A 55338-nucleotide genomic window follows, 5' to 3' on the forward strand; every position below is an offset into this window, starting at 1 on the left:
CCTTCGGCATCATCACGCTCCTGCGCGAGCACGGCGTGGAGATCAACGGCGCGGAGGTCGTGGTCGTCGGCCGCGGCGTCACCATCGGCCGCCCGATGCCGCTGCTGCTCACCCGCAAGTCCGAGAACGCGACGGTCACCCAGTGCCACACCGGCACCCGTGACCTGGCCGCCCACCTCAAGCGCGCCGACATCGTCGTGGCCGCCGCGGGCGTCCCGCACCTGATCAAGCCCGAGGACATCAAGCCGGGCGCCGCCGTGCTCGACGTCGGTGTCTCGCGCGACGAGAACGGCAAGATCGTCGGCGATGTGCACCCGGGCGTCACCGAGGTCGCCGGGTGGATCTCCCCGAACCCGGGTGGCGTCGGGCCCATGACCCGTGCCCAGCTCCTCGTGAACGTCGTCGAGGCCGCCGAACGGAACGCGAACGGTGTCGGCTGACGCCGGCACCGGCACCCCGGAAGGCGCCGAGGGTGCGGTGACGGCTCCGGGCGCCGAAGGGGAGCCGCGGCGCGCCTCGCGCCGGTTCCCGCTCTTCACCAGGGACACCGCGCGCCCCGAGGGCGGCGGCCGCGCGGCGCCGGGTGACGCCCCGGCCCCGGCGCGCCAGTGGCCGATCCTCGCGGTGATCTCGCTGGTGGGCGTCGGACTGCTGCTCACCGCGTTCGACGCGTTCCGCGTCGGGACGCTGCTCATCGGCGTCGCCCTGATCGGCGGTGCGGTGCTGCGCTGGACGCTCCCGTCCGTGGGCATGCTCGCGGTGCGCTCCCGGTTCACCGACATGGTGACGTACGGGTTCCTGGGTGTCGTCATCGTGCTGCTCGCGCTGATGGTGCAGCCGAACCCCTGGCTGGTCATCCCGTTCCTGAACGACACGCTGCACTTCACGATCAGCTGACGCCCGCAGCGTGCGCGCAAAGGCGGCGCCCGTCCTCTCCCCCGAGGGAGGACGGGCGCCGCCGTTCTTCGGGGCCGGGGTCCTTCCGAGGAGATCTCCCTGCCGTGGTCATCAGGGTCATGGACGCGTCAGGTGGGCTTCAAGGCCGAGCGGGCCGCTGTGGCACGGAAGTGACCATTCCGCCACGGTGTGCGAGGACGGCAACGATCGGTCTGCCGGGCGCTTCCCGTAATGCGTCATTCCTCCTGTGCCGAAGTGTGTTGATGTGTCGACAAGTTCGCGGATGTACCGTCAGCTGCCTCAACAGCGGGGCTAACGTGGGCAATCGGGACGGTCCGGGGCGACCCAGGCGCTGAGCTGGGGCGTTCGGGTTCCGCGAGGGGGTGGGGAAGCCCGGTGGGACACTGGACCGTGGGCCTCCGGTCGTGCAACGGTGCGCGCCGGTGGGCCGAACGCCGTCGAACGCCCCCGTGCGCCCCCACCTTCGGAACTGACATCCTGGCTTCGCGCATCCCACTGGGTAGCCAGAGTGGGCCGGTGAAGCCAAGGCCGGCCGAGGGCGGCGCGAGGGGTGCGGTGCGGCGCGGGGGATCAGGGCACGTACGGGGGGAATAGGGGGGAAGCAATGCCTCGTTGGAGGGCGCTACCGGATGAACTCGACCCGCAGGTCAGGGAGTTCGCAAGCCAGCTCCGCAGGCTCGTCGACCGCAGCGGTCTGAGCATCGCCGCGGTCGCGGACCGCACCGGGTACAGCAAGACGTCCTGGGAGCGGTATCTGAACGGCCGGCTGCTCGCGCCGAAGCGCGCGATCGTGACCCTGGCCGAGGTGACGGGCACCAATCCGGTCCATCTGACCACCATGTGGGAGCTCGCGGAGCGCGCCTGGAGCCGCTCCGAGATGCGTCACGACATGACGATGGAGGCGATACGGATCTCCCAGGCGCGCGCGGCGCTCGGGGAGTTCGGGCCGACGGCCACGAAGAACGGCAGCGGGGGCGCGGGCGGCGGCAGCAGGACGGCGGCCAGGCCGTCCGGCGGCGGCGCGACCGGCGTCGCGGGGCCCGCGGGCGTCGCGCCGACCGTGCCGCCACAGGGGCAGGCTCCCCTGGCGGACTCGGTGCCGTACGGGAGTGAGAGGGGCCAGGGATTCCGTCCGGGGGAGCGCGCCGGGGACAGCGGTCCGTACGCGAGCGGGGCGGGGGCCTACGCGGGCGGGGGTGGCGGACCGGCCGGGCAGCCGGGGACGGGCGGCGGTTCGCCGGACCGGCAGCGGCGCAAGCGCCGGCTGACGATGTTCCTCGCGGGCCTCGTGGGCGTGCTCGTCGTCATCGCCGCGGCCGTGTACCTCACGGACGCGGGCAAGGGCGGCAAGGACGACGACGCGAAGCCGGAGGCCACGCCGACCAGCAGCGCCCCCGAACTGCCCGCGGGAGTTCAGTGCAGCGGCAAGGACTGCACCGGCAAGGACCCCGAGGCGATGGGCTGCGGCGGCGAGTTCGCGCGGACCACGGACTCGGTGCTCGTCGGCCAGGCCAGGATCGAGGTCCGCTACAGCAAGACGTGCGGGGCCGCGTGGGCGCGCATCACGCAGGCGGCGCCGGGTGACGAGGTCCGGATCCAGCAGGCCGGCACCACCGGTGTGCAGAAGGGCACGGTCGACGCGGACTTCGACGCGTACACCCCGATGGTGGCCGTCACGAAGGCGAGCGAGGCGAAGGCCTGCGCGACGCTGAAGGCGGGCCGGCAGGGCTGCACCCAGTAGGGACGGGCGCAGCGCAGGACCGTGGGCGGAGGTGCCGCGGAATTCATTGCGCGACGGGGGCATGCCTGCCCCGGACCGGGGCAGGCGGAGCAGTACCCCCACGGGAGCAGTCACCAAGTGGCGCCCCCCACAGGCGGCCGTCTGCCCACCTCTCCCGAGCAGGCGGCCGCCTGCCGTTGCGTCACCTCTCGCTCCGCGTCACCTGTTCCGGTCGAGGGGAGCGAGTGTTCTGTGGGGCGGGCCACATGCACCCGGAGGTGCGGGGGGTCCCGGGCGCGATAGCCTGACGGGCGGATCTCTTGATGCCGAGAGATCGATCAAAAAAAGCCCTGCTGTCATACGGAGAACGCCATGACCCGCACTCCCGTGAACGTCACCGTCACCGGCGCAGCCGGCCAGATCGGCTACGCACTGCTCTTCCGCATCGCCTCCGGCCAGCTGCTCGGCGCGGACGTGCCGGTCAACCTGCGCCTCCTGGAGATCACCCCGGCGCTCAAGGCCGCCGAGGGCACCGCCATGGAGCTCGACGACTGCGCCTTCCCGCTGCTGCAGAACATCGAGATCTCGGACGACCCGAACGTCGCGTTCGACGGCGCCAACGTCGCCCTCCTCGTCGGCGCCCGCCCTCGCACCAAGGGCATGGAGCGCGGCGACCTGCTCTCCGCCAACGGCGGCATCTTCAAGCCGCAGGGCAAGGCGATCAACGACAACGCCGCGGACGACATCAAGGTCCTCGTCGTCGGCAACCCGGCCAACACGAACGCGCTCATCGCGCAGGCCGCCGCCCCGGACGTACCGGCCGACCGCTTCACGGCCATGACGCGTCTGGACCACAACCGCGCGCTCACGCAGCTCGCGAAGAAGACCGGCACGACGGTCGCGGACATCAAGCGCCTCACCATCTGGGGCAACCACTCCGCCACCCAGTACCCGGACATCTTCCAGGCGTCCGTCGCGGGCAAGCCGGCCATCGAGGCCATCGGCGGCGACGAGCAGTGGCTGGCCGACAGCTTCATCCCGACCGTCGCCAAGCGCGGCGCCGCGATCATCGAGGCCCGTGGCGCGTCCTCGGCCGCCTCGGCCGCGAACGCCGCGATCGACCACGTTCACACGTGGGTCAACGGCACCGCCGAGGGCGACTGGACCTCCATGGGTATCCCGTCGGACGGCTCCTACGGCGTCCCGGAGGGCCTGATCTCCTCCTTCCCCGTCACCACCAAGGACGGCAAGTACGAGATCGTCCAGGGTCTGGACATCAACGAGTTCTCCCGCGCCCGCATCGACGCGTCGGTGAAGGAGCTCGAGGAGGAGCGCGCCGCGGTCCGCGAGCTCGGCCTCATCTGATCCACGCGTCCCGCAGGCGCCCGTAGTCACCTGCCACGCGGCTTCACCCGCGCCCCCGTCCGTCCGGTCGATCCGGACAGGCGGGGGCGCGGTGTTTGTGCGGGGCTTGTCTGTACAGAGCATGTTTGCATGGGGCATGTACCCCGAGTAGCGAGGCCGGTGGTGATATTTCGGGCTTACTCACCCTGTATGCCGTGACGCGGACCACTTTCGGCCACGGGTTGTGCATGCTTTCCGATCCCAGGGGCAGGGGGTTCCGACGTCGCAGGCTCTCCGTGAAAAGGGAGTTCCGCGATGTTCAGGGGGACTGTTCGGGAACGGAAGGCAAAACGGGACGTGTCTGAAAACCAGAGCATTTTTGTGGACGGAGAGTGGCGCAGTGCCGCTTCCGGGGCCACGCGCGAGATTCTCGACCCGGCGGATGCCCAGCCGTTCGCACTGATCGCCGAGGGTGGCACGCAGGACGCGGACGCCGCGGTGGCCGCCGCGCGCCGCGCCTTCGACGAGGGACCCTGGCCGGCGACGCCCGTCGCCGAGCGCGCCGCGCTGCTGCGCCGCGTCGCCGATCTTCTCGTACGCGACCGGGAGAAGATCGGTCTGCTCGAGAGCCGCGACGCGGGCAAGACCGTCGAGGAGGGGCGCGTCGACGTCGACTGTGTCGCCGACGCCTTCCGGTACTTCGCCGATCTGGTCGTCTCAGAGGGCGGCGGACGCGTCGTCGACGCCGGGTCCGACGAGATCCACAGCGTCGTCGTGCACGAGCCCGTCGGCGTCTGCTCCCTGATCACCCCGTGGAACTACCCGCTTCTCCAGGCCAGTTGGAAGGTCGCCCCGGCCCTCGCCGCCGGAAACACCTTCGTCATCAAGCCCAGTGAGATCACGCCTCTGACGACCGTGGTCCTCATCGAGCTCCTGGCGGAGGCCGGCCTTCCCGCGGGCGTCGCGAACATCGTGACCGGGCCGGGCCACACCGTGGGCGCCCGGCTCGCCGAGCACCCGGACGTCGACCTCGTCTCCTTCACCGGCGGCCTGATCAGCGGTACGAAGGTCGCGCAGGCCGCGGCCGCCGACGTGAAGAAGATCGCCCTCGAACTGGGCGGCAAGAACCCGAACGTCGTCTTCGCCGACTCCTGCGAGACCGAGGAAGGCTTCGACACCGCCGTCGACCAGGCGCTGAACGCCGCGTTCATCCACAGCGGACAGGTCTGCTCCGCCGGTGCCCGGCTCATCGTCGAGGAGTCGGTGCGCGAGCGCTTCGTCGCCGAACTCGCCCGCCGCGCCGAGAGGATCAGGCTCGGCCGCGGCACCGAGGACGGCGTCGAGTGCGGCCCCCTCGTCTCCGCGCAGCAGCGCGACAAGACCGAGTCGTACGTGGCGTCGGCCCTCGCCGAGGGCGCAGTCCTGCGCAGCGGCGGCAAGCGGCCCGAGCCCAGCGACGTACGGCCCGCCGACGGGTACTTCTACGAGCCCACCGTCCTCGACCAGTGCCACCGCGAGATGCGCGTCGTCCGCGAGGAGGTCTTCGGACCTGTCCTGACGGTCGAGACGTTCCGCACCGAGGACGAGGCCGTCGCGCTCGCCAACGACACCGAGTACGGGCTCGCGGGCGCCGTCTGGACCGCCGACGCGGGCCGCGCGCGGCGCGTCGCGGGACGCCTTCGCCACGGCACGATCTGGATCAACGACTTCCACCCCTACCTCCCGCAGGCGGAGTGGGGCGGCTTCGGCAAGAGCGGGATCGGCCGCGAGCTGGGCCCCGCGGGGCTCGCCGAGTACCGCGAGACCAAGCACGTCTACCAGAACCTGGCGCCGAAGCCCGTGCGCTGGTTCGCGGGCTGACCACCCGCCCCTCGCACCGGGCTGACCACCCGTTTCTTCCGCGCTGGGCCGGCCGACCGCACTTCGCACTGCCCATTACGCGCAGAACCTTGGAGTTGACGTATGCCTGAGAAGTCCGTGAACACGTACGACTACGTCGTCGTCGGCGGCGGCACCGCCGGGTCCGTCATAGCGTCCCGGCTGACCCAGAACCTCGACGTCACCGTCGCCGTCATCGAGGGCGGCCCGAGCGACATCGACCGCGACGACGTCCTGACCCTGCGCCGCTGGCTCGGCCTCCTCGGCGGCGACCTCGACTACGGCTACACCACCACCGAGCAGCCGCGCGGCAACTCGCACATCCTGCACAGCCGCGCCAAGGTGCTCGGCGGCTGCTCGTCGCACAACACGCTCATCTCGTTCAAGCCGCTGCCCGGCGACTGGGACGAGTGGGCGGCGGCGGGCGCCGAGGGCTGGGACCACAAGGCGATGGACCCGTACTTCGGCAAGCTGCGCAACAACATCGTGGCGGTCGACGAGAAGGACCGGAACGCGATCGCCCGCGACTTCGTCGACGCCGCGCAGGCCGCCACGGGCGTGCCGCGCGTGGACGGCTTCAACAAGGCGCCGTTCAAGGACGGCGTCGGCTTCTTCGACCTCGCGTACCACCCGGAGAACAACAAGCGCTCCAGCGCCTCCGTCGCCTATCTGCACCCGCACATGGAGGCCGGTGACCGGCCCAACCTGACGCTCCTCCTGGAGACCTGGGCGTACCGGCTGGAGATGGACGGCACGCGGGCGCGCGGTGTCCACGTACGGACGAAGGACGGCGAGGAGCTGCTCGTCGAGGCGCGGCACGAGGTCGTCGTGTGCGCCGGCGCGGTCGACACGCCCCGGCTGCTCATGCACTCCGGCATCGGGCCGAAGGCCGACCTGGAGAAGCTCGGGATTCCGGTCCTGCACGACCTGCCGGGCGTCGGCGAGAACCTGCTCGACCACCCCGAGTCCGTGATCGTGTGGGAGACGGACGGGCCGATCCCCGACAACTCCGCGATGGACAGCGACGCGGGCCTCTTCGTGCAGCGTGATCCGGAGGCGAGCGGGCCGGACCTGATGTTCCACTTCTACCAGATCCCGTTCACCGACAACCCGGAGCGCCTCGGCTACGTCAGGCCGGAGCACGGGGTGTCGATGACGCCGAACATCCCCAAGCCGCGCAGCCGCGGGCGCCTCTACCTGACCAGCGCGGACCCGGCTGAGAAGCCCGCCCTCGACTTCCGCTACTTCACGGACGAGGACGACTACGACGGCCGCACGCTGGTCGACGGAATCAGGATCGCGCGGGAGATCGCGAAGACCGAGCCGCTCGCCGGCTGGCTCAAGCGCGAGGTGTGCCCGGGGCCTGACGTCGTGGGCGACGAGGAGCTCGGCGAGTACGCGCGCAAGGTCGCGCACACCGTCTACCACCCCGCGGGGACCTGTCGCATGGGTGCGAAGAATGATGAACTCGCCGTGGTGGACCCGGAGTTGAGGATTCGGGGCCTGGAAGCGATCCGCATTGCCGATGCGTCCGTCTTCCCGACGATGCCGGCGGTGAACCCGATGATCGGGGTGCTCATGGTCGGGGAGAAGTGTGCCGAGCTGCTGGGTGGTGATGCGTGATGAGTACGAACACGATGTCGAACGCTGAGGTGGCGGACGCGCAGGCGGGATCGCCGGTGTTCTCCGTGAACAACCTGTGGAAGGTCTTCGGGCCGAAGGCCGACCGGGTGCCGGGCGACGCGGAGCTGGCCGGCCTGAGCGCCGCCGAGCTGCGCGCCCGCACCGGGTGCACCGCCGCCGTGCGCGACGTCAGCTTCGATGTGCGCAAGGGCGAGGTCTTCGTCGTCATGGGCCTCTCCGGCTCCGGCAAGTCCACCCTCGTACGCTGCCTGACCCGGCTCATCGAGCCGACCTCCGGCGGCATATCCATCGACGGCGAGGACGTCCTCGGCATGGACAAGGGGCGCCTGCGCGAACTGCGCCGGCACCGCGCCGCCATGGTCTTCCAGCACTTCGGGCTCCTTCCGCACCGCACCGTGCTCGACAACGTCGCGTACGGCCTGGAGATCCAGGGCGTGGGCCGCGCCGAGCGGCGCGCCAGGGCGGCGGAGGTCGTCGCGAAGGTCGGCCTCGACGGCCTTGAGCAGCGGCGGCCCGGGCAGCTGTCCGGCGGTCAGCAGCAGCGTGTCGGGCTCGCGCGCGCCCTCGCGGCCGATCCCGAAGTGCTGCTGTTCGACGAGCCGTTCAGCGCCCTCGACCCGCTGATCCGCCGCGACATGCAGGAGGAGGTCATCCGGCTCCACCGCGAGGAGGGCCGGACCATGGTCTTCATCACGCACGACCTCAACGAGGCGCTGCGGCTCGGCGACCGGATCGCGCTGATGCGCGACGGCCGGATCGTGCAGCTGGGCACGCCCGAGGAGATCGTGGGTTCGCCCGCCGACGACTACGTACGCGAGTTCGTGCGGGACGTGCCGCGCGAGCAGGTCATGACCGTGCGCCGCGCGATGCGGCCCGCCGACGCCGACGAGCAGGATCGCGGCCCCGCCATCGCGCCCGGCGCGACCGTGTCGGAGGCGATCGAGGCGGTCGCCAGGACCGGTTTCGCGGTGCGGGTCATGGACGAGGGGCGGTGCCTGGGGGTCGTGGACCATGCGCGGCTGCTGGGTGTGGTGGCGGGGACGGAGACGGGGGGCCGCGAAGACGAAGGGGTGGCCGGGGCTGACTCGGGCGGCGCCTCCGGTGCCGGTTCCGATGCGGCCGTGGCCGACGCGCCCGCGCCCGTCACGCCGCCGGGCGAGGGGGTCGCCTGATGGCTGCAGCCAGTACCACCACCGCCCCCACGGCGGACACCCCGCGCTTCGGCGCGCTGGTGCGCAACCGTGCCCTCGGCAAGCTCCTCCTGCTCGCCGTCGTCGCGGCCGTCCTCGTACCGATCGTGAACGCCAGGTGGGCGAGCGGCAGTTGGCCGCACGCGCTCACCGTCGACCTGACCGGACCACTGGGCAGGACCAGTGACTGGATCATCGACAACCGGGACAGCCACCCGCTGTTCCTTTACTTCTTCGGCCACATCAGCAACGCCGTCGTCCTGAGCGTGCGCGGCGCGTACCTGGTGCTCCTCGCGGCCGGCTGGGCCGGCGTCACCGCCGCGGCCGGGCTCATCGCCTGGCGCGTCGCGGGCCTGAAGCTCGCGGTGGCCGCCGTCGCAGCCCTCCTCGTGTGCGGCGCGTTCGGCATGTGGGTGCCGACCATGCAGACCCTCGCGCTGATGATCGTTGCGGTTCTCGCCTCGGTAGCGCTCGGCATGGTCCTCGGACTCGCGGCCGGACTCTCCGACCGCACGTACCGTGCGCTGCGGCCCGTCCTCGACACGATGCAGGTCTTTCCCGCGTACGCGTATCTGCTGCCGGTCGTTCTCGTGTTCGGCATCGGTGTGCCCGCGGCCGTCCTCGCGACCGTCGTCTACGCCGCCCCGCCGATGGCCCGTCTGACGGCGCTCGGCCTGCGCGGCGCCGACAGCGGCGTGATGGAGGCCGTCGCCTCGCTCGGCGCGACCGCGCGGCAGCGGCTCCTGACGGCCCGGATCCCGCTCGCCCGCAAGCAACTCCTCCTCGGGCTCAACCAGACGATCATGATGGCGCTCTCGATGGCCGTCATCGCGTCGGTGATCGGCGCGGGAGGCCTCGGCGACCGCGTGTACCAGGCACTGGCCTCCGTGGACGTCGGCGCGGCCCTCGCGGCCGGCATCCCGATCGTGCTGCTCGCCGTGATCCTGGACCGTACGACGGCCGCGGCGGGAGCGCGCCTCGGCGCCGCCGAACCCGACGGCCGCCGCCTGCACGGCCTGTACGGCTGGGTCGTCGCCGCCGTTCTCACGGTGGCCGTCGCCCTCGTGGCCCGCCTCGCGGACCGGATCGACTGGCCCGACACCTGGACCGTGAACATCGCGGACCCGGTCAACAACGTCGTCGACTGGATGACCGACCACCTCTACTCCGGTGTCCCCTACATCGGCGGAACCGCCGACTGGGCCGGGCACTTCACCACCTGGGTCCTCGACCCGGTCCGCGACGGGCTGCAGTGGCTGCCCTGGTGGTCCGTGCTCCTCATCGTCGCCGCGCTGGCCTGGCTGATCGGCACCTGGCGCACCGCCGTGACGGCCGTGCTCGCCATGGCCGCCATCGGCGTCCTCGGTGTGTGGAAGCCCTCCCTCGACACGCTGTCGCAGGTGCTCGCGGCCGTCGCCGTGACGCTCGTCGTCGGCTTCGCGGTCGGGATCGCGGCCGCACGCAGCGAGCGGCTCGAACGCGTGCTCAGGCCCGTGCTCGACGTCTTCCAGACGATGCCGCAGTTCGTGTATCTGATCCCGGTGGTCGCGCTGTTCGGCGTCGGCCGCGCCCCCGCGGTCGCCGCCGCCGTCGTCTACGCGCTGCCGGCCGTCGTCCGCATCACCACGCAGGGACTGCGCCAGGTCGACGGAGCCGCCATGGAGTCGGCCCGGTCGATGGGCGCGACGAGCGGGCAGCAACTGCGCCAGGTCCAGCTGCCGCTGGCCCGGCCCGCGCTGCTCCTGGCCGTGAACCAGGGTGTCGTCCTCGTCCTCGCCGTCGTGATCATCGGCGGTCTGGTGGGTGGTGGCGCGCTCGGCTACGAGGTCGTGTTCGGTCTCGCCCAGGGCGACCTGGCGACCGGGCTCGTCGCGGGCGCGGCGATCGTGTGTCTCGGCCTCATGCTCGACCGGGTCACCCAGCCGACCGAACGCCGCGCGAAGAAGGGAGCGTGACCGCGATGCGAACACTTCGATCTTTCCGCCCGGTGCGGGCACGCAGGACGACCACGTTGCGCCCCGTGCGGGCACGCAGGACGACCGTGGGGCTCGCGGCCGCGGGCACCCTCCTGGTGGCGACCGGTTGCGGCGCCGCCGACATGACCAAGCAGTCCTCCCCGTACGCCAACGCCCAGGGCGCGAAGACGGTGACCCTGTCGGTCCAGTCCTGGGTCGGCGCGCAGGCCAACATCGCGGTGGCCCAGTACCTGCTCGAGCACGAGCTCGGCTACCGCGTCGACACCGTCCAGGTCGACGAGGTCCCCGCGTGGGACGCGCTCAGCCAGGGCCGCGTCGACGCGATCATGGAGGACTGGGGCCACCCCGACCAGGAGCAGCGGTACGTCAAGGACAAGAAGACGATCGTGAACGGCGGCGACCTCGGCGTCACCGGACACATCGGCTGGTTCGTCCCCACGTACTTCGCCAAGCAGCACCCGGACGTCACCGACTGGAAGAACCTCAACAAGTACGCGTCCCAGCTGCGCACCGCCGAGAGCGGCGGCAAGGGCCAGCTCCTCGACGGCTCTCCGTCGTACGTCACCAACGACAAGGCGCTGGTCAACAACCTGAAGCTGAAGTACCAGGTCGTGTTCTCCGGTTCCGAGGCGGCTCAGATCACCCAGATCAAGCAGTTCGCCAAGGCCAAGAAGCCGTTCCTGACGTACTGGTACCAGCCGCAGTGGCTGTTCAAGAAGGTGCCGATGACGGAGGTGAAGCTGCCCGCGTACAAGGAGGGCTGCGACGCCGACCCGAAGAAGGTGGCCTGCGCCTATCCGAAGACGCCGCTGCAGAAGTACCTCAACGCGGACTTCTCGAAGAGCGGCGGCAAGGCGGCGGCCTTCCTGAAGAACTTCAAGTGGACGACCGAGGACCAGAACGAGGTCTCTCTGCTCATCGCCGATCAGAAGCTGTCGCCGGACGAGGCGGCGAAGAAGTGGATCGACGAGCACGAGTCGACTTGGCGGTCCTGGCTCCCGAAGTAGCCGTCGGGCCCCTACCCCGCGCGCGTGCCGGGTGCCTCTCCTGACGGGGGCACCCGGCACGTCTGTGCGCGGCCTGCCACGGACGGGGGCGTGGGAGTGGGCGGGGGCGGCACGTCACCACTGCGGTCCGCCGGGCGCGATCCGGCGGCTCACCATGAGCCGGTTCCGGCTGATGATGCCGGTGATCACGCCGAGAAGACGGGCGAGCCCGGCTTCACCGAGCCCCTTCTTCGCGGCGGCGCCGAGCGCGATCACCGCGTCGCGCACACCCGTGTCCGAGTGGGTCGTACGGACTGTTACTTGAAGTCGCCCGCGGTGTAGTGCCCCGGCGCCATCCGCGTCGACACACCGAACCGGTTCCACGCGTTGATCACCGTGATCGCGGCGATCAGCTGCGTCAGCTCCTTCTCGTCGTACAGCTTCGCCGCCTTCTCGTACGTCTCGTCCGGCACGAACCCGTCGGTGAGCACGGTGATCGCCTCGGTCAGCTCGATCGCCGCGATCTCCCTGGGCGTGTAGAAGTGCTGCGACTCCTCCCACGCGGCCAGCTGGATGATCCGCTCGACGCTCTCGCCCGCGGCGAGCGCGTCCTTGGAGTGCATGTCGAGGCAGAACGCGCAGTGGTTGAGCTGCGAAGCACGGATCTTGACCAGCTCCAGCGTCACCGGGTCGACGCCCTTACGGGCCTCCGCGTCGAGCCGGATCATGGCCTTGTAGACCTCCGGTGCGTGCTTGGCCCAGGCCAGCCGGGGCGCGTGCTCGTGGACGTACTCCTTGGTGGTCCGGCCGGCGTCGGCGTCCGGGCCGGTGCTGTCGGTGGTGTTCTCGTTCGTCGTCATGACATTGACCCTACGAGCGGAGTAGCCCACGGGTATGGTCCATTTCCATGGTGGAATCCTGGGCCACTTCGCCCTCCGGTCAAGCGCTCGGTATCGATCTGCACGTCGAGCCGACCGGCTCCGGCCTGCGCAAAGGCCTGACCGACGCACTCCGTGACGCCGTACGCGGCGGACGCCTCGCCCCAGGTGTCCGCCTCCCTTCGTCCCGCACCCTCGCCGCCGATCTGGGCATCGCCCGCAACACGGTCGCCGACGCCTATGCCGACCTCGTCGCCGAGGGCTGGCTCACCGCGCGCCAGGGTTCGGGGACGCGCGTCGCCGAGCGGCCGGTCGAGGCGCCCCGGCCGGCCTCGCCCCGGGGCCGACGCGCTCCTGCCGGACTCCGCCACGACCTGCACCCCGGCACCCCCGACCTCTCCTCGTTCCCGCGCGCCGAATGGCTCAAGGCCTCGCGTCGCGCCCTCAACGCCGCCCCGAACGAAGCCCTCGGCTACGGCGATGCCCGCGGCCGCATCGAACTGCGCACCGCCCTTGCCGGCTACCTCGCCCGCGCCCGCGGCGTCCACGCCGACCCGGACCGCATCGTGATCTGCTCCGGCTTCATCCACGGCCTGATGCTGCTCGGCGAGGTGCTGCGCAACAGGGGTGTACGCGATGTGGCCGTGGAGACATACGGGCTCGACATCCACTGGGACGTCCTGGCGCGGTCAGGCCTGCGCACCCACCCCCTCACCCTAGATCAACTCGGCACCTGCACAGACGAGTTGGCGACCGGCGAACCGGACGTGGGTGCCGCCCTCCTGACCCCCGCCCATCAGTTCCCGGTGGGCGGGGCCCTGCACCCCGACCGCCGGACCGCCGTCGTCGACTGGGCCCGCCGCACCGGCGGACTGATCCTGGAGGACGACTACGACGGCGAGTTCCGCTACGACCGCCAGCCCGTCGGCGCCCTCCAGGGGCTCGACCCCGACCGCGTCGTCTACTTCGGCACGGCCAGCAAATCCCTCGCACCGGGCCTGCGCCTCGGCTGGCTGGTGCTGCCGCCCTCCGTCATGGGGGAGGTGATCGAGGCGAAGGGCGTCGCCGACTGGTCATGCGGTGTCCTCGACCAGCTGACCCTCGCGGAGTTCATCGACTCGGGCGCTTACGACCGCCATGTCCGCGGCGCCCGCCTGCGCTACCGCCGCCGCCGCGATCAACTCGTCGCCGCCCTCGCCGAGCGCGCCCCCGACGTCCGCGCCACCGGAATCGCCGCCGGACTGCACGCGGTCCTCCAACTCCCGCCCGGCACCGAACAGTCCGTGGTCCGCGCGGCCGCCTGGCAGCGCCTCGGAGTGGCCGGCCTCTCCAGCTTCCGCCACGAAGCGGCCCCCGCCGAACCACCCCTGGACGCCCTGGTGGTCGGCTACGGAACCCCACCGGACCACGCCTGGACCAGCGCGCTCGAGGCGTTGTGCCGGGTGCTGCCTTAGGGGCGACATCGGGCGGTGGGCTTCCCGGGGCGCGCGGCCCGGGTTCGGGTCGGGTGGCCTGGGTTCGGGGCGGGCGGCCTTGGGGGGGCAGGGCGGTGTCAGCGCAGGTCGGTTCGGGTCGGGTGGCCTGGTGGGTGGGGCTGGGGCGGCTCGGGATCGGGTCGGGTGGCCTCGGGGGTGGGGCTGGGTCGGCTCGGGTTCGGGTCGGGTGGTCTGGGGGGCGGGGCGAGGGCGGTTCGGGATCGGTTCGGGTCGGGGCAGAACGAACCGGTTCGCGTCGGGCGGCCAGGGGGGGCGGGGTCAGCGCAGGTCGGGTCGGGTGGGGTTCAGGTCAGACCGGGCCGGTGCGGACGCGTCCGCCACCGGCGCCTCCCCGAAGCGCGCCAGCGCCAAAGCCCCGGTCACGGCCACCACGAACCCGAGAGCCGCCAGCCAGGCCAGCCCCTCGCGCGTGCGATCCCCGAGCCAGATCACCCCGACGAGCGCCGGCCCCACCGTCTCGCCCACGACCATCCCCGCAGTGGCCGTGGTCACCGACCCTTTCTGCAACGCCGAGGTCAGCAACAGAAACGCCGCACCACCACCGAGCAGCAGCGCATACGTCGCCGGATTGCTCAGCAACGCGCCGGGCGACACGTCGTCGATGAGCCGCACCGACACCTCCACCACCCCGAACCCGAAGCCCGAACCGAGCCCCAGTGCGAGCGCCCGCCCTCTCCCCGGAAGCCGCCCCGCCACCGCCCCGATCAACAACACGCCCAGCGCTGTCCCCAGCATCGCGTACCGCAACGCGTCCGAACCGGCCTTGTCGCCCTCCGTCCCCGACGCCAGCCCCAACATGGCAAGCCCCGCCACCACGACTCCGACGGCGCCCCACTCGACACCACTCAACCGCACATCCAGCAGCCGAGAGGCAACCACTGCCGTCACCGCCAGACTCGCGGCGAGCGCCGCGCCGACGGCATAGATCGGAATGGACCGCAGCGCCACGACCTGCAACACGAACCCGAGAAGGTCGAGTCCCAACCCGGCGACATAACGCCACTGCCGCAGCGCCCGCAGCAACAATGCGGCGTCGACGCCTGACCCCGATCCCGGCTCCGCGGCCCGCGCGGCCATCGCCTGGAACACGGAAGCCGTACCGAAACAGACTGCAGCCCCGAGCGCGCAAACCATTCCAAGAAGCACAAAGCGACTGTAGAGGGTGCCCTACGCCAGTCGGCCCGCGGGCGGCCCACCCTCCCGGGGCGCCGCCGTGAACGGCCGGACCGAGAGCCGGCAGCCCTTGCCGGAGGCGCGCCACCGTCAGACCGCCAGGACCGCCCGAAGCTGGTCGAGCCCCCAGTCCAGGTCCTCCTTGCTGATCACCAGAGGGGGAGCGATCCGGATCGTGCTCCCATGGGTGTCCTTGACCAGGACGCCCTTGTCCATCAACTTCTCCGAGATCTCCCTCCCCGTCCCGTACGACGGATCGATGTCGACTCCCGCCCACAGCCCGCGTCCCCGCACCTGCGTCGCCTTGCCCGTGCCCACCAGCAGCCCGAGCTCCGCGTGCAGATGGCCGCCCAGCTCCGCCGCCCGCTGCTGCAACTCCCCGGTGCGCAACATCGCGATGACCTCGAGCGCCACCGCACAGGCCAGCGGATTCCCGCCGAACGTCGACCCGTGCTCACCCGGCTTGAACACCCCCAGCACCTCGCTGCTGGACACCACCGCCGACACCGGCACGACCCCACCGCCGAGCGCCTTGCCCAGTACGTACATGTCGGGCACTACGCCTTCGTGCTCACAGGCGAACGTCCGCCCGGTCCGCCCGAGCCCCGACTGGATCTCGTCGGCGATGAACAGCACGTTCCGCTCGCGGGTCAACTCCCTTACCGCAGGGAGGTATCCGGCCGGCGGTACGAGGACGCCGGCCTCGCCCTGGATCGGTTCGAGCAGCACCGCGACGGTGTTCTCGGTGACAGCGCCGCGCAGTGCCGTCAGATCGCCGTACGGCACGATCTCGAAGCCCGGCGTATAGGGACCGAAGTCCGCGCGCGCCTCCTGGTCCGTGGAGAAGCTGACGATGGTCGTGGTGCGCCCGTGGAAGTTGTTGCCCGCCACGACGATCTTCGCTCTGCCGTCGAGCACCCCCTTGACCTGGTACCCCCACTTTCTCGCCGTCTTCACGGCGGTCTCTACTGCCTCCGCCCCTGTGTTCATCGGCAGCACCATGTCCATGCCGCACAGCTCCGCGAGCCGCGTGCAGAACTCGGCGAACCGGTCGTGGTGGAAGGCGCGGGACGTCAGCGTCACCCGCTCCATCTGCGCCTTGGCGGCCTCGATGAGCCGCCGGTTCCCATGACCGAAGTTGAGAGCCGAGTAGCCGGCGAGCATGTCGAGGTACCGGCGCCCCTCGACATCCGTCATCCACGCCCCCTCCGCCGTGGCGACCACCACGGGCAGCGGATGGTAGTTGTGCGCACTGTGCGCTTCGGACGCGGTGATGAAGGTTTCCGTTACGGCATTCGGAGGAGTCACAGCAGTCACGGGATCTCCGTTCTTACGGCTCTTATGACGCGAAGACATGGGCTTGTGGCCCCTTCCTATCGTCGCTCGCACCGTGGACCGGGAAGCCTCGCCTCCCAGCGCGCCCGGTAGGGTGGCCCGCAGGGCCGTGACTGGCGCGCTGGGATGGGACCGACCATCGGGGAGCGGCCTGTGAACTGTGTGCCGTGCGCCTGGGCCGACCCGTGAACCTTCCGCTCTCGACTTCGCTCGGGCAGTGGGGGTCCCATCCGTCCGGAGGTCCGTCATGTCAGAGCCCACCCTCTCCACCGAATCCGTAGCGTTCCGCAGCGCCCTCGACGTGATCCGCGCGGTCGAGCCCCGCGTGGCCGACGCCATCGGCCAGGAAATCGCCGACCAGCGCGAGATGCTCAAGCTGATCGCCAGCGAGAACTACGCCTCCCCGGCCACGCTCCTCGCGATGGGCAACTGGTTCAGCGACAAGTACGCCGAGGGCACTGTCGGCCGCCGCTTCTACGCCGGCTGCCGCAACGTCGACACCGTCGAGGCCCTCGCCGCCGAACACGCCCGCGAGCTCTTCGGCGCCCGCCATGCCTATGTCCAGCCGCACTCCGGTATCGACGCCAACCTCGTCGCCTTCTGGGCCGTCCTCGCCCAGCGCGTCGAGGCCCCCGCCCTGGAGCTGGCCGGCGTCCGCAACGTGAACGACCTCTCCGACGCCGACTGGGCCGAGCTCCGTCAGGCCTTCGGCAACCAGCGCATGCTCGGCATGTCCCTGGACGCCGGCGGTCACCTCACCCACGGCTTCCGCCCCAACATCTCCGGCAAGATGTTCGACCAGCGCAGCTATGGCACCGATCCCCGGACCGGCCTCGTCGACTACGAAGCCCTGCGTGCCACCGCCCGCGACTTCAAGCCGCTGATCATCGTCGCCGGCTACTCCGCGTACCCCCGCCTCGTGAACTTCCGCATCATGCGCGAGATCGCCGACGAGGTCGGGGCGACCCTCATGGTCGACATGGCGCACTTCGCGGGCCTCGTCGCCGGCAAGGTCCTGACCGGCGACTTCGATCCGGTGCCGCACGCCCAGATCGTCACCACCACGACGCACAAGTCGCTGCGCGGCCCGCGCGGCGGCATGGTGCTCTGTGACGACTCGCTCACCGACCAGGTCGACCGAGGCTGCCCGATGGTCCTCGGAGGTCCGCTGCCGCACGTCATGGCCGCCAAGGCCGTGGCCCTGGCCGAGGCCCGCCGCCCCGAGTTCCGCGACTACGCCCAGTCTGTCGTCGACAATGCCCGCGCCCTCGCAGAGGGACTGACCCGCCGCGGTGCCACCCTCGTCACGGGCGGCACGGACAACCACCTCAACCTGATCGATGTCGCCACCTCCTACGGGGTCACCGGCCGCCAGGCCGAGAACGCACTCCTCGACTCCGGCATCGTCACCAACCGCAACTCCATCCCCTCTGACCCCAACGGGGCCTGGTACACGTCCGGCATCCGCATCGGCACCCCCGCTCTGACCACCCGGGGCCTGGGCACCGCGGAGATGGACGAGGTCGCCGGCCTCATCGACCGCGTGCTCACCGCCGCCGAGCCGGGTACCACCAGCAAGGGCGCGCCTTCCAAGGCCCAGCACATCCTGGACGAGAAGGTCTCCGACGAGGTCTCCACGCGAGCGTCCGACCTGCTCAGCGGCTTCCCGCTCTACCCGGAAGTCGACCTCACCTGATCGCTTGACCCCCTGGCTCTGTGATCCACTGACCGGCCCGTCACCAGACGCACCGACGGGCCGGTCAGTGCGTACTCGAAGCCATGAGAGCTGAGGGGCGGCTCTCAGGAGTCGATCAGCTGCTGCCGTGGTCCGGTGTCCTGTGGGGGCTCGCCCGTCTTGCGACGACGCGGCAGCCTGCCGGCCAGCGGCCGCAGCACCAGAGCCAGCGCGGCACCCGCCGCCAGCCCCGGTATCGCCCACCACCAGTCCGGCCCCTCGCCCGCCCGGGCCGCTGAGGCCCGCGCCCCTGCGGACTGCCCGGCATCGCGACTGTCGGCTGCCGGAGCCGGAGCTCCACCGAGTGCTTCCTTGGACCGGTCGGGCGACTGCCAGGGTGCCGGGAAGATCGGACTCCCGCCCTTTCGGGACCGCTCGCCCATGACTCCGAGGTCCTTCAGCAGCGCGCGCAGCTGTGCAGGCTTCTGCGCCTTGTGCCAGTACCCGTTGTAGGAGTCCGGCACGTGCGTCGCTGTGTGTATCCAGACGTCCTTCGTGCCCGGCGAGTCCGGATAGACCCGGTCGACCCGCCACGGCAGCACGTCGTGCACCAGCCAGGTGACATTGAGCTGACGTCCCGCGCCTATGCCCAAGCCGGGCGGCTCCTCCCGTCGGCCCTGGTCCGGCTCGCCCAGGAGGCTTTCCAACGGCCCGTACTTCTTGTCACTGAAGTAGAGCGACGCGCTCTGGCCGCTCTCGGGCGACACCACCAGAACGCTTGTCGGTCCGCCGGCCGATGCTCCTGACGCGCTCAGCAGCATCGCGGCGAGTGCCGCCGTCAGTGCCACCGCCAGCGCGGCCGGCCTTCGTACTGTTCGCATCCGTTCCCCCCAGCTGGTCCCGGCACGGCCCGCCCGTGCCGATTCACTTCTGGTACACCGCCCGACCCGACCGGGTTCCCAACTTCGGCGCGTGAGTTCTCGGGTGTGCGGGAGCCGCCGGCTCCGCCCGCGGACATCAGCGGACGGCGTCCGGCTTCCGTACCGACCGTGCGATCTCCATCGCCCGCTGCTGGGAGTCGATCCCCTCCAGGCGGAGTGTCACCTGCTGCCGACGGGTCCACAGGAGCGTCGGACCCGCGGTGCGTTCCGAGCGGGTCCACCGGTCGCCGTTGCCGTCGAGCATCCAGAAACTGAGCAGATGGGGCTGGGCGAACCACAGCCCCGTATCCGGGCCGAGGTCGACCCAGCGCGGCTGCATACGCACCGATTTCGTATACCCGATGTCGAGCTGGGCCGGGTACTCGTCGAGTCGGATCGTGCGCCCGTCCTCGCGCCAGCACAGCGTGATCAAGAAACGCGATTTCGGTTCACGCGTCACCGCGACGGCGTCCGGCATCCCCAGCTCGTCCGGCACCAGGGGGTCGAATCCGGCTTCTCGTCGGGCCTCACCCAGCGAGAGCGACGTACCGCACCCCGGGACATGGGCACCGGACGATGGCAGGGCAGAGGGGTCGTACCGGACCTCCACCCCGCCGAAGCCGAACCAGTCGGCGACCGTGGCCCGCACGGGAGGCGTGAGCACGAGCACGGTCAGCACTCCGCACATCCCCGCTGTGAGCATCCGCCACCGCTTCCGTATCCAGCGGCGCGCCAGTCGCACCCGGGCAGGGGCCGCCCCCGGCTCGGCCACCGGCGCCGGAACCGACTCGGCGAGTATCTGCGCCAGCACCCGCTCTGCCATCGACTCGCCGCCGGGGCCCAGACCGTCCAGGGACCTGCCCAGCGCCCGCAACTCCTCCGGCAGCCCACGACCCGCGCGGGGCCCGTGCTCCTTGCCGGGGCCGTGGCTCCCGTCGTCCTCGTGGCGCGGCTCACTCATGCTTGTCACCTCCCTCCCGCGGGTCCAGCTCGGCCGGAAGAATCCTCTTCAGCTTCCGTAGCGCGCGATTGAGCCTCGACTTCACGGTGCCGCGCGGCCAGCCGAGCGCCTCGGCCGTCTCCGCCTCGTCCATCTCCAGCAGATACCGATATGTGACGACCAGCCGATGCTCCTCGCTCAGCTCCTCGAGCGCGGCGAGCAATGCCGTCCGCCGCTCGTCGTGGACGGCCGCGACCGCCGGATCCGTGGTCTCGGGTATCAGCGGCTCGGCCTCTGTCAACGTCGCTTCCCGCCCCACGACCGAACGCTGTCGCACCGCCGAGCGCACTGTGTTCCTCGTCTCATTGGCGACGATCGCGAGCAGCCACGGCTTGAACGACGAGTCGTCCCGAAACTGCCCCAGGGCGCAGTAGGCCTTGAAAAAGGCCTGCTGCACCACATCCTCCGCGTCCGCGCCAGCCCCGAGGGCTCGGGCCGCCCGCAGCGCCAACCCGGTGAAGGCGCGCACCAACACCGCGTACGCCTCCACATCTCCTGCGCGCACGCGAGCGATCACCGCACGCTCGTCGTCGACGACGCGGCCCCCCTCCAGGACCTCCCCCTGTGTCCTCACATCGTTGATACACCGCACCCCGCGCATCGGTTCCCACCCGCCGTACAGGTTTTTTTCCGAACTCGCTCCGCGGGCAGATCCGAAGGGAGATCTCGGAGCCGGATCCCGGCGACACGCCGGGCGGGGTGGGCGACAGCTCTCTGTACACGGGTTCGGCGCTTGTCGTGTACCCGTCGCCCACCTGTTTCCGACCAATGAGAGACACCTGAGACAATGAGGAGCATGGCCTCTGATCGTCCCCGCGTGCTCTCCGGAATCCAGCCCACTGCAGGCTCGTTCCACCTCGGCAACTACCTCGGCGCGGTCCGCCAGTGGGTGGCGCTGCAGGAGTCTCACGACGCGTTCTACATGGTTGTGGACCTGCACGCGATCACCGTTCCGCAGGACCCGAAGGAGCTCCGGGCCAACACCCGGCTCGCCGCGGCACAGCTCCTCGCCGCCGGCCTGGACCCGGACCGCTGCACGCTGTTCGTGCAGAGCCACGTCCCCGAGCACGCGCAGCTCGGCTGGGTCATGAACTGTCTGACGGGCTTCGGCGAGGCCTCCCGCATGACGCAGTTCAAGGACAAGTCCGCCAAGCAGGGCGCCGACCGCGCGACCGTCGGCCTCTTCACGTACCCGATCCTCCAGGTCGCGGACATCCTGCTCTACCAGGCCGACCAGGTGCCGGTGGGCGAGGACCAGCGTCAGCACATCGAGCTGACGCGCGACCTCGCCGAGCGCTTCAACGGCCGCTTCGGCGAGACCTTCACGGTCCCGGCGCCGTACATCCTCAAGGAGACGGCGAAGATCTACGACCTTCAGGATCCGTCGATCAAGATGAGCAAGTCGGCGTCGACGCCCAAGGGCCTCGTCAACCTTCTCGACGAGCCGAAGATCACCGCCAAGAAGGTCAAGAGCGCGGTCACCGACACCGACACCGTGATCCGGTTCGACCCGGAGAACAAGCCGGGCGTCAGCAACCTCCTCGCCATCTACTCCACCCTCACCGGCACAGGTATCCCGGAACTGGAGCAGAACTACGAGGGCAAGATGTACGGTGCGCTCAAGACGGACCTGGCAGAGGTCATGGTGGACTTCGTGACACCGTTCCGGACCCGTACCCAGGAGTACCTGGACGACCCGGAGACGCTCGACTCGATCCTGGCCAAGGGCTCGGAGAAGGCGCGTGCTGTCGCCGCCGAAACCCTCGCCCAGGCATACGACAAGGTCGGACTGCTGCCTGCGAAGCACTGAGCCCCAGCCCGGCCTTACCGCCACCCGCCCACCGCACGACGACAGGAGTACGACGTGGGGACCGTAACGATCGGCGTTTCGATCGCGGTCCCGGAGCCACACGGCAGCCAGCTCCAGGAGCGGCGCGCGGGCTTCGGTGACCCCGCTGCGCACGGCATCCCCACGCACGTCACTCTGCTCCCGCCGACCGAGGTGGAGGACGGGTCGCTGCCTTCGATCGAGGACCATCTCGAGGCGGTCGCCGCCGCGGGGCGGAACTTCGCGATGCGGCTCGCGGGGACGGGAACCTTCCGTCCGCTGTCTCCCGTTGTGTTCGTACAGGTCGCGGAGGGCGCCGAGGCCTGCACATGGCTGCAGAAGCAGGTACGTGACGCATCGGGTCCGGTCGCGCGCGAGCTGCAGTTTCCGTATCACCCGCACGTCACGGTGGCGCACGGCATCGCGGAGGAAGCGATGGACCGGGCGTACGAGGACCTCGCCGGATATGAGGCGGCCTGGCAGTGCACCGGATTCGCGCTGTACGAGCAGGGCGCCGACGGTATCTGGCGCAAGCTGCGCGAGTTCCCGTTCGGCGGCCCGGCCGTGCCCGCGCAGGGTCCCGACCGTTCGAAGCGGGGCCGACAGCCGGCTCGCTGACGCGAAGCGAGTCGGCCGGCCGCTGTGCGACGCGGCTTACATCGGCAGGCGCCGGAACACCGGACGCGGGACATGCCGCAGCGCCGACATCACCATGCGCAGCGCCCCCGGCACCCACACGGTCTCCGACCGGCGCCTGAGCCCCGTCTCGATCGCCTGCGCCACAGCTTCCGGGGTGGTGGCCATCGGTGCTTCCGCCATGCCCGCCGTCATCTTCGACCGTACGAAGCCGGGGCGCACGACCATCACATGCACGCCGGTGCCGTGGAGCGCGTCGCCGAGGCCCTGCGCGAAGGCGTCCAGACCGGCCTTGCTCGACCCGTAGATGAAGTTGGACCGGCGCGCCCGCTCGCCCGCGACCGACGAGAGCACCACCAGTGAGCCGTGGCCCTGGGACTGCAGAGCGCGCGCGCAGATGAGGCCTGCCGATACCGCACCGGTGTAGTTGGTCTGCGCGACGCGCACCGCGGACAGCGGCTCGTCCTCGTCGCGGGCCTGGTCGCCGAGGATCCCGAACGCGAGCAGCACCATGTCGATGTCGCCCTCGGCGAAAACCTTGCCCAGCGTCACCTCGTGGGCCTCGGAGTCGAGCGCGTCGAAGGCGACGGTACGGGCGTCGGCGCCCATGTCGCGGAGTTCGGCGGCCGCACGGTCGAGGGCGGGGGACGGGCGGCCGGCCAGCCACACCGTTCGGGTCCGCCGCGCCACGAGGCGTCGGGCTGTGGCGAGGGCGATCTCGGAGGTGCCGCCGAGGACGAGCAGGGACTGGGGGGTGCCGAAGGCGTCCTTCATGAGAACCAAACTCCAGAGTGGCGGGACCGAAATCGGTGGGGCGGAGTGGGAACCCGGACGGCCTGAGCGGTGTACCAGAAGTGAATCGGTGCGGAGGGTCCGTGCCGGGCGAGGGGGGGTACGACGTGCGTGCGATGTGGGGAGAGCGGGATGGGCGGGATGTGCGAGGTCCCAGGTCAAGGCACTTGTTCCCGTTCCCGTCAGAGTCCGAGGCGCCGGGAGAGATCCGAGCGGAACACGCCTCGGGGGTCCAACCGGTCTCGCAGGGCGCGGAATTCGTCGAGGCGGGGATACATCGTCGAGAGCAGTTCGGGCCTTAGGCGCGCGTCCTTGGCGAGGTAGACGCGTCCGTCCGCCGCGGCCACTTCCTCGTCGAGTTCGTCGAGGAACGTGCCGAGTCCCGGCAGGTTCGCGGGAATGTCGAGGGCCAGGGTCCAGCCGGGCATGGGAAAGGAAAGCCAGCCGGGGTCCCCGGCGCCGAAGCGTTTGAGGACTGCCAGGAAGGAGGGGCACCGGCGCTCGGAGATGCGCTGCACGATGCGGCGAAGCGCTTCCTCCTGGCCGTATCCGACGACGAATTGGTACTGGACGAATCCACTGCGCCCGTAGATGCGATTCCAGTGCGGTACGCCGTCGAGAGGGTGGAAGAACGAGGAGAGCTTCTGGATCTGGCCGACGCGTGACGCAGGGGCCTTGCGGTACCAGAGCTCGTTGAAGAGGCCGACGGTCTTCCGGCCCAGAAGCCCCTCGGGCACGAATCCGGGCGGTGCTGGGAGCTGTCCGGGGCGGAACACCAGTGGCGCCCTGCGGGCCCGTGCGGGAACGGCGTCCAGCGGGGCGTGATCACCGCGTGTGAGTACCGAGCGGCCCATCGAGGCGCCGCGGGCCAGGAGGTCGATCCAGGCGACTGAGTAGCGGTAGAGGTGATCGGTCTCGGTGAGGCGGGCCATCAAGTTGTCGAGGTCAACGACTCGTTCGGTGTCGACCGACATGAACGAGGTTTCGACAGAGAGGAGTTGGAGGGTGACGGTGAGGATGATCCCGGTGAGTCCCATGCCGCCGGCCGTGGCGTCGAAGAGTTCGCTGCCGCGCTCGACGATCCGCACCTCACCGTCGGCCGTGAGCAGTTCCAGGGCGAGGACGTGGCGGGAGAACGAGCCCGAGACGTGGTGGTTCTTCCCATGGATATCGGCGCCGATCGCGCCGCCGACCGTGACGTAGCGGGTTCCGGGGGTCACGGGGATGAACCAGCCGAGAGGGAGGAGGACTTCCATCAGGCGGTGCAGTGAGACGCCCGCGTCGCACAGCACGGTCCCGCCGGACGCGTCGATCGCGTGAATGCGGTCCAGGCCGGTCATATCCAGAACGCTGCCGCCGGCGTTCTGTGCCGCGTCTCCGTAGGCCCGGCCCAGGCCACGGGCGATGTTGCCCCGATGGCCCGGTGTCCCGCACGCACGCACCACGGCTGCCGCCTCAGCGTAGGAGCGAGGGCGCACGATGCGAGCGGCGGTGGGGGCGGTGCGGCCCCAGCCGGTCACGGGGACGATGTCGAAGATGCCGCCGGAGGTGCCGTCGTGGACGGAGTCGGGGGAAGGCGATCCGGTGGGGGGAGCGCTGGGTCCTGGGACGACGGCCGGCGAGACGGGCGCGGGGGTGGGCGCAGGGGTGGGCGGCGCTGCAGAGGCGGCTGTGCCGGGGGGTGTGACGCCGGGGGCGACGGCGGGTGTGCGGGCAGTGGGGGGAGCGGGATCGGCGGCCATGAATGCGACCGTATCGCCCATAGATAGGGCCTTCGCCCCAAACGATCCAAACCCTCACTGAAATGGGTGATTGAGTGGGTGCCACACCAAGTTGTCTGAGTTATGCCGATTTTGCCCCGCAGAGTGAGCCACATGGACGACATGGACCGCCGATTGCTGTCGGCACTGCGCGACTGCGGTACGGACCGGCGCGTGGCAGTGGCCGCGCGCGCACTGTCATGGAGCGGGGAGCACGGGGCGCTCTGGCTCGGCGCGGGGCTGCTGGGGGCAGCGGTCGACCGGGAGCGGCGAGGAGCGTGGCTGCGCGGTACGGCGCTGACCGCCGCGGCGCACGTGGCCAGCATGGGGATCAAGCGGGTCGTCCGGAGGCCGCGGCCGGGCGCGGAGATCGGTGGGGAACCGCTTGTGCGGACGGCGGGGCGGCATTCCTTCCCCAGCTCGCACGCGGCTTCGGCCGCCGCTGCGGCGGTGGCGTACGGGGCGTTGAGGCCGGTGGGGGCGCGGCTCGTCCCGCCGTTGGCGGCGGCGATGTGCGTCTCGCGCATGGTCGTCGGGGTGCACTACCCGTCGGACGTGGCCGCGGGGGCGGCGCTCGGGGCGGTCGCCGCGCGGCTCGGGGCTCACTGGGTGGCCGGGGGTGTCCGGCGATGACGGAACGGACTGGGCGAAGGGAAGGGACGGGGCGCGCGATGGACGCGGGGGGAGCGGAAGACGGGGCGTCGTTGGCGCATGCGTCCGAACAGGCGCGACACGGGGCGCCCACGGTGTTGTTGGACAGGCCGCGGGGGCAGTCGGTGCCGGGGCCGCGCGCGGCGACGAGGCTCGGTTTGCCGGTCGGCTTGTTGAAGACGGTGAGGCCGCGGCAATGGGTGAAGAACGTGCTCGTCGTGGTCGCGCCCGCGTCGGCCGGGGAGTTGTTTTCGTGGCACGCGGCGGCACAACTGGTCATGGTCTTCCTGCTGTTCACGGCGGCTGCCTCGTCCGTGTATTTGATCAATGATGCGCGGGACGCCGAGGCGGACCGGGCGCACCCGGTCAAGCGGAACAGGCCGGTGGCCGCGGGGCACGTTCCGGTGGCGGTGGCCTATGTGGTCGGGGGCGGGCTCGCGGTTCTCGCGCCGCTGGTGGCCGCGGCCCTGTGCACCCCGATGACGGCGGTGCTGCTGACCGCCTACGTCGGGATGCAACTGGCGTACTGCATCAGTCTCAAGCACGTTCTCGTCGTCGATCTTGCCGTGGTGGCCACCGGGTTTCTGATGCGGGCCATGATCGGCGGGCTCGCGCTGGGGATTCCCCTGTCGCGGTGGTTCCTGATCACTACGGGGTTCGGGGCGCTGTTCATGGTGTCGGCCAAGCGGTACTCCGAGGCCGTGCAGATGGCCGGGAAGGCGGGGGCGACGCGGGCGTTGTTGTCGGAGTACACGACCGGCTATCTGCGGTTCGTCTGGCAGCTTGCCGCAGGGGTGGCCGTTCTCGCCTACTGCCTCTGGGCCATGGAGGAAGGCGGGGTGGCGAGAGCGAGTCTGCTGCCTTGGAGACAGCTGTCGATGGTGGCCTTCATTCTCGCCGTCCTGCGCTACGCGGTCTTCGCCGACCGTGGCACGGCGGGTGAGCCGGAGGACGTCGTTCTACGGGACAGGGCATTGGCGGTGATCGGCTTGGTGTGGGTGGCGATGTACGGGCTCGCGGTCGCCAACTGGTGAGTGTCGAGCGAGGGCGTGTCGAGTGAGGGCGTGCTGAGGGAACGCCCGTCCTGGAGGGCGCGGCACGTGGAGATGTGGGGGAGGAGCGGTCGTGGTGAGTTCGGGGATGGTGGCGGATGAAGGGTCTTGGGCGCGAACTGGTGGGGTTCGCGGCTGTGGGGAGCTGCGCGTACGTCGCCGACCTGGGGATCTTCGTGTGGCTGAGAGGGCCGGTGGGGTGGGATCCCATCGCCGCCAAGTCGCTTTCGTTCCTTGCTGGTTGCACGGTCGCGTATGCGGGGAACGCGCTCGGTACCTATCGCCGGGCGGTGGCCGAGGTGTCACGGGTGCGGCAGTACGGGGTGTTCTTCGCGGTCAATGTTGCGGGGGCGCTGGTGCAGCTGATGTGTATCGCCGTGTCGCACTACGCGCTGGGGCTCACGTCGCAGCGCGCGGACACGGTGTCAGGGGCGGGGGTGGGCATGATGCTGGCCACGGCTTTGCGGTTCTGGGGTACTCGGACCCTCGTCTTCCGGGCGGCGATTCCGGCGAGACGTGCGAGAACCGTCAGGGAGGGCAGGCTCGGATCATGGACTGGCTGAAGAGACTCCCCGGTGTCGGGCCGATCGTCGTACGGCTCATGCGTACACACGCGTGGTACGCCTACGAGCGGCTCGACCTGGTGCACTGGACGCGGCTCGCGGCGGCGATGACGTTCATCAGCTTCCTGGCGTTGTTCCCGCTGCTGACGGTGGCCGCGGCGATCGCGGCCGGCACGCTCAGTGAGGAGCGGCAGAAGACGCTCCAGGACAAGATCGCGGAGCAGGTGCCCGGCATCTCAGACCAGTTGGACCTGGGGTCGCTCGTCGCGAACGCGGGCACGGTGGGTCTGGTGGCGGGGGCGTTGTTGCTCTTCACCGGCATCGGGTGGGTCGGCTCGATAAGAGAGTGCCTGCGCGCCGTCTGGGAGCTGGAGGACCCGGACGAGAACCCGTTCATGCGCAAGGTCGTGGACGCCGGGGTTCTGGTGGGGCTGGGTGGCGCCGGGCTCGCCTCGCTGGCGGCGTCGATGCTCGCCTCGACCGCGGTGGGGTGGACGGCGGACCAGGTCGGCATCGCCCATGACGGATGGGGCGGCGTGCTGCTCAGGGCGGTGGCGTTCGCGATCGCTGTGCTCGCGGACTTCCTGCTGCTGCTCTACGTGCTGACGCTGCTGCCGGGTGTTCACCCGCATCGGCGGGAGTTGTTGACGGCGGCGCTGATCGGGGCGGCGGGGTTCGAGCTCCTGAAGCTGTTGCTCGGCAGCTATATGAAGGAGGTGGCGTCGAAGAGCATGTACGGGGCGTTCGGTACGCCGGTGGCCCTGATGCTGTGGATCAACTTCACGGCGAAGCTGCTGTTGTTCTGCGCGGCCTGGACGGCCACGCGGGGGCGGCCCGATTCGGAGGTACTGGACGAGGCCGAGCCGGGGGCGGAACCGCCGGGGGTGGCGCGGGCCGGCGCCGCCTGAGACAGACGGCGCCGGTGCACCTGAGCCGGACAGAGCTGGAGCCCCGGGCGGGGCCGTCAGCGTCGGGGGAGGCGGCGTACCAGTTCGGGCAGGGGCCAGCGGCGGTTGACGAGGAAAGCGGCCGCGGCCAGGAGGAGGAGGGCACCGCCCGTGATGGCCAGGGCGGTACCCACGCCGCTGGAGCCCTTGTGCACGGAGGCGTGGGCGGTCGACGCCTTGCCGGGGGCCGCAGCTCCCTTGTTGCCCTTCGGACTGGCGGAGGAGCCGTCGGAGCCGGCGGTGTCGGCGCTCTTGGGTGCGACGAGCTGTCCCACCGGGGTGACCTTGTCGTCGGACTTGAAACCCCAGTCGAGGAGACGGGCCGCCTCCTGGTAGACGGCCTGGTTCTCGCCTGAGTCGGGGTTCATGACGGTGACGAGGAGGACCTTGCCGTTGCGTTCGGCGACTCCGGTGAAGGTGGCGCCGGCGTTGGTGGTGTTTCCGTTCTTGACCCCGGCGATGCCCTTGTAGGGGTCGAGGCCCATGTCGCCGGTGATGAGCCGGTTGGTGTTCTGGATCTGGAAGGAGCTGGTGGTCTTGCCCTTCTTCTGTGACTCGGGGAACTTCGCGGTCGCCGTCGCGCAGTACTCGCGGAAGTCCTTCTTCTGCAGGCCCGAGCGGGCGAAGAGAGTGAGGTCGTAGGCGGAGGAGACCTGGCCGGGGGCGTCGTAGCCGTCGGGGCTGACCACGTGGGTGTCGAGGGCCTGGAGCTCGTCGGCGTGGGACTGCATGTCCTTGACGGTCTGCGGGACACCACCGTTGAGGGCGGACAGGACGTGGACCGCGTCGTTGCCGGAGCGGAGGAACACGCCGAGCCACAGGTCGTGGACGGTGTAGGTGTAGTTCTCCTTGACGCCGACCATGCTGGAGCCTTCGCCGATGCCGGCCAGGTCGGAAGGGACGACCTTGTGCGTCTGGGTCTTGGGGAACTTGGGGAGGACCGTGTCCGCGAAGAGCATCTTGAGGGTGCTGGCGGGGGGCAGGCGCCAGTGCGCGTTGTGCGAGGCGAGTACCTGCCCCGACTCGGCGTCCGTGACGATCCAGGAGCGCGCGCTCAGATCCTTCGGCAGGACGGGGGCGCCGTTCGCCAGATTCACCTGTGTGCCCGGCTTTCCCAGCTGTGCGCCGCCCACCGTCGACATCGAGGCCGGCGGTTTCGCCTTGTCCTTGGAAGAGCCCGGCTTGTCGTCTGCCAGTGCGGGTGCTGCGCAGCAGACCGAGACGAGAGTGGCGGAAGCGGCGACCGTGGCGGCTACGGCGGACCAGCGCCCGGCACGCCGAGTACCGGAACGCTTCAGACCAGAACGCTCGAAAAGAGACTCGGTCTTGGCAGAGGCGGTCGTGAAATACGACTCATTCGAGGCAGGCACGGTCGTGAACGTACATGGCTGGGGCCCGTAAGTCTTTGCCGAGGTGCCCTGTGTCTCCTGCTCCCCACCCCGGCGGCGGTGCGGACGGAGGACTGGCGATACTGAGGGTATGAAGCTCAGCCGCCCCGTCTCCTGGTTCCTGCTCGCCTTCGGTGTCTGGAGCTGGGTCATCTGGGTCACTTTCGTCAAGAACCTGTGGAAGGACGGGAGCGGGCTTGCCTTCGACGACGCCGGCGACCCGACCGCCTACTTCTGGGTGCATCTGACGCTCGCCGTTGTCTCCTTTGTCTTGGGGACGGTGGTGGGGGGCATCGGGTTCCGCGGACTGCGCGCCCTGCGTCGGGCGTGACGTGAAGAACACCGCAACGGACACCGCGATGAACGCAACGGGGGGAGCGGCGTCGTGATCGCCGTATTAGTGATCGCAGGGCTTGCGTCGCTCGCGGCGTTCGCCGGTCTGCACTGGTACGCGTGGCGCCGTCTGGTGCGCGACACCACGGCTCGGGCTGGTCTCGCACGGCGGGCGGGCACGGTCGTATTCGTGTCGGGGCCGTTGCTGATGTTCGCGGCGGTGGCGAGCGGGCGGGCCGGTGCGCCGTTCTGGTTGCAGCAGGTCCTGTCCTGGCCCGGGTTCCTGTGGATGGCCTTCTCCATCTATCTGGTGCTCGCGGTCCTCGTGGGCGAGGTGGTGCGCCCCTTGCTGAGGCGTTTCCTCGATCGCGGGTCCGCGCCGGGCGGCGCGGAGGCGGGGTCCTTGCCGGAGCCCGTACTGGTTCCGACGCGCGAGCCCGACGAGCTGTCCACCGCGTCTTCCACCCCCACCCCCACCCCCGCCAACGCCAACGCCAACGCCAGCGCCAGCGCCAGCGTCAACGGCCAAGCCAACACCGGCGCCAACACCCCCAAGCCCGAGACGCCCCCGGTCGCGTCAGAGCCCTCGCGTCGGCTCTTTGTCTCTCGCGTCGTCGGTGGTGCCGCCGTCGTCGCGGCCGCCGGGATCGTCGGGAACGGCGCGTACGGCGTGCTGCGCGGGCCCAAGGTGAAGCGGGTCACGGTTCCGCTGGCCCGGCTGCCGCGTTCGGCGCACGGGTTCAGGATCGCGGTCGTCAGCGACATCCATCTGGGACCGGTTCTGGGGCGGGGGTTCGCCCAGACGGTGGTCGACACGATCAACTCCACGCAGCCCGACCTCATCGCGGTCGTCGGAGACCTGGTCGACGGCAGTGTCGAGGACCTGGCGCCGGCCGTCGCGCCGCTCGCGGGACTGCGGGCCCGCCACGGCACGTACTTCGTGACGGGCAACCACGAGTACTTCTCGGGCGCCGAGCCGTGGGTCGAGCACGTTCGTGAGATCGGTCTGCGGCCCCTGGAGAACGCGCGTGTGGAGATGGGCGCGTTCGACCTGGCCGGTGTGAACGACGTGACCGGCGAGAACTACGACGACGGGCCTGACTATGACAAGGCGCTCGGTGACCGCGACCCCGGCCGCGCCGCCGTTCTCCTCGCCCACCAGCCCGTGATGATCCACGAGGCGGTGAAGCACGGCGTCGACCTCCAGCTGTCGGGTCACACCCACGGCGGCCAGCTCTGGCCGGGCAACTTCATCGCCGACGCGGCGAATCCGACGCTCGCGGGCCTGGAGCGATACGGCGACACGCAGTTGTACGTGAGCCGGGGCGCCGGTGCGTGGGGCCCACCGGTCCGGGTGGGCGCGCCCTCGGACATCACGGTCGTGGAGCTGGCGTCGAAGCAGGCGTGAGGTGGTGGGGCCGGGGAGATATGTCCCCGGCCTCACCAAGAAAGCCATGAAAGCCACCGCCGCAAAGCCCGCCGCCCCCAAAAGGAATTCCGTCAGCCGCCCTCTGTCCTCCCAAAAGACCCCGTCCCGAAACAGGCTCGAAACCCCCTTGCTCATAAGCTGCTCACAAGGTGCCTCTCGGTCTTCGAAACCTCATCACCTTCTCTTCCCACAGCTCAAACTCCTGTGATTCAGTGATCCACGTCACTGGGGAGGGGCGCGATGCGGTCGATTCGCATGCGGGTATGTGCGACGTTCATGGTGCTTGCCGCCGCCGGAGCCGGCGCCTGGCAGCTGCTTCCGGATCGGGACGAGCAAGGGAAGACGATCACCGTCGGGACGACCGACGCCGTGACCTCGCTCGATCCGGCCGGCGCGTACGACGGCGGATCATGGGCGCTGTACAGCAACGTGTTCCAGTCACTCCTCACGTTCGACGCGGGTGGCGCCGCGCCCGTGCCGGATGCCGCGAAGCACTGCGGGTTCGTCGGCCAGGGGCTGCTCACCTACCGTTGCGAGCTGCGTGACGGCCTGAAGTTCCCGAGTGGTCGCGCGGTCACGGCCAAGGACGTGAAGTTCTCCTTCGACCGGGTCAAGGCCATCAACTCGCCGGTGGGCCCCGCCACCCTGCTCGACACGCTCGGCAAGGTCGAGACGAGCGGGACGCGGACGGTGACCTTCCAGCTGTCCTCGCCCGACGCGACGTTCCCGTTCAAGGTCGCCACGGGTGCCGGTTCCATCGTCGACAGCACCCAGTACCCGGCGCGCAGCCTGCGTACCCGTTCCCGCGTCGACGGCACCGGCCCCTACAGCCTCAGCTCGTACACGCCGGGCAAGCAGGCGAAGCTCGTCCCCAACTCCCACTACCTGGGCGCGGTCCAGAGCGTCGGCAAGCCCACCATCCTGCGCTACTTCAAGGACTCGGCCGCCCTCGAATCCGCCTGGAAGGCGCGTTCGGTCGACGTCGCCGCTCGGCAGCTGCCGCCCGCGCTGCTCGCCTCGTACGCGCCGAGTGACAAGGGGGAGCGGCTCACCGAGGTCGACAGCGCGGAGACCCGGAATCTCGTCCTCAATGTGCGGACGGGTCGCCCGTTGCACGACCGCCGGGTGCGGCAGGCCCTCGCCACGCTCCTCGACCGGGACCGGCTGGTCGCCTCGACGTACCGAGGCACCGTCGACTCCCTCTACTCCCTGATCCCGCGCGGCATCACCGGGCACACGACCGCGTTCTTCGACGCGTATCCGAAGCCGGACGCCGCCCGTGCGCGCAAGCTGCTCCAGGAGGCCGGGGTGAGCGCGCCGGTCCGTTTCGAGTTCGCGTACTCGCGCGGCGCCGCGTCCGCGTCCGAGGCGAAGGAGATCAAGCGGCAGCTGGAGGCGAGCGGGCTGTTCAAGGTGAGCCTGCGCTACTACGAGTGGACCGACTTCCAGACGCGGTACGCGAGCGGGAAGCTCGACGCGTACGCGGTCGGCTGGCTGCCGGACTTCCCCGACCCGGACACGTTCACCGCCCAGCTCGTGCGCACCGGGTCCGGCATGCACAACGGATACAGCAGCAAAGAGGTCGACGGCCTGATCCAGGCCAGTCAGCAGTACGAGGACCGCAGCCGCACCATGGGCGACTTCCGCAAGCTGCAGGAAGCGGTCGCGCGCGACGTCCCGATCATTCCCCTGTGGCAGCGCAAGGAGTACGTGCTCAGTACGGAGGACATCACCGGCGGGCAGTATCTGTCGGACGGGACCGGGGTGTTCCGGTTGTGGCGGCTCGGCTGGATCTGACTGGATCCGACGAGGAGGCCCTACTCACGGGACGCCCACCCACGGGACCCTCACCCACGGCAACCCCCTCAGCCACGGCCGAGCCCACCGGCCCCCCGCCCCCTGGCAGCACCACCGTCACCCGCACCCCCGTCCCCGGAGCCGTCCGTACCGACACCTCGCCGCCGTGCGCCGACACCACTCCCTGCACGATCGCCAGGCCCAGACCGCTGCCGGCACCCCCGCCCGCTCGGAAGAAGCGGTCGAAGATCCGTGCCGCGTCCTCCTCGGCGAGCCCGGGCCCCTCGTCGGCCACGCTCAGCCGCACCGTCCCGTCCGCGCGTTCGAGCGAGACGCTGACGGGGGCGTCCTCCGGCGTGTGGGTACGCACATTGGCGAGGAGGTTCCCGAGGATCTGGCGCAGGCCCGACTCGTCGGCGCGGACGAGCAGCGCGCCGTCCGCGGCGACGTGGACCGGGCGGTCCGGCTGCTGCACGCGCAGGTCGTCGGCCGCCTCGCGCACCAGCCGGCTCAGGTCGACGTTCCGCAGGCGCAGTTCGGGTCCCTGGTCGAGGCGGGCCAGCGTGAGGAGTTCGTCGACGAGTCGGCCCATGCGGTCCGCCTCGGCGTGGACGCGGCCCAGGGCGCGGGCGAGTTCGGCCGGGTCGCGGAGCATCCCCTTGTCGTAGAGCTGGAGGTAGCCGCGGATCGCCGCAAGGGGCGTGCGCAGCTCGTGGGAGGCGTCGGCGACGAACCGCCGGAGCTGGGCGGAGCTGCGCTCGCGGGTCTCGAAGGCCGTTTCGACCTGGTGGAGCATGGAGTTGAGGGCGAGCCGCAGCTGTTCGACCTCCAGGGCGGTGTCGTGGTGCGGCGGCACACGCCGTGCGAGGTCGCCGTCGGCGATGGCCGACGCGGTCTCGACCATGTCTTCGAGGGGCCGCATCCGGTGGCTGACGCCGATCATGGTGAGGACGGCGAGCAGCGCGAGCAGGCCCGTGCCGAGGGCGATGTCGAGCCTGAGGGCCTTGTGGATGCCGGTCTGGACGTTGGCCGTCGAGGTGGCGAGCAGCACGGTCGTGCCGTCGGCGAGTCGGGCGCCCACCGCGCGGTACGGGTCGCCGTGCACGGTGACGTCGCGCGGCTCGTCGGCGGTGGCGAGCGCCTTCGGATCGTCGACCGCGGAGGCGAGGTCGCGCTGGCGGGCTGTCGGGCGCAGAGTGCCCACGGTGATGGGATCGCCGGCCCGGTCGACGGCCACGAACACGGTTTCGTTGCGCGGCAGCGAACTCGCGCCCGAGTCGGTCGAGTCGGGGCCGGGGGAGAGTTTGTCGAGGGCGATGCCCAGTTCGCTGAGCGACTCGATCTGTTTGAGGGTGAGGCCGGTGCGCTGGAGCGAGGTGCGGGACGACGTCAGCTCGGCGTCGACGTTCGCGAGGAGGTAGTGGCGCATGCCCATGAGGCTGACGGCGGTCGCGGCGACGATGCCGAGGGCGAGCAGCGCCACGTTGACGAGGGCGAGTTTGGCGCGCAGGGAGTGGAACCGCCGACTGCGACCGGGCACGTGCCCCCGCGCCCGCTTCACGCCCCACTCGCAAGCCCGTACCCGACCCCCCGCCGCGTCGTGATCAACGGCGGCCCCAGCGCTGCGAGTTTGCGCCGCAGGTAGCTGATGTACGTCTCGACGACGGTCGACTCCGCGGTGTGCTCGTACTGCCATACGTGACGCAGGAGTTGCTCCTTGGGGACGACGCGGCCGCCGTTGCGCACGAGGAAGCGCAGGAGCGCGTACTCGGTGGGCGTGAGCTGGACCGTGCGGCCCGAGCGGTGCACGGTGTAGGCCGTCTCGTCGAGCTCCAGGTCGCCGTAGCGCAGCGGCGGGCGTTCGGGCAGGACGTCGGCGGGCCGGGTGCGGCGCAGGACGGCGCCCAGCCTGGCCACGACCTCGTCGATGTTGAACGGCTTGGTGATGTAGTCGTCGCCGAAGCCGAGCGCGCCCACGATCTCGGCGGGCGCGTCGCGCGCGGTCAGGAAGACGAGGGCCAGATCGGGCCTGCGGGCCCGCAGTTCGCGCCCGAGTGCCCGGCCGTCGCCGTCGGGGAGCATCACGTCGAGCAGCGCGGCGTCGGGCCGGGTGCGGGTGGCGAGGGCGAGGCCCTCGCGGACGGTGCCCGCGGTCATGACCTGGAAGCGGTGGTAGCGCAGGGCTATCGCGAGGACATCGGCGATGCTCGGCTCGTCCTCGACGATGAGCACGGTGGCTCCCACGGGGTGCTCCGCGCTGTTCACGGCCCCAATGCTCACGGCTCCAGCATCCACGGCTCCGGCACTCGCGGGCCCAGCACTCGCGTGCCCGGCATCCACGGGCCCAGCGCCCACGGCCCCAGCGTCCGCGTGCCCGGCACTCACCGGCCCAGGATGCACGGAACCGGCGTCCGCGTGCCCGGCACTCACCGGCCCAGGGTTCACGGAACCGGCGTCCGCGTGCCCCGAGTTCACATGCCCGGCACTCATACCCCCAGCGTTCATACGTCCAGTATCGGCGGGCCCGCCCCCGCTCGGCCCTGCTTGCCCCCTTGGAGTTCCTTGAGAGTCATGGCCGCGTCGTGCCGCCGCGCGCCTGCGCCCACGGATGCTGAGGGCGAGGCAGGCCCGGGGGAACCCGCGGAGCCCGCGCCGAAGTCACGGCCGCGCTCCCGGTGACGGAAGACCGAAGGAGTGGCAAACGTGACGGCATTGGCACGGTGGTGCTACCGGCACCGCCTGGTGGTCCTGGTGCTGTGGGTGGGGGCGCTGTTCGGCCTGGGGGCCGCGGGCACCTCGGCGGGCACCGACTACTCGAACGTGTTCTCCCTCCCCGACACGGATTCCAAGCAGGCGTACGACCTGATGACGAAGGCGTTCCCGCAGAGCTCGGGCGACACGGACACCGTGGTGTGGCGGGCGTCCGGCGACGTGGGGCCGGTGACGGACAAGGCCGTACGGTCCCGGATCGAGCCCGCGCTGAAAGAGATCGCCGGAATGCGGGGTGTCGGAGAGGTCGCCGGCCCCTACGGGAAGAACGGCGCCGCGCAGATCAGCCGCGACGGCCGCACCGCCTACGCGCAGATCACCTTCACCGACCAGGCGAACGAGGTTCCCAAGGACCTGGTCCAGAAGGTCGTCGACACGGCTCAGGGCGCCGAACGTGACGGACTGCAGGTCGAGTTGGGCGGCCAGGCCATCACCCGTATCCAGGAGCCGCCCACCGGCGTCTCCGAGGTGGTCGGCATCGCGGCGGCGGCCGTCGTTCTCTTCCTGGCCTTCGGCTCGCTCTTCGCGATGCTGCTTCCGATCGTCGTGGCGATCATGGGCGTAGGCAGCGGAATGATGGCGACGATGCTGCTCAGTCACGTGACGAACGTGCCCGAAGTGGCGCCGCTGCTCGGCTCGTTGATCGGCCTCGGTGTCGGCATCGACTACGCGCTCTTCATCGTCACCCGGCACCGGCGCGGCATCCAGCGAGGGCTCGAACCGGAGGAGTCGGCGGTGCGCGCCCTCAACACGTCGGGGCGCGCGGTCCTGTTCGCGGGCGCCACCGTGTGCATCGCGCTCGCCGGAATGCTGGTGATGAACCTGCGCTTCCTGGACGGTGTCGTCATCGCCACGTCCCTCACGGTCGTACTCAGTGTCCTGGCGGCGGTCACCCTCCTGCCCGCGCTCCTCGGCCTGCTCGGCCCGCGCGTCCTCAGCCGCAAGCAGCGGCGGAAGCTCGCGGTGGCGGGGCCCGATCCCGCCGAGGCGAGCGGTCCCGCGGCGCGCTGGTCGGCGTATGTGCAAAAGCGCCCGCGTTCGATCGCGGCGATGGCGCTGGTGGTCATGGCGGTCCTCGCGCTGCCCGTGCTGTCGCTGCGGCTCGGCGCCACCGATCAGGGCAATCACCAGGAGTCGACGACGACCCGGCAGGCGTACGACCTGCTCGCGGAGGGCTTCGGGCCCGGTTTCAACGGGCCGCTTCAGGTCGTCGTGCCGGGCGGCGCCGACACCACGGAGCTGGTCAGGACGATCCGTGCGACGGACGGCGTCGCGCAGGCCGCCGCGGCCCCGCCGGCCGGGGGCATCACGGTCATCCAGGTCGTGCCGAAGACGTCACCGCAGTCCGTCGGGACGGACCGGCTCATCGACCGGCTCCGGGACGATGTGATCCCGGAAGCCGGTGTCGAGGCGCATGTCGGCGGGGTGACGGCCGTCTTCAAGGACTTCGCGTCGGTGACCGGTGACCGGCTGCCCTACTTCGTGGGCGCCATCATCGGGCTCGGCTTCCTGCTGCTCCTGATCGCGTTCCGCTCGTTCGTCGTGCCGCTCACGGCCGCGCTGATGAACCTGATCGCGGCGGCCGCGTCGTTCGGCGTCCTGGTGGCGGTCTTCCAGTGGGGCTGGGGGACGGAGTTCCTCGGCATCGGGAAGGAGGGGCCGATCACCGCGTTCCTGCCGGTGATCATGCTGTCGCTGCTGTTCGGCCTCTCGATGGACTACCAGGTGTTCCTGGTGAGCCGGATGCACGAGGAGTGGGTGCACACCGGGGACAACGCGCGGGCCGTGCGCGTCGGCCTCGCCGAGACGAGCCGGGTCATCAACTGCGCGGCCCTCATCATGATCTGCGTGTTCTCCGCGTTCGTCCTGAGCGGCGACATGGAGGGCGCGATGGCGGGCATCGGGCTGGCCGCCGCGGTGGCGCTCGACGCGTTCGTCCTGCGTACGGCGCTGGTCCCGGCGGCGATGCATCTCCTCGGCCGCTCCAACTGGTGGCTGCCGGACTGGCTGGACCGCCGGCTCCCGCACCTGGCCGTGGAAGCGGCAGAACCGTCCGCCGCACCGCCGGCCGAGCCCAGCAGAAGCGCCGGCGCCATCGAGACCGCGGAGCCCATGGAGAGCAGCAGCGCCGGTGGGGCCACGGTCGTCCACGGATTCCTGCGCACCCCCGACGGCGATCCCTTGGCCGGCGCCTCCGTCACCCTCGTCTCCCGGGGCGGCCGCCAGCTCGACCGCGTCACGTCCCTCGCCGACGGCTCGTACATCGTGTCGGTGCCCGCGCCGGGGGCGTACGTCCTGGCGGTGACGGCGCACGGCGTGGCGCCGCGCGCCCGCCACATCACCGTCGGGGGCGGCCCGCTGGTGTACGACGTGGAGCTGACGGACGACGGTGCGGATCTGGTGAACTGACCTCTGCGTCACGGGCGTTGACGGGGGTGTGCAGAGTGAACTGCCGTACGCCGGGCACCCCCGCCGTGGCCACGCAGGCCAGGCCCACGGCAGCCGCCGCGATCCACAGCGGGGTCGCCTCACCCCAGGCGTCGGCGGCGAGCGGGGCGAGGACGTAGCCGAGGGGCATCGCGGCCAGCGAGAGCAGCCAGTCGTACGAGGTGACGCGGGCGAGGACCGCCTCGGGAACGGCCGTCTGGACCACCGTCTCCCAGAGGGGGTTGAAGAAGCCGAGGGCGACGAGGGCGACGCCGAACGCGGCGGCGACCGCCGGTGCCGGGGCGTGCAGCGCGAGCAGCGCCAGCGGCAGGACGTACGTGGTCAGGGCCAGGTTGCCGGTGAGGACCGGGCGGCGGGGGCGGGCCCGCCCGGACAGCAGTGATCCGAGGAGGAGGCCGACGGCGCCGGCCTGGGCGATCATGATCCAGGCGCCGTCGCCGCCCAGTTCCCTGACGGCGATGACCGGTCCGAGGGTGGCGAACACGGCTGACCCGCCGTTCCAGGTGGCGTGGGCGACGAGGCTCGTCCAGTACCAGCCGCGCGAGCGCACCTCGCGCCAGCCCTCGACGAGGTCGGACCGGAGGGAGGGGCGTTCGTCGGCGGGTGCCGTGGCGCGGCTGAGCCGCAGCGTGGCGAGCAGGGCGGCGCTGACGGCGAACGAGGCGGCGTCGAGGATGAACGCCCACCCGGGTCCGGCGGTCAGGACGAGCAGCCCGGCGAGCGCCGGACCGCCCGCAAGCGTGCCGCTGCGCACCACGCCGAGCGCGGAGTTGGCCGCCTTCCGGTCCTTCTCGCCGACGATGCCGACGATCAGTGAGGCGAGCGTCGGCATGGCGAAGGCGGAGGCGGCACCGCCGATCACCTCGGCCGCCGCGATCTGCCACAACTCCGGCTTCCCGGAGAGGAGTTGGACGCCGACGAAGAGCTGTCCGGCGCAGCGTACGAGGTCGGTGGTCAGGGCGACGGTGCGCGGGTCGAAGCGGTCGGCGATCACGCCGCCCAGGGGGAGGAGCAGGAGTCGCGGGACCATCGCGCAGCCCAGGACCAGCGCGAGCGCCGAGGCGGAGCCGGTGGCCCGCAGCACGGCGAGGGCGAGGGCGGAGGGGATGACGGCGTCGCCGACCAGGGAGAGGAAGCGGCCGAGGAAGAAGCGGCGGAAGCGGGCGTTGCGTAACAGCGGGTGGCGGAGGCTGGGGCGCGGCATGCAGGCGAATGTATTTCGTTGTCGAACTATTAGTCAACGAAGTATCTGGTGGCAAAATATCTGACAGCGAAATATCTGGTGCCGAAGGGTCTGGCCGTAAACTGCCCCCATGGAACGCGACTCGACTGATGAGCATCTGGCGCGCTGGCTGCCGCTCATGCCGGACCTCGACCCGGACATCGAGGGCGCGGTCACGCGCGCGGGCGAGCTCACCCGGCATCTGCGCAAGGTCCGTGAACAGGCCCTGGCGGACGTGGAGCTGGAGCGGTTCGAGTACGACACGCTGCACAAGCTCGCGGGGCGCGGCGGACGCGCGACGCCCTCGGAACTCGCCGCTGACCTGGGCCTCGCCCCGGCCTCCGTCACGGGCCGCCTCGACGGCCTCGAACGCCGCGGCCTCGTCGTCCGTACGCCGTCCAGGACCGACCGGCGCCGCGTCGACGTGGAGCTGACCGAACCGGGTCACGCGATCTGGCGCAAGGCGATGGACCGGCTCGGGGGCGAGGAGCACCGGGTGCTCGGCGCGCTCGACGCGAAGGAGCGCAGGCTGCTCTCGGACCTGCTGCGGCGGGTGATGGTGGCCGCGGAATCGGGCCCCGGCGGCCACCGGCCCTGAGGGGCCCCCAGAGACGTCAGCCGTGACGCCGTACCTCGCGCACTGGTCCGGCGTCGGCCTGACACCGCGCCCCGCTCACTTCACTGGTCCGGCGTCGGCCTGACGCCACCCCGCCACTGGGCCGCGTCAGCCCCGACGGCGCCTGCGCCCGCCCGGCCGCTCCCGCCGCCGCAGCGCCAGCAGCCCGCCACCCGCGAGCATCGCGACCGCCGCCGAGCCGCCGAACGCCCAGTCGTCCGTGTGGGACGTGGTCGACGCGGCGACGGGAGCGCCCGGCGCGCCCTCCGAGCCCGCGGCCCCCGCACCCGGCTTGGCCGCCGCCCCCTTGGGCTGCTCGCTCAGTGGCGTGACCAGCGTGCCGACCGGATCGGCCTTGCCCGCCGCCGCGAACCCCCAGTCGAGCAGCGCCGCCGTCTCCTCGTACACCGCCTCGTACCCGGACTTGGGGTGCATGACGGTGACGAGCAGGGTGCGCCCGCCGCGGGTCGCCGCGCCGGTGAACGTGTTGCCGGCGTGCGAGGTGTAGCCGTTCTTCACACCGATGAGCCCCTGGTACCCGGCCACGCCCTGCCCGGTGAGGAGGCGGTCCGTGTTCTGGATCTGGAACGTCTTCTTGCCTCCGGCCGGGAAGTCGGCCGTCTTCGTGGCGCAGTAGCCGCGGAAGTCCTCGTTCTTGAGCCCGGCGCGCGCGAACAGTGTCAGGTCGTACGCCGACGACACCTGCCCCTTGTGGTCGAAGCCGTCGGGGCTGACCACATGCGTGTCGTTCGCCTGGAGGTCCTTCGCGCGGGCCTGCATCTGGCGGACGGTCTCGCCCACCCCGCCGTTCATGCTGGCGAGCACGTGCACCGCGTCGTTCCCGGAGCGCAGGAAGACGCCCTGCCACAGCTGCTCGACGGTGTACGAGGTTCCGGCCTGGACGCCGACGAGGCTGCTGCCGTACGGGATCCCGGCGAGATCGGCGGCGGTCACCTTGTGGACCGAGGCCCGCCCGAACTTCGGCAGGACCGTGTCCGCGAACAGCATCTTGAGCGTCGACGCCGGAGGCAGCGCGCGGTGCGCATCGTACGAGGCGAGGACGTCGCCGCTGTCGTGGTCGGCGACGAGCCACGCCTTGGCGGCGAGCTTCGGCAGCCGGGGCGCGCCGGACGCCACCTGGACACCGGACTCGCCGAGACGCTTCCCGCCGACGGCGGAGACCGCGGCCGAGGCGCGGGGCCCCGGCAGGGTGACGGAGGCCGCGGCGCCGAGACCGAGGGCGAGCGCGGCACGACGGCTGACGTGGTGCGATGAAGAGGAGCCGGGCATCAGACGACCGTACAAGCCGCGCATGAACCGAAGGTAAGAGCCCCCCGCCAGTCAGGCGGCCTGCCGGTCAGCCGGCCCGGCACCCCCCGCACCCCCCGCAGCCCCCGCCGCCCCCGAAGGTCAGCCCTTCCCCTTCCCGTTCCCCTTCTCCATCCCGTTCCCCTTCCCCTTCTCCCGCGCCGCCGTGGACGCCTCCGTCATCCCCGGCAGGAAGTCCGTGAACAGCTCGTGGACCTCGAGGACGAGCGGCCGCAGCACCCGGAACCGGGCGAGGGCGACCCCGCGCGTCGTCAGGCGTGCCCCCCGTTCGGCGAGGCGCCGGCTGCGCTCCCGGTCCTCGGAGCTGTCGAAGACCCAGTACAGGACGAGACCCATCTGGGAGAGCCACATCAACTCCGGCAGGATCGCGGCGAGTTCGGCCGGAACCTTCGCCTTCGACCCGGCCAGCACCTCGCGGTGCACGTCGATCGCCGTCTCGCGGGCGTGCTCCGACTCGGGCGAGAAAGGGCTGAGCGGGCTGGTCGGGTCCGCGGCGGTCTTGAAGAACTGGGCCGCGAACTCGTGGTACGGCTCCGCGATCTCCAGCCAGGCGCTCAGCACCCCGGCGAGCCGCTTCTCCAGGTCGGTCTCCCGGTCGAGCACGGGCCGCACGGCCGCCCGGTGCTCCGCGGAGATCTGGTCGTAGAACCCCTGGATGAGGTGTTCCTTGCCCGCGAAGTAGTAGTACGCGTTGCCGACGGAGACCCCTGCCTCCTTGGCGATGGCCCGCATCGTCGTCTTGTCGTAGCCCCGCTCCCGGAACATCCGCATCGCGGTCTCCAGGATCAGCGCCCGCGTCTGCTCACTCTTCGCGGGACTCTTCGCGGGGTTCTTTGCGGGGCTCTTCGCAGGGCTCTCGGGGGTCTCTTTCTCTGCTGGCACGCTCAGAGCCTAATCGGGTACGTGGCAGCCGCTGTCGCAGGCCGTGGCGCCGTAGTACGTCCAGCCGTCGACGCGGTCGTACACCCAGCCGTCCGTCCTGCGGTAGGCGCCGCCTCCGGCCCTCCTGACCTGCTGGTCCCGATGTGCCTGGCGGTACTTGGCGGCGCCGAGGACCGCGGCGCGCGCGAGCCGGGCGCCGGCCGGGGTGCTGAACTTGTGGGACAGGGGCCGGTACTCGGACAGTGCCCACAGGGTGACGACCCAGGCGGCGGGCCCGCGGTAGATCTGGCCGCTGTCGCCCACGAGCGTGATCTCCGAGAGCGTGGAGACGTGGTCGATCCCCGGGCAGCGGCGCCGGGCCTCTTCGGACCCGGCCGGCACCAGGTCGAGCGGGACGAGCTGCCGCTGCCGGGCGAGCCAGTTCCGCAGGAACGTGCAGAGCGGGCACTGGGCGTCGTAGAGCAGGATGAGCCGGCGGACCGGGGCCCCCGTGGTGCTCCGGTCCACGACCTCGCTCATCGCCGTCACGCCCCGGCCACCGGCGGCGCGGCCCAGCCCTGCGGGGGTACGGGCGGCTGCTGCTCCCGCTCCATCACGCCCCGCCGCCGGATCTTGTTGAGCACCCACACGTTCCCCAGGTGCATGACGCCGAGCACGAGGAGCACCACGCCGAGCTTCGTCGACAGGGCCTCGAAGATGTCCCGGGTGTCGGCGATGGCGTCGTCCCCGCTCAGGTACAGCGCCACGAAGCCGAGGTTGACGAGATAGAAGCCGACCACGAGCAGGTGATTGACGGCCTCCGCGAGCTTCTCGTTCCCGTGCAGCACGTCGGCGAGGAAGACCCTTCCGTTATGGCTCAGGGTGCGCGCCACCCAGACGGTCAGGCTGATGCTGACCACGAGGTAGACGACATATGCGACGACTGTGAGGTCCATTTCCCCACCCCTTCTTGAACGCGTTCAAAAACGCTGTCGAGAAGGACTGTAGACCTGTTTTTGAACATGTTCAAGCGAGGGTCGGCCGACGGGAACCGGTGAACCCCGATATCAACTCCGCGCCAGTTCGGGCCGCTTGAGATAGTCCGTGAGGCCGATGACGTTGCCCCACGGATCCGCGATCTCCACGACGTATCCGGTGGAGGTGGAGAACGGCGGGTCGACGGGGGAGATCCCGGCCTCCGCCAGCGCCCGGGCCGCCGCCTTCGCGTCGCGCACCTCCAGCCATACGCGCGGCCCCGGCCACGGAGGAGGCCGGTGGCCGAAGTCCTCCTCCGCGCGCAGCAGTACGCCGGGTGTCTCCTTGCCGGCTTCGAGGAGCGCGATCCCCGCCTCGTCGAGGCGGAACTTCACGCGGAAGCCGGCCCGCTCGTAGAAGGAGACCGCCTCGCCGAGATCGCCGACGGGGAACAGCATGTTGTCGAAGCCGAGCAGTTCAAGCTCAAGTGACATACCGTCAGATTAGCCATGATCGGGGCGAACCGGACGGCACATCGTCAGCGGCGGATACGTGGCGCGCCGGTCACGGAGGTCATCAGGCAGTACAGGGAGGTCGTCGCGGTGATGAAGAGGATGTTGTTCTTGGGGCCGCCGAACGCGACGTTCGAGACCGGCTCCGGGACGTTGATGCGGCCGATCCGCGTGCCGTCGGGGTCGTAGCAGTGCACGCCGCCGTGCATGGCGGCGGCCCACAGCCGCCCGCCGTCGTCGAAGCGGATGTTGTCGAAGCGGCCGTCTTCGCCGCTGGTCTCGGCGAAGACCTTGCCGTCGCTGAGGCTCTCGCCGTCGTCGAGGACGTCGAGGACGCGGATGTGCCCGGCCCGGGTGTCGGAGACGTACAGCTGGCGCTCGTCGGGCGAGAAGACGAGGCCGTTCGGTGCCCCGAAGCCCTCGGCGACCTGGCGCACCTTGCCGGTGGCGGGGTCGATCCGGTACACGTTGTTGGCGCCGATCTCGGACTCGGCGCGGAAGCCCTCGTAGTCGCTGGTGATCCCGAAGTCCGGGTCGGAGAACCAGATCGAGCCGTCCGAGCGGACCACCGCGTCGTTCGGGCTGTTGAGTCGTTTGCCCTCGAAGCGGTCGGCGAGGACGGTGACGCGCCCGTCGGCCTCGGTGCGGGTGACGCGGCGGCCGCCCTGCTCCGCGCTGATGAGGCGCCCCTCGCGGTCGAGGGTGTTGCCGTTGGTGTGTCCGGCGGGGGCGCGGAAGAGGCTGACGGCGCCGGTCACCTCGTCCCAGCGCAGCAGGCGGTCGTTCGGGATGTCGCTCCAGATGAGCTGGCGCCAGGCGGGCAGATAGACGGGGCCTTCGGTCCAACGGCTGCCGGTGTGCAGGGTGGTGAGGCTGTCGTCCCCGAACGCGCACCGTCCGGTACGGAAGCGCTCGTCCAGAATCTCGTACACGCTGGGCTGGTTCTGGCCAGACATGGTTATCCCCCAGGAACTGTAGGCCGAATGACATCCTGTCGTATGGGACTATGGCAGAACGAGATACGGTTACGCCATGGTCGGCGGAGCGGGAGTGGGTCACAGTGGCAGTGGATGACATGGACCGGAAGCTGGTGGCGCTGCTCCAGCGGGACGCGACGACGGCGTACGCGGCGCTCGGCAAGGAGGTCGGTCTCTCGGCGGGCGCGGCCCACGAGCGGGTGCGCAAGCTGCGCGAGCGGGGCGTGATCCGGCGGACGACCGTCGATGTGGACCCGGCCGCGCTCGGGCAGGGGGTGCTCGCGTTCGTGATGGTCGAGTCGTCGTCGTGGATGGGCGAGTCGGCCGGGGAGTTCGCCGCGATCCCCGAGATCCAGGAGGCGCACGTCATCGCCGGCAGCGCGTCGGTCCTGGTGAAGGTGCGCACGGAGACGACCGGGCAACTCCAGGACGTGCTGCGGCGGTTGTACGCGATCGAGGGCGTCAGCGGCACACAGGCGACGGTGGCCCTGGAGACGTTCTTCGAACGCCCCGTGACAGCAGGCCCGTGACAGCAGGCCCCTGACAGGGGGCCCGTGATGCGCCGAGAGCCCCGCCCCCGGTGCGAAACCGGGAGCGGGGCTCTCAGGGATGTGCGAGACGTACGACCGGGAAGGTCAGTAGCGTCGCGTGATCAGCGCGCGCTTGACTTCCTGGATCGCCTTGGTGACCTCGATGCCGCGCGGGCAGGCGTCCGTGCAGTTGAACGTCGTGCGGCAACGCCACACGCCGTCCTTGTCGTTGAGGATCTCCAGGCGCTGCTCGCCCGCCTCGTCACGCGAGTCGAAGATGAAGCGGTGCGCGTTGACGATCGCGGCCGGGCCGAAGTACTGGCCGTCGTTCCAGAACACCGGGCACGAGGACGTGCACGCGGCGCACAGGATGCACTTGGTCGTGTCGTCGAAGCGCTCGCGGTCCTCGGCGGACTGCAGACGCTCGCGCGTCGGCTCGTTGCCCGTCGTGACCAGGAACGGCATGACGTCCCGGTAGGCCTGGAAGAACGGGTCCATGTCGACCACGAGGTCCTTGAGGACCGTGAGGCCCTTGATGGCCTCGACCGTGATCGGCTTCTCCGGGCTGATGTCCTTGATCAGCGTCTTGCAGGCCAGGCGGTTGCGACCGTTGATGCGCATGGCATCCGAGCCGCAGATGCCGTGCGCGCAGGAGCGCCGGAAGGTCAGCGAGCCGTCGAGCTCCCACTTGATCTTGTGGAGGGCGTCGAGGACACGCTCCTTCGGATCGATGTCGAGCTGGAAGTCCTCCCAGACCGCGTCCGCGGAGACCTCCGGGTTGAACCGGCGGATGCGGAAGGTGACCGTGATGAGGTGCGAGCCGTTGTCCGCCTCGAGAGCCTCGAGCTTGTCCATGGTCGGGGTAGCCATCAGTACTTACGCTCCATCGGCTGGTAGCGGGTCTGGACGACCGGCTTGTAGTCCAGACGGATGGACTCGGAGCCGTCGTCGCCGACCTCGCGGTACGCCATGGTGTGGCGCATGAAGTTGACGTCGTCGCGGTTCGGGAAGTCCTCGCGGTAGTGGCCGCCGCGGGACTCCTTGCGCGCCAGGGCGGAGGTCGCCATGACCTCGGCCAGGTCGAGCAGGTTGCCCAGCTCGATGGCCTCCAGGAGGTCGGTGTTGAACCGCTTGCCCTTGTCCTGGATCGAGACGTTCCGGTACCGCTCGCGCAGCTCGGCGATCTTCTCGACGGCCGTCTTGATCGTCTGCTCGGTGCGGAACACCATCACGTTGGCGTCCATGCACTCCTGGAGCTCGTTGCGGATCACCGCGACGCGCTCCGAGCCCGTGGAGTTGCGCAGCCGCTCGACCTGCTCGACGACCATCGAAGCCGGGTCCTCGGGCAGCTCGACGTAGTCGGCCTTCTCGGAGTACTCGGCGGCCGCGATGCCCGCACGACGCCCGAAGACGTTGATGTCGAGCAGCGAGTTGGTGCCCAGGCGGTTGGCGCCGTGCACGGAGACGCAGGCGACCTCGCCGGCGGCGTACAGACCGGGGACGACGGTGGTGTTGTCCGACAGGACCTCACCCTCGACGTTCGTCGGGATGCCGCCCATGGCGTAGTGCGCGGTCGGCTGGATCGGGATCGGGTCCGTGTAGGGCTCGATGCCGAGGTACGTGCGCGCGAACTCCGTGATGTCCGGGAGCTTGGCGTCGAGCTGCTCCGGCGGGAGGTGCGTGAGGTCGAGGTAGACGTGGTCGCCCTCGGGACCGCAGCCGCGGCCCTCACGGATCTCCGTGTAGATGGAGCGGGACACGACGTCACGGGACGCGAGGTCCTTCATGACGGGCGCGTACTTCTCCATGAAGCGCTCGCCGTCCTTGTTGCGGAGGATGCCGCCCTCACCGCGGGCGCCCTCCGTGAGAAGGATGCCCATGCGCCAGATGCCGGTCGGGTGGAACTGGAAGAACTCCATGTCCTCCAGCGGCAGACCGCGCCGGTAGCAGGCCGCCTGGCCGTCACCGGTCAGGGTGTGCGCGTTCGACGTCACCTTGAAGAACTTGCCGGTGCCGCCCGAGGCGTAGATGACCGACTTGGCCTGGAAGATGTGGATCTCACCGGTCGCCAGCTCGTACGCGACGACACCGGCGGAGTGCTTGACGCCGTCGACCTCGGTGATGAGCTGGTCCAGGACGTAGAACTCGTTGAAGAACTCCACGCCCTCCTTCACGCAGTTCTGGTACAGCGTCTGAAGGATCATGTGGCCGGTGCGGTCCGCGGCGTAGCAGGACCGGCGGACCGGGGCCTCGCCGTGGTTGCGCGAGTGGCCGCCGAAGCGGCGCTGGTCGATGGTGCCGTCCGGGGTGCGGTTGAACGGCAGGCCCATCTTCTCCAGGTCGAGGACGGAGTCGATGGCCTCCTTCGCGAGGATCTCGGCGGCGTCCTGGTCGACCAGGTAGTCACCGCCCTTGATCGTGTCGAAGGTGTGCCACTCCCAGTTGTCCTCCTCCACGTTGGCGAGCGCGGCGGCCATGCCGCCCTGCGCCGCGCCCGTGTGGGAGCGGGTGGGGTAGAGCTTCGTCAGGACCGCGGTGCGGCTGCGCTTCGTCGACTCGATGGCCGCGCGCATGCCCGCGCCGCCGGCGCCGACGATGACGGTGTCGTACTTGTGGATCTTCATGAGTGGTTGCCTCAGCCCCGTGCCTATCGGATGTTCGGGTCGAAGGTGAAGATCACCAGCGTGCCCAGCAGGATCGTGAACACCGTGGCGGTGTACAGGAGGCCCTTCAGCCACAGGCGCGTGTTCGGGCGCTCGGCGTAGTCGTTGATGACCGTACGCAGGCCGTTCGCGCCGTGCAGCATCGCGAGCCACAGCATCAGGAGGTCCCAGCCCTGCCAGAACGGCGAGGCCCAGCGGCCCGCGACGAACGCGAAGCCGATCTTGCTCACGCCGCCGTCGAGGACGAGCTGGATGAGCAGGTGGCCGAGGACCAGGACGACGAGGACGACGCCGGACAGGCGCATGAAGAGCCATGCGGCCATCTCGAAGTTGCCGCGCGTCGAGCGCGGGGTCTTCGAGGTGCGCTTGCGGGGGGCCTCGATGACGGGGGCCGGGTTGTCGACGTCGTAGAAGGCGACGGTCTCGACGGGTCCGACGCCGGGCGTGTTCGCAGGGGTGGTGTCAGCAGACATGTCTGGCGTCAGCTCCCGAAGAGTTCACGGACGGCGTGGCCGAGGACCGGGTACAGCGCGCCCACCATCAGCACGACCCAGATGCCGACGACGGTCCAGAGCATCTGCTTCTGGTAGCGCGGGCCCTTCGACCAGAAGTCGACGGCGATGACACGCAGGCCGTTGAGCGCGTGGAAGAGGATGGCGGCGACGAGGCCGTACTCGAGGAGCGCGACGATCGGCGTCTTGTAGGTGGAAACGACGTCGTCGTACGACTCGGGGGAGACGCGGACGAGAGCGGTGTCCAGGACGTGTACGAACAGGAAGAAGAAAATGAGGACACCGGTGACTCGATGAGCCACCCACGACCACATGCCTTCCCGGCCGCGGTACAGCGTTCCAGCCGGCACGGAAGAACCCTCCGGGAGCGGGGATTGGGGCCGCGCCGGCTTCTCTGTCGGTCGGGCCCGGCCGGGTACGGTCCACCGGCCGCTCGTCATCGTATCGACGAGTTGTCGGCTCGCTCGCCCGGGGGCCGCCGGTGTGATCAAACAGGCAATCAAACAGCCACGTACGGGCTATCGGACGCGCTGTCGGGGCGCCCGGAATCCGCTGGTTCCTGCGGGTCTATCGCTTCCTGGGGCTCTGTGCGGGCGTCGGGCGACCTGACGAGCCGGGCGAGTCGTCCCCGGGCGAGTCGCCGCAGTTCGTCCCAGGACAGGACGCGCTCCTCCTCGGGATCGTTGCCAAGGCGTGACCGGATTCCGGCCAGGAGCTGGTCCAGGGCCTCGTCGGGCCCGTAGCCGTCGAGGCAGATCACGAACGCGTGGCCGAAGCGGCTCTCGTACGCGCTGTGCGCGGCGCCGAGCGCGGTGTGCGCGACGGAGTACGAGCGGTGCGGGGCCAGGGGGAGCGACTCGCGGGACAGGGCCTCGTCGAGGTCGGCGGGCGCGAAGTCGTAGACCGCCTCGTCGGCCGCGGCGAGCAGGGCGTCGAGGTCCGGGTAGGGCCGGTGCGCGACGAGGCGACGGGACCAGTGGAGTGAACCGCAGCAGGCCAGGAGGGCGCGCTCGGCCTCGGCCGCGGGCAGCGCGTTGAACCGGGTGAGGCCGTGCGGGGACGACTGCACGGACGACGAATGCCCTGGTGAGGACTGCACCGGTATGGCGGCATGCCCGGGGAGGCGGGAGAAACGATGCGAAGGCAGCGTGCGCTCCTCGGCGAGACGTGGGACGTGACTGGCCTGACACTGGGACGAGACGTGGATCAGGAGTGCCACGGGACATGTGACATGTGGTGAGGGTGTGACGGACGTGCGTACACGCTAGCGATCTGGGTCAGGAGCCGTCTGGCGGATGCACCGATTTCACCCGGACGGGAGAGTTTGGGGGCGTGTGGTGGACGGGAGGTCGGGGTCGCGGGACCGTACGGTCGCCTCCTAGGACGCGGAATTCGATGTCGAGGTTGCTGTCGAAACCGGAAGGCGGGCACTGATGCGTACGCGGAGTCGATCGAAGGGCGGCGCGGGACTCGTCGTGGCGGGGACGGTCGCGCTGACCATGGTCCTCGCCGGCTGTTCCGGTGACGGGGGCGGCACCGGCGCCGAGAGCCCCTCCGACGGAAAGTCCGCGTCCCCCACCCCGGCCTCGGCCCGGACCTCGGCGGAGCCCTCGCCCTCGAAGTCGTACGCCCTGTCGAAAACCCCCCAGACCATCCCCTCCGTGCGCGAGCACACGGCGGCGCGCGGGCCCGGGTGGCGCCCCACCGGCGGCCGCGTCGTCATCGGGGACGCGAAGCTCTCCGACGAGGGCAAGCTCATCGCCGCCGAGCTGAAGCTGAAGTACGCGGGCAAGGCCGAGGCCGGCGCCGGTGACGTGGAGCTGGCGCTCGGCGGGAGCGGCAACCAGGAGTCGTACACGATGACCGTGAAGGACGGCCGGGTGCGGATCGTGGGGCCGGGTGACGCGGGCGTCTTCTACGGCACGCGCACGCTCAAGCAGGAGGTGCACGGCGGGGGGACCGCGCCGGAGGGCGTGGTGAAGGACGCGCCGGCGAAACCGCAGCGCGGATTCATGCTGGACATCGCGCGCAAGCCCTTCACGGCCGACTGGATCAAGGACCGGATCCGGGAGATCAGCGACCTGAAGTACAACCAGTTCGGTCTCCATTTCTCCGACGACCAGGCCTTCCGCATCCAGTCGGACTCGCACCCCGAGATCGTCTCGCCCGACCACCTCACCAAGGCGCAGGTCCGCGAGATCGTCTCGCTCGCCGCCGAGCGGCACGTCACCGTGGTCCCCGAGATCGACTCGCCGGGACACCTCGGCGCGGTGATCAGCGCGCACCCCCAGCTCCAGCTGCGGAACACGGCAGGTGTCGCGACGCGCGGCGCCGTCGACATCTCGAACCCCGAGTCGGCGAAGATCGTCGACGATCTGCTGCGTGAGTACGCTCCCCTCTTCCCCGGCGCGTTCTGGCACCTGGGCGGCGACGAGTACCAGGCCCTGACGGTGAAGAACCCCGAGGCGTCCTTCCCGCAGCTCGCGGCCGCCGCCCGGAAGAAGTACGGGGCGAACGCGACGGTCGAGGACCTCACGACGGGCTGGCTGAACGACCGGGTCGCCACGATGAAGCCGTTCGACCGCTCCCTCAAGGCGTGGAACGACGGGTTCTTCCGGGGCGGTGTCGTCAAGGCCGACAAGAGTCTGGAGGTCGCCTACTGGACGGGCAAGGAGATCGGGGCGCGCCCGCCGGAGGAGTACCTGGCCGAGGGCCGCAAGATGACCAACTACAACGACGAGTACCTCTACTACGTCCTCGGTCAGCCCAACAACTTCGTGTACCCGACCGGGCAGCGGATCTACGAGAGCTGGACCCCGCTCGTCGTGCGCGGCACGACGCCGGTGCCCGCGAGGTACGACAGCCAGATCCTGGGCGGCACGTTCGCCGTGTGGTGCGACCTCGCGAACTCGCAGACGCAGGCGCAGATCGCGCAGGGCATCCGCATGCCGCTGCGGGCGACGATCCAGAAGCTCTGGTACCCGGGCAAGCCTCCGCTGACGTGGCCGGAGTTCGTGGCGCTCGCGAACCGGCTGGGGTCCTGAGCGGCTAAGTGGTGGACAGCGCGGTGGCCTGAACCGTATGTTCCGCTGGCCGGTGATCGACGCGCTCTGGGGAGATGCGCGCGACCGGCTCACCTGAACCCGTGGGGGGTCCGCTGTGTCCACAAGTCCTGCTGTGCTCAAGTCGCCGGTCGGCGTCGCGAAGGCTGTCGTCGTCCTGCTGGGAGTGACGGCCGCGATCGACCTGTTCGCGCTGTGGGTGGGGTTCGAGCAGCGCAGCCTCGCGGCGGACTTCGTCGCCGGGCACTTCTCGGCGGGCAGTGAGGCGGACGCCGACCGCATCGACTCGCTGTACGGGGCGGCGGGCGTCGCGCAGATCTGTGCAATCGTGGCGACCGCGGTCGTCTTCATCGTCTGGTTCCGGCGGGTGCGCATCAACGCCGAGGTGTTCCGGCCCGACGGGCACAGCAGGTCGCGCGGCTGGGCCTCGTGGGGCTGGTTCGTGCCCTTCGTGAACCTGTGGGCGCCGCGTCAGGTCGCGACCGACACCTGGGACGCCAGCGTTCCGGAGGCGGGCCTGATCCCGCAGAAGCACTCCCACACCGTCATCAACTGCTGGTGGTCGCTGTGGCTGCTGGGCAATGTCGTCGGCCGCTTCGCGGGCAGCCAGTACGACAAGGCCGAGGAGATCGGCGAGATCAAGACGGCCACGGAGATGCTGATGCTTTCCGACGCGCTCGACATCGCCGCCGCCGTCGCGGCCATCATGTTCGTGCGCTCCCTGACCCGCATGCAGAACGAGAAGGCACTCCGCGGGCCCGCGCCCGAGTACGGGCCCCTCGGCCACGGTCTGGCGTAATCCCCGGATTCGGGTTTTCTCTGGCGCCTTCACGGATGGCTGTGGTGTATTCGGCCCGAGCCGAGATCAGCCGCTTTCGAAGGCACCGGGGGGACACCGGCATGGGTTACTGGGGCTATTACGTCGTGGCCAGGAGCGAGCGGCCGCTCGCCGAGCTCGCCGCGCTGGGCGGGGCGCGCGACGCGCTCGCCCTCCTGGAGCGGCGGGCCGACGGCTGGCAGGTCTGGGAGTGCCCGGACGGCGGGGACCGGCGGCACGACGTCGGCAGCATGAACGCGCTGGCCGCCGAGACGGGGGCGCCCGCCCTGTTCGGCTACGTCATGGACAGCGACTGCGTCGTCATCGAGGCGGCCGCGCCGGAGAGCGGCGCCTGGACCACGTGTCTGGCGCGCGAGGCCATGGCCGGGTACCTCTCCGAGGACGAACTGACCCTGGAGGACTACTTCCTGGAGCCCGTCGACGCCGCGCGGCGCGCGGTCGCGTGGGCGCGGGAGTGCGGCCGCACCGTCGATCCCGGGCCGCTCGCCGACGTCCTGGGCCAGGACCCCGACCCCTTCGCCGAGCCCCTCTTCTTCCGCTTCCTCGACCGGCTCGGCGTCGCGCCGCTGTGACGTTCCTGCGCCCCGGCACGCAGAGATCCCCGTAGGGACGAAGTACCGGGTGGGCAGGGAAAGGGCGTACTTCATGAGCCTGGTGGAGCTGATCGCGCAAGCCGACGAGCGGGGTCTCGCGGCCAGCGGTCTCGCCTGCCTCGACCGCTGCGTGCCGCTGCTGGGCGCCGAGGACGACGAGGCGCTGCGCCCGCTGTGGGGCAGCCTCGCCGTGGGCGGGCCGGAGTGGGGCGAGTGCCTGGCGCAGGTGCGGGCCGCGTTCCCGGCCGGGCCGGACGACGACGTGGACGAGGCGTCCGGGCTCGCCCGGCGCATGCTGGCCGCCGTGCCGGACGCCCCGTCGTCGCCCGCGCTGCGCGAGTGGGCCGACGCCTGCTCGGTCGGCGCGCTCCAGATCCATCGCATGCTGGACACGATGGAGGACGGCGCGGGCTCGGTACGGTCCCGGCGCGAGGGCCGCACGGACGGTATGTCCCCGCTGGTGGCGGCCGAACTGCGGCGCCAGGTCACGATCCTCGAGCTGCTCGCGGGCCGGGGCGCGGGCGGCCTGCGTCAGGCGCTCGACGTCTCGACGGAAGGCCGGCGCATCCTGCGGGCCGTCGTGTCGCGGCGCGCGCGGGGCCGCGTCTGATGCACGGGATTTCCGGGCCCTCCCCGCGGGCGTGGGCGGCGATCGCGCTGCCGGTCGCGGCGGCACTCGTCGCGCTGGCCGCGCACCGGGGCATGCCGGACGATCCGACCGGCCGACTCCGCGTAATGCCAGGGGTGTTGAAGGATGCAGCGCTCCCCGACGGCAGTACGGCGGCGCTGGCCGGGTGCGGTGCGCCGGGTCCTGTGAGACCCGCGCCGCGCGGCGAGGGCGAGCAGGCGCCCGCACCCGCGCTCGTGCTCACCTCTTACGGGTACTCGAGTTCGGGGCCGCGCTTCGACGGCCCGGCCGCCTTCACGGTCGGCGCGGTCGTCGACCCGGGACCGCGGCCGCTGACGCTGGCCGCGCCGGTGGGCGGGCGGCGCATCACGGTCGACGTGTACGGGCCGCACGGCGAGGGCCGCATCGCGTCGGCGCGCGGGCTCACGGCAAAGGTGACGAAGGGGGCGAAGCAACGGCCTGTCCCGCCGGCTTCGGGCGCCTACCGCTTCACGGACATCGGGAACCTGGATCTGGAGATCGAGCTGCCCGAGCGGGCGGTCTGCCCGGGACATACGCGGGCGGACATCGGCCGCTGCGCGCCCTCGCACACGAACCGGATCGAGGACTGTCCCGTCGTCGTGCTCACGCTCACCGACGAGGCGGTCCGTGCGCGGCGCGCGCTGGTCGAGGGGGCCAAGAGCCCCGAGCGGTTCAGCGACCGGCTCGTGGCGGTGTCGTTCGAGGAGAACGCCGCCGGGGTCTGAGCTCACGGATCCGGCACCGCGGAGCCGAACGGAACCGGGCCCGGCCGCCCCCTCCTGCGGTCGGGTCCGCTTCCGTGGAAGGTAGTGATTAACCCATCCGGGCGCGGCGGCGCAAGTGAGGTCACAAAGCGGGCAGTTCCGGCAGGGCCGAAACGGCTCTCGCCGCGCGATTGCCCGAGTGGGTCGGGAACCGCGCGGCGAGAGGTTCTGGCGCGTTTGTGCAGGTGGTACGGGTGGCGCCTACGGGGCCAGCGTGGTGCCCAGGCGGTTGCCCGTCGCGGCGCCGAGCTGCGTCAGTCCGTAGTACTTGGACGTCGACAGGCCGAGGCCGGTGCTGTTGCTCGGGACGTACAGGAGCGTGCCGTTGCCGGCGTCCTCGCCCGCGGCGCCGATCACCAGGTCTGCGCGGCCGACGCCGGTCAGGTCGGTGAGGGAGACGGCGGAGCCCAGGTTGTCCTTGGTCTCCGTCGAGCCGGGGACGCCGGGCTCGTCCTGCGAGATCGCGAGGGCGCCGGTGCCGGTGAGACCGCTCGACGAGCCCTTGAACAGCAGCGACGTACCCGCGTCGGTCCGGGCGGACGTGCGGGTGATGTCCTCGTTCGGGGCGCCGGCCAGGACGTCCGCGTAGCCGTCGGCGTTGTAGTCGCCGACCGAGACGGACGCGCCCAGGGCGTCGCCGGACTCGGCGGCGCCGGGGACGCCGGAGGTGGCCTGGTGGATGACCTTGGCGCCGGTGGCGGTGAGGCCC

Annotated in this window: 53 protein-coding genes and 1 riboswitch (2 of these 54 only partly in view); of the genes, 28 read left to right on the forward strand and 25 right to left on the reverse strand. The window is 70.6% G+C overall.

Annotated features, from left to right (window positions below; translation table 11 throughout):
* The 9 genes from ACZ67T_RS23830 to ACZ67T_RS23870 all read left to right on the forward strand — a co-directional run.
* Window positions 1-440 carry the 3' portion of a bifunctional methylenetetrahydrofolate dehydrogenase/methenyltetrahydrofolate cyclohydrolase gene (locus ACZ67T_RS23830; protein WP_469986653.1) on the forward strand. It extends 424 nt beyond the left edge of the window, so 440 of the gene's 864 nt are visible here — the last part of the coding sequence; the start codon falls outside the window, past its left edge; it ends in the stop codon at window positions 438-440.
* A 37-nt stretch (window positions 441-477) separates the two neighbouring features.
* Complete coding sequence (locus ACZ67T_RS23835) at window positions 478-897, forward strand: DUF3017 domain-containing protein (protein WP_469986807.1); 420 nt, start codon at window positions 478-480, stop codon at window positions 895-897.
* A gap of 625 nt (window positions 898-1522) precedes the next feature.
* Window positions 1523-2659 carry an XRE family transcriptional regulator gene (locus ACZ67T_RS23840; protein ID WP_469986654.1) on the forward strand — a complete coding sequence of 379 codons (1137 nt, stop codon included), beginning with the start codon at window positions 1523-1525 and terminating at the stop codon, window positions 2657-2659.
* 351 nt (window positions 2660-3010) lie between these two features.
* Window positions 3011-4003 carry a malate dehydrogenase gene (locus ACZ67T_RS23845; RefSeq protein WP_469986656.1) on the forward strand — a complete coding sequence of 331 codons (993 nt, stop codon included), beginning with the start codon at window positions 3011-3013 and terminating at the stop codon, window positions 4001-4003.
* Window positions 4004-4297: 294 nt separating this feature from the next.
* Entirely contained in the window at window positions 4298-5842 is a 1545-nt protein-coding gene (locus tag ACZ67T_RS23850) for an aldehyde dehydrogenase family protein (RefSeq protein WP_469986657.1), read from the forward strand.
* 102 nt (window positions 5843-5944) lie between these two features.
* Complete coding sequence (locus ACZ67T_RS23855; RefSeq protein WP_469986659.1) at window positions 5945-7483, forward strand: GMC family oxidoreductase; 1539 nt, start codon at window positions 5945-5947, stop codon at window positions 7481-7483.
* Complete coding sequence (locus tag ACZ67T_RS23860) at window positions 7483-8676, forward strand: quaternary amine ABC transporter ATP-binding protein (RefSeq protein ID WP_469986661.1); 1194 nt, start codon at window positions 7483-7485, stop codon at window positions 8674-8676. Before ACZ67T_RS23855 ends, ACZ67T_RS23860 begins: the two co-directional genes overlap by 1 nt.
* Window positions 8676-10649, forward strand: coding sequence for an ABC transporter permease (locus ACZ67T_RS23865; RefSeq protein WP_469986662.1), 1974 nt, complete (start codon window positions 8676-8678; stop codon window positions 10647-10649). The genes ACZ67T_RS23860 and ACZ67T_RS23865 overlap by 1 nt, the downstream gene beginning before the upstream one ends.
* A gap of 143 nt (window positions 10650-10792) precedes the next feature.
* On the forward strand, window positions 10793-11677 hold the full coding sequence (locus ACZ67T_RS23870; protein WP_469986809.1) for an ABC transporter substrate-binding protein: 885 nt from the start codon (window positions 10793-10795) through the stop codon (window positions 11675-11677).
* A gap of 114 nt (window positions 11678-11791) precedes the next feature.
* Here the strand turns inward: ACZ67T_RS23870 and ACZ67T_RS23875 are convergent, their stop codons facing one another.
* Window positions 11792-11944, reverse strand: coding sequence for a hypothetical protein (locus ACZ67T_RS23875; protein WP_469986664.1), 153 nt, complete (start codon window positions 11942-11944; stop codon window positions 11792-11794).
* A gap of 29 nt (window positions 11945-11973) precedes the next feature.
* Window positions 11974-12516, reverse strand: coding sequence for a carboxymuconolactone decarboxylase family protein (locus ACZ67T_RS23880; RefSeq protein WP_469986666.1), 543 nt, complete (start codon window positions 12514-12516; stop codon window positions 11974-11976).
* Between the two features lie 47 nt (window positions 12517-12563).
* Between ACZ67T_RS23880 and pdxR the strand changes: the two genes are divergently transcribed.
* The gene (gene pdxR / locus ACZ67T_RS23885; protein ID WP_469986667.1) at window positions 12564-13988 is read left to right on the forward strand and encodes a MocR-like pyridoxine biosynthesis transcription factor PdxR; all 1425 of its coding nucleotides are present in this window, start codon (window positions 12564-12566) and stop codon (window positions 13986-13988) included.
* Window positions 13989-14288: 300 nt separating this feature from the next.
* Here the strand turns inward: pdxR and ACZ67T_RS23890 are convergent, their stop codons facing one another.
* Together ACZ67T_RS23890 and rocD are read right to left on the reverse strand one after the other, a co-directional pair.
* Window positions 14289-15164, reverse strand: a complete 876-nt coding sequence (locus tag ACZ67T_RS23890; RefSeq protein ID WP_469986810.1) for a DMT family protein — start codon at window positions 15162-15164, stop codon at window positions 14289-14291.
* A 129-nt stretch (window positions 15165-15293) separates the two neighbouring features.
* A complete protein-coding gene (gene rocD / locus ACZ67T_RS23895; RefSeq protein ID WP_469986669.1) occupies window positions 15294-16559 on the reverse strand; it encodes an ornithine--oxo-acid transaminase in 1266 nt (421 codons plus the stop codon).
* Window positions 16560-16637: 78 nt separating this feature from the next.
* A riboswitch (ZMP/ZTP riboswitch) is annotated at window positions 16638-16724 on the forward strand.
* 61 nt (window positions 16725-16785) lie between these two features.
* Between rocD and ACZ67T_RS23900 the strand changes: the two genes are divergently transcribed.
* Window positions 16786-18234 (forward strand): glycine hydroxymethyltransferase, encoded by a 1449-nt coding sequence (locus ACZ67T_RS23900; RefSeq protein ID WP_469986671.1) that lies wholly within the window; start codon window positions 16786-16788, stop codon window positions 18232-18234.
* A 104-nt stretch (window positions 18235-18338) separates the two neighbouring features.
* Here the strand turns inward: ACZ67T_RS23900 and ACZ67T_RS23905 are convergent, their stop codons facing one another.
* The 3 genes from ACZ67T_RS23905 to ACZ67T_RS23915 all read right to left on the reverse strand — a co-directional run bounded on the left by ACZ67T_RS23905 (window position 18339) and on the right by ACZ67T_RS23915 (window position 20734).
* The gene (locus ACZ67T_RS23905; protein WP_469986672.1) at window positions 18339-19094 is read right to left on the reverse strand and encodes a hypothetical protein; all 756 of its coding nucleotides are present in this window, start codon (window positions 19092-19094) and stop codon (window positions 18339-18341) included.
* A gap of 136 nt (window positions 19095-19230) precedes the next feature.
* On the reverse strand, window positions 19231-20094 hold the full coding sequence (locus ACZ67T_RS23910; protein ID WP_469986674.1) for a hypothetical protein: 864 nt from the start codon (window positions 20092-20094) through the stop codon (window positions 19231-19233).
* Entirely contained in the window at window positions 20087-20734 is a 648-nt protein-coding gene (locus ACZ67T_RS23915; protein WP_469986675.1) for an RNA polymerase sigma factor, read from the reverse strand. Before ACZ67T_RS23915 ends, ACZ67T_RS23910 begins: the two co-directional genes overlap by 8 nt.
* Before the next feature lie 195 nt (window positions 20735-20929).
* Between ACZ67T_RS23915 and trpS the strand changes: the two genes are divergently transcribed.
* Together trpS and ACZ67T_RS23925 are read left to right on the forward strand one after the other, a co-directional pair.
* Window positions 20930-21943, forward strand: coding sequence for a tryptophan--tRNA ligase (gene trpS / locus ACZ67T_RS23920; protein WP_469986677.1), 1014 nt, complete (start codon window positions 20930-20932; stop codon window positions 21941-21943).
* Between the two features lie 54 nt (window positions 21944-21997).
* On the forward strand, window positions 21998-22579 hold the full coding sequence (locus ACZ67T_RS23925; protein WP_469986679.1) for a 2'-5' RNA ligase family protein: 582 nt from the start codon (window positions 21998-22000) through the stop codon (window positions 22577-22579).
* 36 nt (window positions 22580-22615) lie between these two features.
* On the opposite strand, the gene ACZ67T_RS23930 is transcribed toward ACZ67T_RS23925, so the two are convergent.
* Entirely contained in the window at window positions 22616-23371 is a 756-nt protein-coding gene (locus tag ACZ67T_RS23930; RefSeq protein ID WP_100594776.1) for a decaprenylphospho-beta-D-erythro-pentofuranosid-2-ulose 2-reductase, read from the reverse strand.
* 200 nt (window positions 23372-23571) lie between these two features.
* The gene (locus ACZ67T_RS23935; protein ID WP_469986681.1) at window positions 23572-25131 is read right to left on the reverse strand and encodes an FAD-binding protein; all 1560 of its coding nucleotides are present in this window, start codon (window positions 25129-25131) and stop codon (window positions 23572-23574) included.
* A gap of 132 nt (window positions 25132-25263) precedes the next feature.
* Between ACZ67T_RS23935 and ACZ67T_RS23940 the strand changes: the two genes are divergently transcribed.
* From ACZ67T_RS23940 to ACZ67T_RS23955, 4 genes are all read left to right on the forward strand, one after another.
* The gene (locus tag ACZ67T_RS23940) at window positions 25264-25782 is read left to right on the forward strand and encodes a phosphatase PAP2 family protein (protein ID WP_469986683.1); all 519 of its coding nucleotides are present in this window, start codon (window positions 25264-25266) and stop codon (window positions 25780-25782) included.
* Window positions 25783-25820: 38 nt separating this feature from the next.
* Complete coding sequence (locus ACZ67T_RS23945) at window positions 25821-26834, forward strand: decaprenyl-phosphate phosphoribosyltransferase (protein ID WP_469986685.1); 1014 nt, start codon at window positions 25821-25823, stop codon at window positions 26832-26834.
* A gap of 116 nt (window positions 26835-26950) precedes the next feature.
* Window positions 26951-27415 carry a GtrA family protein gene (locus ACZ67T_RS23950; RefSeq protein WP_469986686.1) on the forward strand — a complete coding sequence of 155 codons (465 nt, stop codon included), beginning with the start codon at window positions 26951-26953 and terminating at the stop codon, window positions 27413-27415.
* Window positions 27403-28323, forward strand: a complete 921-nt coding sequence (locus tag ACZ67T_RS23955; protein ID WP_469986688.1) for a YihY/virulence factor BrkB family protein — start codon at window positions 27403-27405, stop codon at window positions 28321-28323. The genes ACZ67T_RS23950 and ACZ67T_RS23955 overlap by 13 nt, the downstream gene beginning before the upstream one ends.
* 56 nt (window positions 28324-28379) lie before the next feature.
* Here the strand turns inward: ACZ67T_RS23955 and ACZ67T_RS23960 are convergent, their stop codons facing one another.
* On the reverse strand, window positions 28380-29903 hold the full coding sequence (locus tag ACZ67T_RS23960; protein ID WP_469986689.1) for a D-alanyl-D-alanine carboxypeptidase: 1524 nt from the start codon (window positions 29901-29903) through the stop codon (window positions 28380-28382).
* On the opposite strand from ACZ67T_RS23960, the gene ACZ67T_RS23965 reads away from it, so the two are divergent.
* The 3 genes from ACZ67T_RS23965 (at window position 29842) to ACZ67T_RS23975 (ending at window position 33309) form a co-directional block, all read left to right on the forward strand.
* Window positions 29842-30081, forward strand: coding sequence for an SCO4848 family membrane protein (locus tag ACZ67T_RS23965; RefSeq protein WP_227296876.1), 240 nt, complete (start codon window positions 29842-29844; stop codon window positions 30079-30081). The two genes, ACZ67T_RS23960 and ACZ67T_RS23965, sit on opposite strands and share 62 nt — an antisense overlap.
* 54 nt (window positions 30082-30135) lie before the next feature.
* The gene (locus tag ACZ67T_RS23970; RefSeq protein WP_469986690.1) at window positions 30136-31491 is read left to right on the forward strand and encodes a metallophosphoesterase; all 1356 of its coding nucleotides are present in this window, start codon (window positions 30136-30138) and stop codon (window positions 31489-31491) included.
* Window positions 31492-31752: 261 nt separating this feature from the next.
* Window positions 31753-33309 (forward strand): ABC transporter substrate-binding protein, encoded by a 1557-nt coding sequence (locus ACZ67T_RS23975; RefSeq protein WP_469986692.1) that lies wholly within the window; start codon window positions 31753-31755, stop codon window positions 33307-33309.
* On the opposite strand, the gene ACZ67T_RS23980 is transcribed toward ACZ67T_RS23975, so the two are convergent.
* Complete coding sequence (locus tag ACZ67T_RS23980) at window positions 33242-34849, reverse strand: sensor histidine kinase (protein ID WP_469986694.1); 1608 nt, start codon at window positions 34847-34849, stop codon at window positions 33242-33244. The two genes, ACZ67T_RS23975 and ACZ67T_RS23980, sit on opposite strands and share 68 nt — an antisense overlap.
* Window positions 34850-34866: 17 nt before the next feature.
* Window positions 34867-35541, reverse strand: coding sequence for a response regulator transcription factor (locus tag ACZ67T_RS23985; protein ID WP_469986812.1), 675 nt, complete (start codon window positions 35539-35541; stop codon window positions 34867-34869).
* A 480-nt stretch (window positions 35542-36021) separates the two neighbouring features.
* On the opposite strand from ACZ67T_RS23985, the gene ACZ67T_RS23990 reads away from it, so the two are divergent.
* Window positions 36022-38487, forward strand: a complete 2466-nt coding sequence (locus ACZ67T_RS23990; protein WP_469986813.1) for an MMPL family transporter — start codon at window positions 36022-36024, stop codon at window positions 38485-38487.
* On the opposite strand, the gene ACZ67T_RS23995 is transcribed toward ACZ67T_RS23990, so the two are convergent.
* Entirely contained in the window at window positions 38417-39730 is a 1314-nt protein-coding gene (locus ACZ67T_RS23995) for an MFS transporter (protein ID WP_469986695.1), read from the reverse strand. The genes ACZ67T_RS23990 and ACZ67T_RS23995 overlap by 71 nt on opposite strands.
* A 109-nt stretch (window positions 39731-39839) precedes the next feature.
* Between ACZ67T_RS23995 and ACZ67T_RS24000 the strand changes: the two genes are divergently transcribed.
* Entirely contained in the window at window positions 39840-40346 is a 507-nt protein-coding gene (locus ACZ67T_RS24000; RefSeq protein ID WP_469986697.1) for a MarR family winged helix-turn-helix transcriptional regulator, read from the forward strand.
* Between the two features lie 126 nt (window positions 40347-40472).
* Here ACZ67T_RS24000 and ACZ67T_RS24005 read toward each other — a convergent pair whose 3' ends face one another.
* The 6 genes from ACZ67T_RS24005 to ACZ67T_RS24030 all read right to left on the reverse strand — a co-directional run bounded on the left by ACZ67T_RS24005 (window position 40473) and on the right by ACZ67T_RS24030 (window position 44997).
* Window positions 40473-41654, reverse strand: coding sequence for a D-alanyl-D-alanine carboxypeptidase family protein (locus ACZ67T_RS24005; RefSeq protein WP_469986698.1), 1182 nt, complete (start codon window positions 41652-41654; stop codon window positions 40473-40475).
* Window positions 41655-41774: 120 nt separating this feature from the next.
* A complete protein-coding gene (locus tag ACZ67T_RS24010) occupies window positions 41775-42464 on the reverse strand; it encodes a TetR family transcriptional regulator (RefSeq protein WP_469986815.1) in 690 nt (229 codons plus the stop codon).
* A 120-nt stretch (window positions 42465-42584) separates the two neighbouring features.
* On the reverse strand, window positions 42585-43094 hold the full coding sequence (locus ACZ67T_RS24015) for a thiol-disulfide oxidoreductase DCC family protein (RefSeq protein WP_469986817.1): 510 nt from the start codon (window positions 43092-43094) through the stop codon (window positions 42585-42587).
* A gap of 5 nt (window positions 43095-43099) precedes the next feature.
* Entirely contained in the window at window positions 43100-43510 is a 411-nt protein-coding gene (locus ACZ67T_RS24020; protein ID WP_469986700.1) for a hypothetical protein, read from the reverse strand.
* Between the two features lie 111 nt (window positions 43511-43621).
* A complete protein-coding gene (locus tag ACZ67T_RS24025) occupies window positions 43622-44023 on the reverse strand; it encodes a VOC family protein (protein WP_469986702.1) in 402 nt (133 codons plus the stop codon).
* A gap of 44 nt (window positions 44024-44067) precedes the next feature.
* Entirely contained in the window at window positions 44068-44997 is a 930-nt protein-coding gene (locus tag ACZ67T_RS24030) for an SMP-30/gluconolactonase/LRE family protein (protein WP_469986703.1), read from the reverse strand.
* Between the two features lie 110 nt (window positions 44998-45107).
* On the opposite strand from ACZ67T_RS24030, the gene ACZ67T_RS24035 reads away from it, so the two are divergent.
* The gene (locus ACZ67T_RS24035) at window positions 45108-45548 is read left to right on the forward strand and encodes an Lrp/AsnC family transcriptional regulator (RefSeq protein WP_469986819.1); all 441 of its coding nucleotides are present in this window, start codon (window positions 45108-45110) and stop codon (window positions 45546-45548) included.
* A 105-nt stretch (window positions 45549-45653) separates the two neighbouring features.
* Here ACZ67T_RS24035 and ACZ67T_RS24040 read toward each other — a convergent pair whose 3' ends face one another.
* The 5 genes from ACZ67T_RS24040 to ACZ67T_RS24060 form a co-directional block, all read right to left on the reverse strand.
* Window positions 45654-46418, reverse strand: coding sequence for a succinate dehydrogenase iron-sulfur subunit (locus ACZ67T_RS24040; RefSeq protein ID WP_116510811.1), 765 nt, complete (start codon window positions 46416-46418; stop codon window positions 45654-45656).
* Complete coding sequence (gene sdhA / locus ACZ67T_RS24045; RefSeq protein WP_469986704.1) at window positions 46418-48172, reverse strand: succinate dehydrogenase flavoprotein subunit; 1755 nt, start codon at window positions 48170-48172, stop codon at window positions 46418-46420. Before sdhA ends, ACZ67T_RS24040 begins: the two co-directional genes overlap by 1 nt.
* A gap of 23 nt (window positions 48173-48195) precedes the next feature.
* The gene (locus tag ACZ67T_RS24050; RefSeq protein ID WP_469986706.1) at window positions 48196-48684 is read right to left on the reverse strand and encodes a succinate dehydrogenase hydrophobic membrane anchor subunit; all 489 of its coding nucleotides are present in this window, start codon (window positions 48682-48684) and stop codon (window positions 48196-48198) included.
* Window positions 48685-48692: 8 nt separating this feature from the next.
* Window positions 48693-49073, reverse strand: a complete 381-nt coding sequence (gene sdhC, locus ACZ67T_RS24055) for a succinate dehydrogenase, cytochrome b556 subunit (protein WP_100594758.1) — start codon at window positions 49071-49073, stop codon at window positions 48693-48695.
* Window positions 49074-49222: 149 nt separating this feature from the next.
* The gene (locus ACZ67T_RS24060) at window positions 49223-49822 is read right to left on the reverse strand and encodes a 2-oxo-4-hydroxy-4-carboxy-5-ureidoimidazoline decarboxylase (RefSeq protein ID WP_469986707.1); all 600 of its coding nucleotides are present in this window, start codon (window positions 49820-49822) and stop codon (window positions 49223-49225) included.
* Between the two features lie 334 nt (window positions 49823-50156).
* On the opposite strand from ACZ67T_RS24060, the gene ACZ67T_RS24065 reads away from it, so the two are divergent.
* From ACZ67T_RS24065 to ACZ67T_RS24085, 5 genes are all read left to right on the forward strand, one after another.
* Window positions 50157-51767 (forward strand): beta-N-acetylhexosaminidase, encoded by a 1611-nt coding sequence (locus ACZ67T_RS24065; RefSeq protein WP_469986709.1) that lies wholly within the window; start codon window positions 50157-50159, stop codon window positions 51765-51767.
* Window positions 51768-51882: 115 nt separating this feature from the next.
* The gene (locus ACZ67T_RS24070; RefSeq protein ID WP_469986710.1) at window positions 51883-52584 is read left to right on the forward strand and encodes a DUF4328 domain-containing protein; all 702 of its coding nucleotides are present in this window, start codon (window positions 51883-51885) and stop codon (window positions 52582-52584) included.
* 101 nt (window positions 52585-52685) lie between these two features.
* A complete protein-coding gene (locus ACZ67T_RS24075; RefSeq protein ID WP_469986712.1) occupies window positions 52686-53195 on the forward strand; it encodes a hypothetical protein in 510 nt (169 codons plus the stop codon).
* A 73-nt stretch (window positions 53196-53268) separates the two neighbouring features.
* The gene (locus tag ACZ67T_RS24080; protein WP_469986713.1) at window positions 53269-53826 is read left to right on the forward strand and encodes a hypothetical protein; all 558 of its coding nucleotides are present in this window, start codon (window positions 53269-53271) and stop codon (window positions 53824-53826) included.
* Complete coding sequence (locus ACZ67T_RS24085) at window positions 53826-54590, forward strand: hypothetical protein (RefSeq protein WP_469986714.1); 765 nt, start codon at window positions 53826-53828, stop codon at window positions 54588-54590. Before ACZ67T_RS24080 ends, ACZ67T_RS24085 begins: the two co-directional genes overlap by 1 nt.
* 240 nt (window positions 54591-54830) lie before the next feature.
* Here the strand turns inward: ACZ67T_RS24085 and ACZ67T_RS24090 are convergent, their stop codons facing one another.
* A protein-coding gene (locus ACZ67T_RS24090; RefSeq protein WP_469986716.1) for an FG-GAP-like repeat-containing protein crosses the window boundary here: on the reverse strand, window positions 54831-55338 show its end. It continues 2162 nt past the right edge of the window; 508 of the gene's 2670 nt are visible here — the last part of the coding sequence; its start codon lies beyond the right edge, outside the window — the gene reads right to left on this strand; it ends in the stop codon at window positions 54831-54833.

This window comes from Streptomyces sp. NPDC107517, assembly GCF_055582645.1.

Excerpts from the sequence above, each read along its gene's own strand:
- ACZ67T_RS23840 (WP_469986654.1), top strand. The coding sequence starts at position 1,523 with ATGCCTCGTTGGAGGGCGCTACCGGATGAACTCGACCCGCAGGTCAGG.
- ACZ67T_RS23845 (WP_469986656.1), top strand. The coding sequence starts at position 3,011 with ATGACCCGCACTCCCGTGAACGTCACCGTCACCGGCGCAGCCGGCCAG.
- ACZ67T_RS23850 (WP_469986657.1), top strand. The coding sequence starts at position 4,298 with ATGTTCAGGGGGACTGTTCGGGAACGGAAGGCAAAACGGGACGTGTCT.
- ACZ67T_RS23855 (WP_469986659.1), top strand. The coding sequence starts at position 5,945 with ATGCCTGAGAAGTCCGTGAACACGTACGACTACGTCGTCGTCGGCGGC.
- ACZ67T_RS23860 (WP_469986661.1), top strand. The coding sequence starts at position 7,483 with ATGAGTACGAACACGATGTCGAACGCTGAGGTGGCGGACGCGCAGGCG.
- ACZ67T_RS23865 (WP_469986662.1), top strand. The coding sequence starts at position 8,676 with ATGGCTGCAGCCAGTACCACCACCGCCCCCACGGCGGACACCCCGCGC.
- ACZ67T_RS23870 (WP_469986809.1), top strand. The coding sequence starts at position 10,793 with ATGACCAAGCAGTCCTCCCCGTACGCCAACGCCCAGGGCGCGAAGACG.
- ACZ67T_RS23880 (WP_469986666.1), bottom strand. The coding sequence starts at position 12,516 with ATGACGACGAACGAGAACACCACCGACAGCACCGGCCCGGACGCCGAC.
- pdxR (WP_469986667.1), top strand. The coding sequence starts at position 12,564 with ATGGTGGAATCCTGGGCCACTTCGCCCTCCGGTCAAGCGCTCGGTATC.
- ACZ67T_RS23890 (WP_469986810.1), bottom strand. The coding sequence starts at position 15,164 with ATGGTTTGCGCGCTCGGGGCTGCAGTCTGTTTCGGTACGGCTTCCGTG.
- rocD (WP_469986669.1), bottom strand. The coding sequence starts at position 16,559 with ATGTCTTCGCGTCATAAGAGCCGTAAGAACGGAGATCCCGTGACTGCT.
- ACZ67T_RS23900 (WP_469986671.1), top strand. The coding sequence starts at position 16,786 with ATGTCAGAGCCCACCCTCTCCACCGAATCCGTAGCGTTCCGCAGCGCC.
- ACZ67T_RS23905 (WP_469986672.1), bottom strand. The coding sequence starts at position 19,094 with ATGCGAACAGTACGAAGGCCGGCCGCGCTGGCGGTGGCACTGACGGCG.
- ACZ67T_RS23910 (WP_469986674.1), bottom strand. The coding sequence starts at position 20,094 with ATGAGTGAGCCGCGCCACGAGGACGACGGGAGCCACGGCCCCGGCAAG.
- ACZ67T_RS23915 (WP_469986675.1), bottom strand. The coding sequence starts at position 20,734 with ATGCGCGGGGTGCGGTGTATCAACGATGTGAGGACACAGGGGGAGGTC.
- trpS (WP_469986677.1), top strand. The coding sequence starts at position 20,930 with ATGGCCTCTGATCGTCCCCGCGTGCTCTCCGGAATCCAGCCCACTGCA.
- ACZ67T_RS23930 (WP_100594776.1), bottom strand. The coding sequence starts at position 23,371 with ATGAAGGACGCCTTCGGCACCCCCCAGTCCCTGCTCGTCCTCGGCGGC.
- ACZ67T_RS23935 (WP_469986681.1), bottom strand. The coding sequence starts at position 25,131 with ATGGCCGCCGATCCCGCTCCCCCCACTGCCCGCACACCCGCCGTCGCC.
- ACZ67T_RS23940 (WP_469986683.1), top strand. The coding sequence starts at position 25,264 with ATGGACGACATGGACCGCCGATTGCTGTCGGCACTGCGCGACTGCGGT.
- ACZ67T_RS23945 (WP_469986685.1), top strand. The coding sequence starts at position 25,821 with ATGGACGCGGGGGGAGCGGAAGACGGGGCGTCGTTGGCGCATGCGTCC.
- ACZ67T_RS23950 (WP_469986686.1), top strand. The coding sequence starts at position 26,951 with ATGAAGGGTCTTGGGCGCGAACTGGTGGGGTTCGCGGCTGTGGGGAGC.
- ACZ67T_RS23955 (WP_469986688.1), top strand. The coding sequence starts at position 27,403 with ATGGACTGGCTGAAGAGACTCCCCGGTGTCGGGCCGATCGTCGTACGG.
- ACZ67T_RS23965 (WP_227296876.1), top strand. The coding sequence starts at position 29,842 with ATGAAGCTCAGCCGCCCCGTCTCCTGGTTCCTGCTCGCCTTCGGTGTC.
- ACZ67T_RS23960 (WP_469986689.1), bottom strand. The coding sequence starts at position 29,903 with ATGACCCAGCTCCAGACACCGAAGGCGAGCAGGAACCAGGAGACGGGG.
- ACZ67T_RS23975 (WP_469986692.1), top strand. The coding sequence starts at position 31,753 with ATGCGGTCGATTCGCATGCGGGTATGTGCGACGTTCATGGTGCTTGCC.
- ACZ67T_RS23995 (WP_469986695.1), bottom strand. The coding sequence starts at position 39,730 with ATGCCGCGCCCCAGCCTCCGCCACCCGCTGTTACGCAACGCCCGCTTC.
- ACZ67T_RS24000 (WP_469986697.1), top strand. The coding sequence starts at position 39,840 with ATGGAACGCGACTCGACTGATGAGCATCTGGCGCGCTGGCTGCCGCTC.
- ACZ67T_RS24005 (WP_469986698.1), bottom strand. The coding sequence starts at position 41,654 with ATGCCCGGCTCCTCTTCATCGCACCACGTCAGCCGTCGTGCCGCGCTC.
- ACZ67T_RS24010 (WP_469986815.1), bottom strand. The coding sequence starts at position 42,464 with ATGCGGATGTTCCGGGAGCGGGGCTACGACAAGACGACGATGCGGGCC.
- ACZ67T_RS24015 (WP_469986817.1), bottom strand. The coding sequence starts at position 43,094 with ATGAGCGAGGTCGTGGACCGGAGCACCACGGGGGCCCCGGTCCGCCGG.
- ACZ67T_RS24020 (WP_469986700.1), bottom strand. The coding sequence starts at position 43,510 with ATGGACCTCACAGTCGTCGCATATGTCGTCTACCTCGTGGTCAGCATC.
- ACZ67T_RS24025 (WP_469986702.1), bottom strand. The coding sequence starts at position 44,023 with ATGTCACTTGAGCTTGAACTGCTCGGCTTCGACAACATGCTGTTCCCC.
- ACZ67T_RS24030 (WP_469986703.1), bottom strand. The coding sequence starts at position 44,997 with ATGTCTGGCCAGAACCAGCCCAGCGTGTACGAGATTCTGGACGAGCGC.
- ACZ67T_RS24040 (WP_116510811.1), bottom strand. The coding sequence starts at position 46,418 with ATGGCTACCCCGACCATGGACAAGCTCGAGGCTCTCGAGGCGGACAAC.
- sdhA (WP_469986704.1), bottom strand. The coding sequence starts at position 48,172 with ATGAAGATCCACAAGTACGACACCGTCATCGTCGGCGCCGGCGGCGCG.
- ACZ67T_RS24050 (WP_469986706.1), bottom strand. The coding sequence starts at position 48,684 with ATGTCTGCTGACACCACCCCTGCGAACACGCCCGGCGTCGGACCCGTC.
- ACZ67T_RS24065 (WP_469986709.1), top strand. The coding sequence starts at position 50,157 with ATGCGTACGCGGAGTCGATCGAAGGGCGGCGCGGGACTCGTCGTGGCG.
- ACZ67T_RS24075 (WP_469986712.1), top strand. The coding sequence starts at position 52,686 with ATGGGTTACTGGGGCTATTACGTCGTGGCCAGGAGCGAGCGGCCGCTC.
- ACZ67T_RS24080 (WP_469986713.1), top strand. The coding sequence starts at position 53,269 with ATGAGCCTGGTGGAGCTGATCGCGCAAGCCGACGAGCGGGGTCTCGCG.
- ACZ67T_RS24085 (WP_469986714.1), top strand. The coding sequence starts at position 53,826 with ATGCACGGGATTTCCGGGCCCTCCCCGCGGGCGTGGGCGGCGATCGCG.